The sequence below is a fragment of the Roseofilum sp. SBFL genome (assembly GCF_017746885.1).
Lineage (GTDB): Bacteria > Cyanobacteriota > Cyanobacteriia > Cyanobacteriales > Desertifilaceae > Roseofilum.
This window is the reverse complement of record NZ_JAGHZH010000186.1, coordinates 1-57,671: the sequence shown is the minus strand read 5'-3', so window position 1 is coordinate 57,671 and position 57,671 is coordinate 1. Positions and strand designations below refer to the sequence as shown.

The 57,671-nt window shown below is 44.9% G+C and carries 53 protein-coding genes and 1 tRNA gene (1 of these 54 running past the window's edge); 26 read left to right on the top strand and 28 right to left on the bottom strand.

What is annotated here, in order from left to right; translation table 11 throughout:
* On the top strand, window positions 1-744 hold the 3' portion of the coding sequence (locus J7545_RS20950; protein WP_318700640.1) for a PhoX family protein. 1,476 nt of this gene lie to the left of the window's left edge; only the last 744 of its 2,220 coding nucleotides appear in the window; the start codon falls outside the window, past its left edge; the stop codon is at window positions 742-744.
* A gap of 234 nt (window positions 745-978) precedes the next feature.
* A complete protein-coding gene (locus J7545_RS20945) occupies window positions 979-1,995 on the top strand; it encodes an NAD(P)-dependent oxidoreductase (protein ID WP_318720094.1) in 1,017 nt (338 codons plus the stop codon).
* 7 nt (window positions 1,996-2,002) lie between these two features.
* Here the strand turns inward: J7545_RS20945 and J7545_RS20940 are convergent, their stop codons facing one another.
* The gene (locus tag J7545_RS20940; RefSeq protein ID WP_318700638.1) at window positions 2,003-2,626 is read right to left on the bottom strand and encodes a hypothetical protein; all 624 of its coding nucleotides are present in this window, start codon (window positions 2,624-2,626) and stop codon (window positions 2,003-2,005) included.
* A gap of 300 nt (window positions 2,627-2,926) precedes the next feature.
* Between J7545_RS20940 and hrcA the strand changes: the two genes are divergently transcribed.
* Window positions 2,927-4,027, top strand: coding sequence for a heat-inducible transcriptional repressor HrcA (gene hrcA, locus J7545_RS20935; RefSeq protein ID WP_318700637.1), 1,101 nt, complete (start codon window positions 2,927-2,929; stop codon window positions 4,025-4,027).
* A 7-nt stretch (window positions 4,028-4,034) separates the two neighbouring features.
* On the opposite strand, the gene J7545_RS20930 is transcribed toward hrcA, so the two are convergent.
* On the bottom strand, window positions 4,035-4,472 hold the full coding sequence (locus tag J7545_RS20930) for a hypothetical protein (protein ID WP_318700636.1): 438 nt from the start codon (window positions 4,470-4,472) through the stop codon (window positions 4,035-4,037).
* 276 nt (window positions 4,473-4,748) lie between these two features.
* Between J7545_RS20930 and J7545_RS20925 the strand changes: the two genes are divergently transcribed.
* Window positions 4,749-5,618, top strand: a complete 870-nt coding sequence (locus tag J7545_RS20925) for a transporter substrate-binding domain-containing protein (protein WP_318700635.1) — start codon at window positions 4,749-4,751, stop codon at window positions 5,616-5,618.
* A gap of 9 nt (window positions 5,619-5,627) precedes the next feature.
* Window positions 5,628-6,350, top strand: coding sequence for a DNA/RNA nuclease SfsA (sfsA, locus tag J7545_RS20920; RefSeq protein WP_318700634.1), 723 nt, complete (start codon window positions 5,628-5,630; stop codon window positions 6,348-6,350).
* A 131-nt stretch (window positions 6,351-6,481) separates the two neighbouring features.
* Here the strand turns inward: sfsA and J7545_RS20915 are convergent, their stop codons facing one another.
* From J7545_RS20915 to J7545_RS20905, 3 genes are all read right to left on the bottom strand, one after another.
* Window positions 6,482-7,915 carry a hypothetical protein gene (locus J7545_RS20915; RefSeq protein ID WP_318700633.1) on the bottom strand — a complete coding sequence of 478 codons (1,434 nt, stop codon included), beginning with the start codon at window positions 7,913-7,915 and terminating at the stop codon, window positions 6,482-6,484.
* The gene (locus J7545_RS20910; RefSeq protein WP_318700632.1) at window positions 7,916-9,244 is read right to left on the bottom strand and encodes an SGNH/GDSL hydrolase family protein; all 1,329 of its coding nucleotides are present in this window, start codon (window positions 9,242-9,244) and stop codon (window positions 7,916-7,918) included.
* A gap of 103 nt (window positions 9,245-9,347) precedes the next feature.
* The gene (locus J7545_RS20905; protein WP_318700631.1) at window positions 9,348-9,647 is read right to left on the bottom strand and encodes a hypothetical protein; all 300 of its coding nucleotides are present in this window, start codon (window positions 9,645-9,647) and stop codon (window positions 9,348-9,350) included.
* Window positions 9,648-9,979: 332 nt separating this feature from the next.
* On the opposite strand from J7545_RS20905, the gene J7545_RS20900 reads away from it, so the two are divergent.
* On the top strand, window positions 9,980-11,698 hold the full coding sequence (locus J7545_RS20900; RefSeq protein ID WP_318700630.1) for an ABC-F family ATP-binding cassette domain-containing protein: 1,719 nt from the start codon (window positions 9,980-9,982) through the stop codon (window positions 11,696-11,698).
* A 116-nt stretch (window positions 11,699-11,814) separates the two neighbouring features.
* On the top strand, window positions 11,815-12,717 hold the full coding sequence (locus tag J7545_RS20895; RefSeq protein ID WP_318700629.1) for a M23 family metallopeptidase: 903 nt from the start codon (window positions 11,815-11,817) through the stop codon (window positions 12,715-12,717).
* Window positions 12,718-13,139: 422 nt separating this feature from the next.
* On the opposite strand, the gene J7545_RS20890 is transcribed toward J7545_RS20895, so the two are convergent.
* Together J7545_RS20890 and J7545_RS20885 are read right to left on the bottom strand one after the other, a co-directional pair.
* Window positions 13,140-14,525, bottom strand: coding sequence for a hemolysin family protein (locus tag J7545_RS20890; RefSeq protein ID WP_318720093.1), 1,386 nt, complete (start codon window positions 14,523-14,525; stop codon window positions 13,140-13,142).
* Window positions 14,526-14,555: 30 nt separating this feature from the next.
* A complete protein-coding gene (locus J7545_RS20885; protein WP_318700627.1) occupies window positions 14,556-15,242 on the bottom strand; it encodes a hypothetical protein in 687 nt (228 codons plus the stop codon).
* A gap of 216 nt (window positions 15,243-15,458) precedes the next feature.
* On the opposite strand from J7545_RS20885, the gene J7545_RS20880 reads away from it, so the two are divergent.
* A tRNA-Met gene (locus J7545_RS20880) sits at window positions 15,459-15,531 on the top strand.
* 93 nt (window positions 15,532-15,624) lie between these two features.
* Here the strand turns inward: J7545_RS20880 and J7545_RS20875 are convergent.
* Together J7545_RS20875 and J7545_RS20870 are read right to left on the bottom strand one after the other, a co-directional pair.
* Window positions 15,625-16,137 (bottom strand): hypothetical protein, encoded by a 513-nt coding sequence (locus J7545_RS20875; protein WP_318700626.1) that lies wholly within the window; start codon window positions 16,135-16,137, stop codon window positions 15,625-15,627.
* Window positions 16,138-16,186: 49 nt separating this feature from the next.
* Window positions 16,187-17,332 (bottom strand): AbrB family transcriptional regulator, encoded by a 1,146-nt coding sequence (locus J7545_RS20870; RefSeq protein WP_318700625.1) that lies wholly within the window; start codon window positions 17,330-17,332, stop codon window positions 16,187-16,189.
* Window positions 17,333-17,715: 383 nt separating this feature from the next.
* Here J7545_RS20870 and J7545_RS20865 point away from each other — a divergent pair, with 383 nt between their 5' ends.
* The 8 genes from J7545_RS20865 (at window position 17,716) to J7545_RS20830 (ending at window position 27,535) form a co-directional block, all read left to right on the top strand.
* On the top strand, window positions 17,716-18,588 hold the full coding sequence (locus J7545_RS20865; protein ID WP_318700624.1) for an esterase-like activity of phytase family protein: 873 nt from the start codon (window positions 17,716-17,718) through the stop codon (window positions 18,586-18,588).
* 467 nt (window positions 18,589-19,055) lie between these two features.
* Complete coding sequence (locus tag J7545_RS20860) at window positions 19,056-19,646, top strand: response regulator (protein ID WP_318700623.1); 591 nt, start codon at window positions 19,056-19,058, stop codon at window positions 19,644-19,646.
* 76 nt (window positions 19,647-19,722) lie between these two features.
* Entirely contained in the window at window positions 19,723-20,307 is a 585-nt protein-coding gene (locus tag J7545_RS20855) for a HAMP domain-containing sensor histidine kinase (RefSeq protein WP_318700622.1), read from the top strand.
* Between the two features lie 136 nt (window positions 20,308-20,443).
* The gene (locus J7545_RS20850) at window positions 20,444-21,898 is read left to right on the top strand and encodes an ABC transporter substrate-binding protein (protein WP_318700621.1); all 1,455 of its coding nucleotides are present in this window, start codon (window positions 20,444-20,446) and stop codon (window positions 21,896-21,898) included.
* Window positions 21,899-22,001: 103 nt separating this feature from the next.
* Complete coding sequence (locus tag J7545_RS20845) at window positions 22,002-24,698, top strand: ATP-binding protein (RefSeq protein WP_318720092.1); 2,697 nt, start codon at window positions 22,002-22,004, stop codon at window positions 24,696-24,698.
* 30 nt (window positions 24,699-24,728) lie between these two features.
* A complete protein-coding gene (locus J7545_RS20840) occupies window positions 24,729-27,062 on the top strand; it encodes an ATP-binding protein (protein ID WP_318700619.1) in 2,334 nt (777 codons plus the stop codon).
* 27 nt (window positions 27,063-27,089) lie between these two features.
* Window positions 27,090-27,239 (top strand): hypothetical protein, encoded by a 150-nt coding sequence (locus J7545_RS20835; protein WP_318700618.1) that lies wholly within the window; start codon window positions 27,090-27,092, stop codon window positions 27,237-27,239.
* Window positions 27,240-27,379: 140 nt separating this feature from the next.
* Entirely contained in the window at window positions 27,380-27,535 is a 156-nt protein-coding gene (locus tag J7545_RS20830) for a hypothetical protein (protein ID WP_318700617.1), read from the top strand.
* Window positions 27,536-27,548: 13 nt separating this feature from the next.
* Here J7545_RS20830 and J7545_RS20825 read toward each other — a convergent pair whose 3' ends face one another.
* From J7545_RS20825 to gvpA, 4 genes are all read right to left on the bottom strand, one after another.
* Complete coding sequence (locus J7545_RS20825; protein ID WP_318700616.1) at window positions 27,549-27,959, bottom strand: gas vesicle protein; 411 nt, start codon at window positions 27,957-27,959, stop codon at window positions 27,549-27,551.
* A gap of 3 nt (window positions 27,960-27,962) precedes the next feature.
* Window positions 27,963-29,060 (bottom strand): gas vesicle protein GvpN, encoded by a 1,098-nt coding sequence (gene gvpN, locus J7545_RS20820; RefSeq protein WP_318700615.1) that lies wholly within the window; start codon window positions 29,058-29,060, stop codon window positions 27,963-27,965.
* Between the two features lie 11 nt (window positions 29,061-29,071).
* Window positions 29,072-30,094, bottom strand: a complete 1,023-nt coding sequence (locus J7545_RS20815) for a hypothetical protein (RefSeq protein WP_318700614.1) — start codon at window positions 30,092-30,094, stop codon at window positions 29,072-29,074.
* A 131-nt stretch (window positions 30,095-30,225) separates the two neighbouring features.
* Entirely contained in the window at window positions 30,226-30,444 is a 219-nt protein-coding gene (gvpA, locus tag J7545_RS20810) for a gas vesicle structural protein GvpA (RefSeq protein ID WP_283753117.1), read from the bottom strand.
* A gap of 288 nt (window positions 30,445-30,732) precedes the next feature.
* Between gvpA and J7545_RS20805 the strand changes: the two genes are divergently transcribed.
* Entirely contained in the window at window positions 30,733-32,661 is a 1,929-nt protein-coding gene (locus tag J7545_RS20805) for a serine/threonine-protein kinase (RefSeq protein WP_318720091.1), read from the top strand.
* Here the strand turns inward: J7545_RS20805 and J7545_RS20800 are convergent.
* The 3 genes from J7545_RS20800 to J7545_RS20790 form a co-directional block, all read right to left on the bottom strand.
* Complete coding sequence (locus tag J7545_RS20800) at window positions 32,651-32,851, bottom strand: hypothetical protein (protein ID WP_318700612.1); 201 nt, start codon at window positions 32,849-32,851, stop codon at window positions 32,651-32,653. The genes J7545_RS20805 and J7545_RS20800 overlap by 11 nt on opposite strands.
* Before the next feature lie 160 nt (window positions 32,852-33,011).
* The gene (gene surE / locus J7545_RS20795; RefSeq protein WP_318700611.1) at window positions 33,012-33,698 is read right to left on the bottom strand and encodes a 5'/3'-nucleotidase SurE; all 687 of its coding nucleotides are present in this window, start codon (window positions 33,696-33,698) and stop codon (window positions 33,012-33,014) included.
* 15 nt (window positions 33,699-33,713) lie between these two features.
* The gene (locus J7545_RS20790; protein WP_318720090.1) at window positions 33,714-34,262 is read right to left on the bottom strand and encodes a DUF3011 domain-containing protein; all 549 of its coding nucleotides are present in this window, start codon (window positions 34,260-34,262) and stop codon (window positions 33,714-33,716) included.
* 282 nt (window positions 34,263-34,544) lie between these two features.
* Here J7545_RS20790 and J7545_RS20785 point away from each other — a divergent pair, with 282 nt between their 5' ends.
* Complete coding sequence (locus J7545_RS20785; RefSeq protein WP_318700609.1) at window positions 34,545-35,213, top strand: HEAT repeat domain-containing protein; 669 nt, start codon at window positions 34,545-34,547, stop codon at window positions 35,211-35,213.
* 1 nt (window position 35,214) lies between these two features.
* Here the strand turns inward: J7545_RS20785 and J7545_RS20780 are convergent, their stop codons facing one another.
* Together J7545_RS20780 and J7545_RS20775 are read right to left on the bottom strand one after the other, a co-directional pair.
* Entirely contained in the window at window positions 35,215-35,565 is a 351-nt protein-coding gene (locus tag J7545_RS20780; RefSeq protein WP_318700608.1) for a translation initiation factor, read from the bottom strand.
* Window position 35,566: 1 nt separating this feature from the next.
* Window positions 35,567-37,144 (bottom strand): pentapeptide repeat-containing protein, encoded by a 1,578-nt coding sequence (locus J7545_RS20775; protein WP_318700607.1) that lies wholly within the window; start codon window positions 37,142-37,144, stop codon window positions 35,567-35,569.
* 79 nt (window positions 37,145-37,223) lie between these two features.
* On the opposite strand from J7545_RS20775, the gene J7545_RS20770 reads away from it, so the two are divergent.
* The gene (locus tag J7545_RS20770; RefSeq protein ID WP_413038625.1) at window positions 37,224-38,060 is read left to right on the top strand and encodes a prephenate/arogenate dehydrogenase; all 837 of its coding nucleotides are present in this window, start codon (window positions 37,224-37,226) and stop codon (window positions 38,058-38,060) included.
* Window positions 38,061-38,112: 52 nt separating this feature from the next.
* On the opposite strand, the gene J7545_RS20765 is transcribed toward J7545_RS20770, so the two are convergent.
* Window positions 38,113-39,237: a peptidylprolyl isomerase gene (locus J7545_RS20765; RefSeq protein ID WP_318700605.1), complete on the bottom strand. Its 1,125-nt coding sequence runs from the start codon at window positions 39,235-39,237 to the stop codon at window positions 38,113-38,115.
* A gap of 261 nt (window positions 39,238-39,498) precedes the next feature.
* Between J7545_RS20765 and rfaE1 the strand changes: the two genes are divergently transcribed.
* The 3 genes from rfaE1 (at window position 39,499) to J7545_RS20750 (ending at window position 42,452) form a co-directional block, all read left to right on the top strand.
* Complete coding sequence (gene rfaE1 / locus J7545_RS20760) at window positions 39,499-40,563, top strand: D-glycero-beta-D-manno-heptose-7-phosphate kinase (protein WP_318700604.1); 1,065 nt, start codon at window positions 39,499-39,501, stop codon at window positions 40,561-40,563.
* Between the two features lie 232 nt (window positions 40,564-40,795).
* A complete protein-coding gene (rfbB, locus tag J7545_RS20755) occupies window positions 40,796-41,869 on the top strand; it encodes a dTDP-glucose 4,6-dehydratase (RefSeq protein ID WP_318700603.1) in 1,074 nt (357 codons plus the stop codon).
* 124 nt (window positions 41,870-41,993) lie between these two features.
* Window positions 41,994-42,452: a hypothetical protein gene (locus tag J7545_RS20750; RefSeq protein WP_318700602.1), complete on the top strand. Its 459-nt coding sequence runs from the start codon at window positions 41,994-41,996 to the stop codon at window positions 42,450-42,452.
* 60 nt (window positions 42,453-42,512) lie between these two features.
* On the opposite strand, the gene J7545_RS20745 is transcribed toward J7545_RS20750, so the two are convergent.
* From J7545_RS20745 to J7545_RS20720, 6 genes are all read right to left on the bottom strand, one after another.
* Complete coding sequence (locus tag J7545_RS20745; RefSeq protein WP_318700601.1) at window positions 42,513-44,303, bottom strand: DUF262 domain-containing HNH endonuclease family protein; 1,791 nt, start codon at window positions 44,301-44,303, stop codon at window positions 42,513-42,515.
* A gap of 486 nt (window positions 44,304-44,789) precedes the next feature.
* Window positions 44,790-46,598 (bottom strand): macro domain-containing protein, encoded by a 1,809-nt coding sequence (locus J7545_RS20740; protein ID WP_318700600.1) that lies wholly within the window; start codon window positions 46,596-46,598, stop codon window positions 44,790-44,792.
* 20 nt (window positions 46,599-46,618) lie between these two features.
* Complete coding sequence (locus J7545_RS20735) at window positions 46,619-47,254, bottom strand: MerR family transcriptional regulator (protein ID WP_318700599.1); 636 nt, start codon at window positions 47,252-47,254, stop codon at window positions 46,619-46,621.
* A gap of 315 nt (window positions 47,255-47,569) precedes the next feature.
* Entirely contained in the window at window positions 47,570-47,824 is a 255-nt protein-coding gene (locus J7545_RS20730) for a NifU family protein (protein WP_318700598.1), read from the bottom strand.
* 74 nt (window positions 47,825-47,898) lie between these two features.
* Complete coding sequence (locus tag J7545_RS20725; protein ID WP_318720089.1) at window positions 47,899-48,549, bottom strand: DUF3386 domain-containing protein; 651 nt, start codon at window positions 48,547-48,549, stop codon at window positions 47,899-47,901.
* 62 nt (window positions 48,550-48,611) lie between these two features.
* A complete protein-coding gene (locus tag J7545_RS20720) occupies window positions 48,612-50,642 on the bottom strand; it encodes an adenylate/guanylate cyclase domain-containing protein (RefSeq protein ID WP_318700596.1) in 2,031 nt (676 codons plus the stop codon).
* A 219-nt stretch (window positions 50,643-50,861) separates the two neighbouring features.
* On the opposite strand from J7545_RS20720, the gene J7545_RS20715 reads away from it, so the two are divergent.
* Window positions 50,862-51,419, top strand: a complete 558-nt coding sequence (locus J7545_RS20715; RefSeq protein ID WP_318720088.1) for a HAMP domain-containing sensor histidine kinase — start codon at window positions 50,862-50,864, stop codon at window positions 51,417-51,419.
* Here the strand turns inward: J7545_RS20715 and J7545_RS20710 are convergent.
* Together J7545_RS20710 and queA are read right to left on the bottom strand one after the other, a co-directional pair.
* Window positions 51,347-52,009, bottom strand: a complete 663-nt coding sequence (locus J7545_RS20710; RefSeq protein WP_318700595.1) for a tetratricopeptide repeat protein — start codon at window positions 52,007-52,009, stop codon at window positions 51,347-51,349. The genes J7545_RS20715 and J7545_RS20710 overlap by 73 nt on opposite strands.
* A gap of 48 nt (window positions 52,010-52,057) precedes the next feature.
* On the bottom strand, window positions 52,058-53,236 hold the full coding sequence (queA, locus tag J7545_RS20705) for a tRNA preQ1(34) S-adenosylmethionine ribosyltransferase-isomerase QueA (protein ID WP_318700594.1): 1,179 nt from the start codon (window positions 53,234-53,236) through the stop codon (window positions 52,058-52,060).
* A 397-nt stretch (window positions 53,237-53,633) separates the two neighbouring features.
* Here queA and J7545_RS20700 point away from each other — a divergent pair, with 397 nt between their 5' ends.
* Window positions 53,634-54,023, top strand: coding sequence for a hypothetical protein (locus J7545_RS20700; protein WP_318700658.1), 390 nt, complete (start codon window positions 53,634-53,636; stop codon window positions 54,021-54,023).
* Window positions 54,024-54,235: 212 nt separating this feature from the next.
* On the top strand, window positions 54,236-55,078 hold the full coding sequence (locus J7545_RS20695) for a hypothetical protein (protein WP_318700593.1): 843 nt from the start codon (window positions 54,236-54,238) through the stop codon (window positions 55,076-55,078).
* Window positions 55,079-55,120: 42 nt separating this feature from the next.
* Here J7545_RS20695 and J7545_RS20690 read toward each other — a convergent pair whose 3' ends face one another.
* Window positions 55,121-56,515, bottom strand: a complete 1,395-nt coding sequence (locus J7545_RS20690) for an adenylate/guanylate cyclase domain-containing protein (protein ID WP_318700592.1) — start codon at window positions 56,513-56,515, stop codon at window positions 55,121-55,123.
* Window positions 56,516-56,573: 58 nt separating this feature from the next.
* Between J7545_RS20690 and J7545_RS20685 the strand changes: the two genes are divergently transcribed.
* On the top strand, window positions 56,574-57,503 hold the full coding sequence (locus J7545_RS20685) for an HpsJ family protein (RefSeq protein WP_318700591.1): 930 nt from the start codon (window positions 56,574-56,576) through the stop codon (window positions 57,501-57,503).
* The last annotated feature ends 168 nt before the right edge of the window (window positions 57,504-57,671 follow it).

Here is a 57,671-nt window from a genome sequence, read left to right as displayed (position 1 = left end):
ACCTGTACCGCTCGCCCCGAAGATACCATGATCCGTCCCGGAGATGGGGCACTCTTCATCGCCTTCACCTCCGGCAGTCCCGGTGGAGATGGTGGGGCCCATAAAGCCGTTTTCTCCAACAGTAAAGGGGAAAGCCACGAACACGGCTGGATCGTGCGTCTCGAAGAAACCAGCAACGATCCCGCTGCCATGACCTTCCGGTGGGACAATCTCGCCATGGGTGGAGAAGCAACCGAAGGCGGAATGGGCTTTTCTAACCCCGATAACCTGGACTTTGATTCCATGGGCAATCTCTGGATGGTTACCGATATGTCTACCTCCAGACACAATAAAGCTGTACCTCGTGGACGGGTCGATGAACAACGCAACTTCATCAGTCAATCCAATTTACGGGGGATTTTCGGCAATAACTCCATGTGGTATATGCCCCTCTCTGGCGAACATGCAGGAGAAGCCTATCCCTTTGCCCTGTCTCCCATGGAAACCGAATCCTGTGGCCCCTTCTTCACGGAGGATCGCAGAACCCTATTTCTGGCGATTCAACACCCTGGAGAACGCTATGGAATGCGGAAAAACATGGCATCCGAAACCCGTGAATTTTCTATGATGACGACTGACGGCCAAGAGTTCATGCAAAAGCGCGTAGTGCCTCTGGGGTCTAACTGGCCGGGTAAAGGGCCGAACGATCCTCCCAAACCTTCTGTAATCGTAATACGCCGGATCGATAATCAACCCCTTGTCTAAATCCAGTTAGCTCTTATCCTTGATTGTCTTGTTCATCTCCCTCTGGTTCAGTGCTGGGGGGAGATTTTTGGCGATCGTATAGCGCTGCGCGCTAGGGAATGGGGAATGGGGTCGGAGAATGGGATTACCTCTGGCTATAACTTTGACATCGAACAAGCTATCCATGCCATTTTCCAATATTTGTCAATACTATAGCCCAGCGCTATAAAATCATCAGATTAAAATGGAGTATTGATGATGCCAAACGACTCTCTCAATCAGCAAAGTCCCTGCGAAACTATCTTGCTAACCGGCTCGTCGGGCTGGCTGGGGCGTTTTTTAGCTCCACGCTTAGGCGAAGCAGGCTACCAAGTCGTTGGACTCGATATTGCTCAGGGCGACTACACGACGATCATCGGTAGTGTTGTCGATCGCTCATTAATTGACCAGGTTTTCTCTAATTATGACATCGGAGCAGTGATTCACAGTGCCGCGCTTCACAAGCCTGACATTGCTCGCTACTCTAAACAAGCCTTTGTTGATGTCAACATATCGGGTACGCTAAATCTCCTTGAAGCAGCGGTAAGGGCTGGACATGACCGCTTTGTGTTTACCTCAACTACGTCATTAATGATTTCATCTGAGGTGCGAGCCGGTATAAAAGGTGGAGCAAAACAAGCATTTTGGCTCGATGAAGAATTTGGGCCGATCCGACCCCGCAACATCTACGGTGTCACTAAGTTTTCTGCCGAACAGATCTGCCAACTGTTTGCCGTCAATCATGGACTTGATATTGCTATCCTGCGTACTGGGCGCTTCTTCCCGGAAGAAGACGACACGCTGAGGTTCCCAAGTGGCCTAAATTTAAAGGCTAACGAGTTTCTGAATCGGAGGTTGACCGTCGAGGATGCGGCGGCGGCTCATGTTGTGGCACTCGAACGGATAAAAGGAAAGGGATGTGAAACATTTATACTGTCTGCACCGACTCCATTTAGTCGAGAGGATACCCCATTACTGATCTCAGATGCACTCAGTGCGATCGCACACTATTTTCCAAATGCGAAAAAATTATATGACGAAAGGGGTTGGACTCTTCCAGCACATATCGATCGCGTTTATGACGCTTCCAAATTAGAAAAACAACTGGGGTTTCGTCCGAGGGTCGATTTCTCGGTCATTCTTGATGCTTTAGCCTCGGGCGCTCCTTTGCCCTATCACCACGATCCTCTTTATGCTTCACCAAAGGAAATGAATACGACTAACAGGACATAAATCGCAGTCAATTTGTACTGGGTGTTTGGAGCGTAATACCAAACAGGATGGCGAGAACTTTAGCCAAGTCATTGGGGACACCGTAGGTATTGATGTCTTTTTGAATCAACTTTTGCTGGCGATGAAACAGACCAAATTTCCAGGTATCTCCTGTTGTAACTGCTCCGTAGAGATAGTCTACAGGGGCATCAATCCACTGGTCTAGGGCAATGAGTTCTACTGCAAGTTGGGTAAATCCTTTTCCAAGATCGGCATTTTTCGCTTCAATAATCACGAGATTTTGAGGGGTGGGAATGAAGTAATCCACATTTCCCTTGAGTTGGTCGCTGACTCGGATCGAATACTCAATCTTGAGGGGTGACTGGATAAACTTGCAGACGGTTTTCAGCACTGGGAAAATGAGTGATTCTCGACGAGCAATTTCTGAGGTAGGATCGACTAACGCCAAATTTTCTGCCAATTCATCAGTCAGTGGGGTGGGGTCTAGGGGTTGCTGCTCTGGGAGTTGGAGAGAAGTAGACTCAACAGCAACCCCGAATTCAGCTAGAATATCGGCGGTATCAAAGGGTAGGGTACTATACTGGCTAAAGCTGTAACTAGCGGCAGGGTCAAGAATTGAGGGTTTCACCATTGCTTTACTCTGGCAGCTTGTCTCATGGACTGTCCTGGATGGAAGTATAGCAAGCGATCGCAAAACTCCATATCATCCATTATACCTTGGCTCCAGAAATTTCTAATGCTAGGAGAAACTGGAGAGTGACAGAAGAGGGTTATGCTATCCCCCTATTCTCCTAATTCCTATCCTAGAAGATGGATGGACAAATTCTTGCTATCTTATGACTTATAGATCAAAATTCCCACCGATGAGCGTCCTGGTTATTTTCAGCACACATCGGTTATCGATTCCATAATATTTCTGATATACACTCAAATGCACTTAGAATTTAAACTGAGCGATCGCCATAAACGCGTCTTACAAGCAACAGTCAATCATTATGTTGCCACAGCCGAACCCGTAGGTTCAAAAGTTTTGGTTGAAGAATATAATTTTTCTGTAAGCACGGCTACCATTCGCTCTTGTTTAAGTTATTTAGATAAATCGGGACTACTCTATCAACCCCATACTTCAGCCGGGCGAGTGCCTTCTGATTCGGGCTATCGCTGGTATGTAGACCATTTGATGACCCCGAATATGAAGACGGGGAAACAGGTGGAAAGCTTGCTACAAGAAAAGCTCAATTGGCAATGGAGTTTAGAAGCCCTCTTTAAATCAGCCGCCCAAATTTTATCGAGTTTAAGCGGTTATATTACTCTGATTACTATGCCCCAAGCGCAGAATGCTCGGTTGCATCATTTGCAATTAGTGGCGGTGGATAGCGATCGCGCCAGTGATGGGTCGCATTATCGCGCTATGCTAATTTTGGTTACCGATACGTACCAAACCCATTCTACTTTTATTGACTTACCCAAGACAGAAGAAGAAGGAAGCCAAACCCTAGAACAAGTAGCCAGGGAATTGCAAGTTCTCTCCAATTTTCTTAACCATAATTTGAAAGGATGGTTACTGACGGAGTTGGAGCATCTAGATTGGACGGAATTAGATAGTGAATTTGAACGCTATGGAGAACAGCTTACCCAGGTTTTGAACCAGTTTCAACAGCACCATGCGACCTCTGTTTATACGGATATTTGGATGAGTGGGGTTGCAGAATTATTGCGACAACCGGAGTTTTCCCAACTGCATCAGGTACAAGCTTTAATTCATTTGCTCGAAGAAGAACCCACTCAATTATTGCCACTCATTGTTCAAGTTCCCGATCAGGAAAAAAAAGGTAGTCGGGTGCAGGTTTGGATCGGCTCAGAAAATCCTTTGGAACCGATGCAAAGTTGCGCTCTAGTGACTTCTTCCTATTTTCGTGGTTCCCTTCCTGTCGGGAGTGTGGGGGTTTTGGGACCAACGCGGATGATGTATGAAAATGCGATCGCCGTGGTGGAAGCCACGGCAGGTTATCTCTCAGATGCTCTGAGCTAGGAGTATGTTATTTAGGATCTTTGGATTCAGCGTCGCTTTGACTGCGGGGAGCCGTTAAAATTTCCCAAGCTGCCTTAGCGGCTTCGGAGAGGCGATCGCCAAATTCTTGGGCTTGTTGGACAATATTTTCCCAATTTTTCTCTGCATCTTTTTGTAGGAGTTTGAGGGAATTTTCAATCCGATCGGGGTCAAATAGGTGTTCTTCTTCTAGGCTAGTTTTGGCTTTCTTGACTGAACTGAGATAGGTTTCCAAGGTATAATTTCCAGCTTTATGAAGTTCTGACTGGGCCCTGGTTTTAATAGCTTCAATCAGCGCCATGGTCTCATTTTTAACGGTTTCTGTAGCATTTTTGAGACCCTCATCTTCTTCCACCATGGCTTTGGTTTCGGGGCTAACTTCCACTTCTACTACGGTAGATTCTTTCGGTGTATCAGTTTCGTTCATGATTAGATAACCTCATATAGACGATCGCTACGTACTAGGGAATAGGGAATAGGCAACCAGATTCACCCCGATTGTAATGGAGTTGTGAGTCTTTTGCCCGATGATGATAATTACGAGTTCATTCTAGCGAGCGATTGGCGATCGGCTAAGGCGGTAAACTCTCCATCATGGGTACGGTTGACTCTCCTCTCTACTCAAGTATTGTCGCGCAATTGACAAAAAGAGGATTTGGGGATATTCTTACTCGTCAGCTTATTGCGAAAATATATAACGGTAATGTTCAAAAAAATAACCGCGATCGCCGCCAGCTTGGGTATCCTGTTAACAACTGCTGGAGCCAGTCCAGCGCAAGAAATTCTGCAAGAAATTCAAAACACCGGAACCTTAAAAGTCGGCATTCGCAAAGATGCAGTTCCTTTCGGCTATGTAGAATCGGGAGAATGGGAAGGACTTTGCATCGAGATGATGGAGTCTTTTACTGAGGAATTAGAACAGCAATTCAACCGATCTATTGAATTACAAACCCTTGAATCAACCCTCAATGAAGCTTCCCCCAATGGTCGATATCGCAGTGTCAGAGATGGACGAGTTCATCTAGAATGTGGCCCGAATACTATCAGCACCACTCCACCCCAAGGAACCGAATTTTCAACCAAATTCTTCGTTACGGGAACCTATTTTTTAATGCGTCCTCAAACTCGGATTTTATTCAAACCTTCCGGATTTTTGGAAGGATTAGACATTGGAGTTTTAGATAATACTCTGACACGCAAATTTATTGAAAGCCGCTATCAACTAGCCGATCCAATATCTTATACAGGAAATCAAGGCAGACAACAAGCGATTCGAGATGCTATGAGAGGAACCATTGATGCCTTTGCCAGTGATGGTATTCTCTTAGTTGGAGAAGCTGAAAGACAAGGATTAACTTCTTCTCAATACAGTCTTTTACCCAATGAACCGCTAACTTGTATTTCCTATGGTATGATTTTGCCCTCCCACGATCGGCAATGGATAGAAACAGTTAATCTCTTTATTGCTAAAGGAGAAGCGATTAATATTGTTACCCGTATCTTGACAGATTTAGTCGGGGTAGAATCTCCTTATATCGATGTAACGATCGCCGCAATGGATAAGTGTAGTTAATTCCAGGCAATGTCATCTTTTTTATATCACTATCCTCTCCTATTTCCAGGTATCCTCAAACGTCGCTATAAACGGTTTTTAGCTGATATTGAGTTGGAATCTGGGGAGTTAATTACGGCCCATTGTCCCAATACAGGGCCTATGACTGATGTTTGTGAAATTGGCGCTCCGGTACAAGTTTCCTATCATGACAATCCCAAGCGTAAGTTGGCTTACACTTGGGAAATGATTCAACTGCAAACTCCTGAACCGATTTGGGTAGGGGTGAATACCAGTTTACCCAATCGAGTCATTAAATTAGCTCTAGAGCAGCGCATTTTTCCCCAATTAAAAGACTATGAAACCCTGAAACCTGAGGTCGTTTATGGGAAAGATCGGCGCAGTCGCGTGGATTTTCTATTGACTGGAGATCCGCCGATTTATGTAGAAGTGAAAAATACCACTTGGGCTAAAAATGAGGTAGCCTTGTTTCCTGATACGGTAACCGATCGCGGTCAAAAACATTTACGGGAGTTAATGGAACTTCCTCCAAAAGCAAGAGCGGTGATGCTCTATTTCATTAATCGCGCGGACTGCGAGCAGTTTTCCCCTGGAGAGTGTGCCGATCGCGTCTATGGGGAACTGTTACGTCAGGCGATCGCCAAAGGAGTCGAAATTCTTCCCTGTCGCTTTTCTGTCACTCCAGAGGGGATAGAGTATCTAGGTTTAGCCGAACTCTGTATTCATCAATGATGTCAATCGTCAATCTAGGTAATGGGTAGAAGGAAAAACCAATTTTTACACTAAATTCTCATTAGGGATTCTGATGCTAAATTTATATTCTGCATATCTGGCGCTTGAAGTCGATCTGGAATAGTCACGATCTATGGATATCGATATTTCTTGTTTTGAACGAGGGGGAGCATTGAAACAGCGCGTTGTAAATGTTCTTGGGTGATGGAAGTTTCTGGGGATTCAAGAGTAGCGAAAATCCTGGCTTTATGGGCGATCGCCAGAATTTGTCCCCCTGTGAGTTTCCAACGCTGCGCTACGTCTTCCCAGTCTAAGGATGGACTGACGCGAATAGGGGCAGGAAAGGCTTGTTTCCAGAGCTTGAGGCGATCGCCTACTTCAGGAAGAGGAAACACTAAAATCTGCTCCACAATCCCTTCTCTGAGCCATTTTTGCAGCACCACAGACCCTTGATAGGCAGGATCGAGGGTTAAAATGGTGAGGCTTTGGTGTTGCTGGCGATCGCGCAAAAATCGATAGACTGGTGTTTGATTACATCTTTTTAACCACAAATGAGCCGATTTAATCAGCAAAATGGGAGCCTTGAGTACCTTAAGATCGGATAATCCAGTTATTGGATCGGGCAAAAGCTGAAGATCGACTTCAGTAATATTCTGGTTAACCTCAGTAGCGATCGCTTCTGTTGCTGTCGTTTTACCGGTTCCAGAAATTCCAGAGAAAACCATAATTTGCCCTGGATGAATTCCCTCGATCTCTGTCCCCTGACGATCTCGATATCGGTAAGCCATATACTTAAGAGTCTCCTGCAAATCCAAAGCCACAATCAACTCTGACCAAGATTTTTTCGGAGTATAGGATTTAATCTTCAGTGCTTCTCTTGTGGAGTGTAATAAATCCTCTAAACTCGACTCATCTGGGCGATCGGCTAACAGATAGTTAATTAACTTTGGAGTAAGCTTCACCCTATGATTGAGAAAAATTTCTGAGTCAAGAGGCAAAAATTGTACTAAACCCAATTGAGTTAAAATTGAGGTAGAAGTCAGCAAACTTCTTGCCTCTCTCCATTGATTATCCCCTCGACAAAATAAGCGTAAAATCAGATCGACTGTGGGTAAACCACTGTGCTGATCCTCTTGCAAATACTGATAGAGACGGGAATAGCGATGATTAACCTCTGGTGCTAAACTGGCTAACACCAGGTGTTTTTCAAATAGGCTTAAAGCAGCGCGATCGCAGAGCATCGGCAACCCTAATAAAATTCCTTGCTCTTGACTAGCCTGAATTTTTTCTTCTAATTGTTGCTGATAGTTTAAACTCTCCGATTTCTGGGCAAAAACCTCTAGTTTCTCAATCTCATCTCGTCCCACTGTTCCGTCTAGAATAACGAGTCCTTTCCACCAATCACTACTGGCGCGATCGCCTGGAGTTTTGGACACCCGATCGATGGCTTTTCTTTCCCGTTGTCGTTTAGCAACTGCCAAACGGAGAACGCGATCGAGCCAGTTAAACTCGGTTTTTAAATAGCCCCAGTTATCATTAAAAGCAGTGGTGCGATCGCCGAGCATTCAGTTTTCCTGTTTTCCGAGGGTTGCACTGAGGTATTGACACACTTGGGGAGTTAACACTTGAGCGGCGATCGCATGACCGCGATCGTTCCAATGTCCCCCACATTCTACCGCATTGGCAAATCCATGTAAGCACACCTGATTCTCTTCGGCGTAGGTTTGTAGCGTTGGCGCTAAAGTCACCACTGGAAAATTCAGGCGATCGCCTAATGTCTTAATCCGATTATCTGGATAAAATAAATCCGTAATCCCATTACTGGCTACAAACCCATCGCGAAAGGCTGGATCGGGGTTAACTTGCGCCTCATTACTTAACGTCACCACCATAAATTCTGCACTCTTCTCTTTCACCTCCTGATACATTAACGCCATCACATCCTCTGTCACTCGCCAAGCATTTTCCCAGGTTTCATCTTCTGGTTCCCGATACAAATAATTATAAGTATACTGGCGCAGCGCTTCCAATTCTCGGTTTTTCATATCCTTTTCTACCTTACGCACCAACTGCAAAATCCGAGAACGATCCACCAACCAATCTGGTAATCTATCTACCCTAGATAAATTATAGGGAGGCAGAGTTTTATCCGGATTACGGAACGACATATCTGGCTCTAACTCTCCCTGATTATTATAGACAAAATAGGGACGATTGCGAGCATCTAAGGGTTTGTAATTATCTGGGACATCATTGCCTGTAAACACAGCTAAAAGGATCATATCTGGGTTGTACTGCCACACATCCCGACGCAAACGCAATAACTGTTGTCCCGTTCCATAGTTGGTTACGCCAAAATTCATCACATCTACCGTTTTTCCCTGGAAAGCTGGGCAATTTTCCAGGGCGTGTTGCATGAACCACCAATAGGTTTGTTCTAATGGGACTTGTAGCGCTTCGGAAAAGGAATCACCCAAGAGGGCAATGCGGAAGGTATTCGGGGGTTTTTCGATCGGATGTTCGCGATCGCGCAATCCAGCAGAGCTAATCTCAATATAAGCTTCTCCTTCCGCTGTCCACCATCCTGATACCCCAGGTTGATGTGTCCATCCCAAATCTTGATCCGTTTGGAAAAAGTTCGGTTGCGGGCTTCCCGGTGCAGGTTTAGGGGGCGCATTTCTCTGGGAAGGCAAAACATTCTCCTGTGCTGGAGCAGGTGAAGGCGCTGGAGTGGGAGAGGGTTCGACAGGAGAGGGAGTTGGTTCTGGAGAGCTTGATGCTTGGGGTTGGGGTTCCGGTTTTGCTTGAGGGGGAATATTGGCAATGCGTAGTCCCACTTCAGCCATTAATAGGGCAAAGAGTAAGCTTCCGGCTGCTAACCCTAGATTACTCATCCATGTTTTTAACCCGTTTGTCTTCATTGAGAGTTTGAGCGTTGAGAGTTCTAGAAGCTCTGATTGTAGCAGTTTACGGATTACCCATTACCAGCATCAGGCACTATATATTTTGGGTTTCAATTAAACTTTGGCAACCTTCCCAAGGGGTTTTGACTGCTCCTACGGATGCAGTAACCTCTTGGGAGTCAGGTTGATGGCAAACGAGAAAGACGCGATAGAGCCTGCCTCCAATTTCAATAAATTCGCCCATCATGGGAATGCGACTGACTTCAACGAATGTAGATAACGCCTGACTTTGGGGAGAGTCCTTAAGATATAGAGCAATTTGAGTGGTAGTGCATAAGGGGTTGCTCGATTCGCTTGACACGGTGGAGGAAGTTGAGTTAGAGGATGTCGCCATAGCTAGAGTTGAAGATAATAGTCAGAACGGATGATGATAGAACGGCCTAAAAGCTTGAGACCCTTAATTCCCGTTTCAGTTAGATCAGTTTACACGGGTTGGGTGTTCAACCACACACTTATCTTGGAAATCAAGGGACAACTGGGTTTTTCCCTAAATAAACTGGATTTAAGAGATGGCCTTCAGCAGGGGACTGAAGCGGATATAATGGTTAAGAATTATAAACCCCTAGTGATGGATCTTGGTTATTTCCTGCAATTTTGAGGTCAAACCAGAAGTCCATTAACTCATTCCCCTGAATCCTGACTATTACCCTGCCCTTGGAGGTTTCGATGCTGCGATTAGAGCATATCAGCAAAATCTATTCGACTGGCCAAGTGCTCAATGATATCAATTGGGAAGTGAAACCTGGCGATCGCGTGGGTTTGGTGGGGGTCAATGGTGCCGGAAAATCGACGCAGCTCAAGATTATTGCCGGGGAAATTGAGCCGACTTCTGGGGAGGTGATCCGGCCCGCCAATTTGCAGATTGCCTATTTAACCCAGGAATTTGATGTTAATCCTGGGGATACGGTACGAGAAGAGTTTTGGACGGTATTTCATGAGGCTAATGCAGTCCATCATGCGATCGCCGAGATTCAGCATCAGATGCAAACGGCGACTCCAGAGGAGCTAGAGATTCTTATCCATAAACTCGATAAGCAACAACGGCACTTTGAAGCGCTGGATGGATATGGGTTAGACTCACAAATTGAGAAGATGTTACCAGAGATGGGATTTGAGGCTGATGATGGCGATCGCCTCGTCAGCGCCTTTTCTGGAGGCTGGCAAATGCGGATTCAATTGGGTAAAATTTTGCTGCAATCTCCCGATATGCTGTTGCTCGATGAACCAACAAACCATTTAGATTTAGAAACCATTGAATGGTTAGAAACCTATCTCAAAAGCTCAACAATTCCCATGGTGATTGTCTCCCATGACCGGGAATTTCTAGACCGCCTCTGTACGCAAATTATCGAAACCGAGCGCGGAGTGTCTACGACCTATTTAGGCAATTATTCCGCCTATATAGAACAAAAAGCCGAGCAAAAAGCCGCCCAACAGAGTGCTTACGAAAATCAGCAAAAGGAATTAGATAAACAACAAGCCTATATTGAACGATTTCGTGCCAGTGCCACCCGCAGTACCCAAGCCAAAAGTCGCGAGAAACAGCTCAACAAAATAGAACGCATCGAAGCCCCCATCAGCGACCTAAAAACGCTCCATTTCCGCTTCCCTCCCTCTCCCCGCAGTGGCCGCGACGTGGTCAATATCAAGGATTTAACCTACTTGTATGATGATAAAATCCTCTTCCTGGGGGCATCTCTGGGGATTGAACGGGGCGATCGCATCGCCATTCTCGGACCCAATGGTTGCGGAAAATCCACCCTCCTGAGATTAATGATGGGCTGGGAACAACCCATAGAAGGCAGCGTCAGCCTAGGGAAACATAACGTGATTCCAGGTTATTTTGAACAAAATCAAGCGGAAGCCTTAGATTTAGATAAAACGGTCATGGATACCATTCATGATGAAGTCCCCGATTGGAAAAATGAGGAAGTACGTACCCTTTTAGGGGGATTCTTATTTAGTGGGGATACCGTCTATAAACAGGTGGAAGCCCTGAGTGGGGGAGAAAAAGCCCGGTTAGCCCTAGCCAAAATGTTATTACAGCCGGCGAATTTATTGATTTTAGATGAACCGACTAACCATTTAGATATTCCGGCTAAGGAAATGTTAGAGGAAGCACTCCAACATTATGACGGCACCGCTATTATTGTATCCCACGACCGTTATTTTATCTCCAAAGTGGCCAATAAAATTGTGGAAATTCGCGACGGTGAATTTCACGTCTATCTGGGGAACTACCATTATTATCTAGATAAAATCGTAGAAGAAAAAGAAAAGGTGAAGTTAGCAGAAATTGCTAAAGCGAAAGCAGAAAAAGCAGCCGAAAAACGGGAAAAACAAAAAGCGAAACAAAAGGCTAAAAAGAAAGCGAAAGCGAATTAATTCTCTTCTTAATTATGTGGTACTTGATCCAGAAGTTTTCACTGCAAAAAGATCCCCCCCAGCCCCCCTTAGAAAGGGGGGGGAGTAAAAAAAGTCTCCCTTCTCAAGGGGGATTTATGGGGATCTGCATTTATGGTCTGTCTTTAATATTACCCTTTCTATGGATTCCCACCAGTCTTGCCCAAACCCTTACAGATGAGCCATCTTTTATTCCCTTACGACCGAATCCAGAACAATTTTGTCCCCAAGAACCTGCCATAGATCGCTTTATTTATCACACGATTGCTCCGGGAGAAAGCTTAAGCCAAATTGCCGCAAATCATCAATTAATGCCCTCAACTTTAATGGGTCTCAATCGTTCCTTACGCAACGGACAAGCCCCCGTTGGCACTCAAATTGTGATTCCTCCTTATGATGGGGTCTTAGTGCGGATTCCAGTCGGTAAAACTTGGCGCGATGTAGCCGAAGCATACCGAGTTCCTGCTGATGCCCTATTTGAGGTAAATGGATGTCAACAGAACCCAGAAATGGTGTTTGTCCCAGGAGTCAATTGGTCTCCCGGTCGTCCTTCTAGGGAAATGCGCACTCAGCTCTCGGCCTATCCCCTTCCGGCTGTTGCGCCCTTGCTCAAAGGATATGGTTGGTATTTAAATTCACAAACCTCAAGACGAGAATTTAGTAGTGGTGTAGATATCCGCGCCCCCATTGGTACTCCCGTTTCGGCAGTCGGAGATGGTATCGTTGCTTATGCAGGCGATCGCGCTTCCTATGGTCAACTCGTCGTCATTAACCATCCTGGAGGACGACAAACCCGTTACGCTCATCTACAAACGATTCAAGTTTCCCCCGGTCAAAACATTCGCCAAGGAGACGTACTGGGAACTGTGGGAACGACTGGAAATCCCCAGTTTTCCATTCCCCATCTCCATTTTGAAATGCGCTATAAATCGGCTGTAGGTTGGGTGGCTGAAGATCCAGGGTTATATATCCAGGAATTGGGAAGAAATTTGCGTTATTGATAAATTTTGAACGTCATGGAAAACAGATAGGGCAAGCTTGATCGGCAGCAACTCGCGATACAATAAACCAGTTTATTCAAGAAGCAACAAAATCTCTCACTGATGATTATGATAAATTAGTTGTCATTGCTGATAATCTCGATCGCATTGTTCCCATTTCCTGGAAGTTCTGAGTGCAAAGAAATTGTGGTTTCCCCTGATCAAAGAATTATTAAGAGAAGAAAAAGAAAAAAATCAGAACCGTCAGAGGAAGAAAGGATTATTGCACAAAGGGTATCTCCTCTTAGTAATAGATAGAATCCAATGGAAAGAAAGAAATGTGATCATGTTAAGCCTAGTGTGGGGTAGTCATGCCCTGCCGGTATATTGTGGTAAAACTCATAAGCTCGGGGGATTTGTTCAGCAGGCACGAAATTCCTCTATTATTCTTCTAAGGGGGAAGGAGGGTTAAGCAACTGCTCATCACGACGGATGCGAATTTGGTCTAAGCGCGGCCCTTCTGCTTTAATGACGGTAAACTCTAGATTCTCATAATTGAGGACTTCCCCCACATTCGGGATTTTTTGTAGTTGGGCAATCACAAATCCCCCTAAGGTTTGATAATCATCATCAAGGGGTAAATCCAAATTCAGCATATCGTTGGCTTCTTCAATATCTAATTGGGCTTGCACCAGATAGGTTTGTTCATCGAGCTGTTGGATGGGAGGTTCTTGACCGTTATCTGGTTCTTCCGTATCGCCGATAATTTCGGCTACGATATCCTGAATGGTAATTAATCCCGCTGTTCCGCCAAACTCATCAACAACAATGACCATCGCTTGGTGCGATCGCTGCATCAATCGCAACAATTCTAACACTGGGGTATTTTCTTGCACAAATCGTGCCGGACGTACCCAGACTTGAATCGCCGTTTCTGGGGATAAATCTCCCTTTGCTAAAGGGCCAGCTAATTGTTTAAAGTTAACAATTCCCCGAATATCATCTAGGGAATCTGCCATTACGGGATAGCGAGAATGCCCTGTTTTTGCCACTTCATCAAGTAAATCTTGAAACGTGGCATCATAAGAAATACTCTCAATACTGGTGCGGGGAATCATGACATTTTCAGCCACCACTTCCCCAAATTCAAAGACATTATTGAGCAGTTCCCGCTCAGAAGCGTGTAAACCTATGGACTCAGTAGACGTACTAATAATGAGTTGTAGCTCTTCTGGGGTGACGCGGGTGTGCCAGGTTTGGGCAGAGTAGCGAACCCCCACCAAACCCAAGAGAAACCGGGTAGAGCGGTTGAGTATGCAAACAAAGGGATTAAAAAAGCGGGCGATCGCCCAACTGGGCGGACCTAAAACCCTAGCCAATTGCTCTGAATACAATAGGGCAACCGATTTCGGGCATAATTCCCCTAACACGATCTGCAAGTAAGCAATGATAATAAACGCTAAGGGAATAGAGAGGGAATGGGTTAAGCTTTGTCGGAGAGACGGAGATAGGGGAGAATTCGAGAGCGCCTCTTGCAAAATTGTTGCCATCGTATTTTCCCCTATCCATCCTAGGGCTAAACTGGATAGGGTAATACCCAATTGGGTGGTTGAGAGGAGACGCTCTAGATTAGTGTGTAGCTTCTGTACCGTTTGGGCAGGGACATCACCAGTAGAAACCAATTGTTGAATTCGCGATCGCCTCACGGAGACAATGGAAAACTCAGCCGTTACAAAAAAGGCATTAATCGCAATTAATAAGAAAACGGATAAGAGTCGGATGGAACCATCGGCAAAGGTTAATGCAGCCAGATGAAAGGGTATTCCCATAAATGGAGTCAACGGAATCTCTGTGTCCATTTAGCGAACGACTGGAATACCAGAAACTTGAAGATGTAACTCTTCATCGGGATAATCGGTGAGCTTCATAGACAAGTGTTGAGCATCTGCCAACAGAGCCACCGGTACACTCACTTTACCGGAAAACTCTTCCTGATTGGGGGGAACTTGGGATGGTAAACCCGAGGTGGTTGCAGTTAAGGAGCGCCCCCGATTGTCTGTAATATTCAAGAGACTATAAAGGAAGCGCACCATCTGGGGACTATCATTACGAATTTTCACGTCCAGTTCTAAATTTTCCTGTTGTTGATAGGCAGCCGAGATTTCTAGGGTAACGCCTCGATCTTGAGCGGCGATCGGAAAACCGGGTAAGCTGAGGGTAGGCTCCTTCGGTTCGGAGATCGCCTGCTGAGAAGAGTCTGGAGTCGGTTGGAAACTCTGTTCTTGTGACTCATTTGCCTCTTCACCTTCAATATAAGTATCCACCCGTTTTAAGATCTCCTCTTCCTTCAAAATCGGGACTGAAGTTTTACCCGTCGTTCCCGGTTGACGATTCACCATAGTGCTGGTGGGGCTAGAGTCCGGTTGAGTAATTCCCTTGAGCGCTTCGCGACCAATATTAAAACCTAGTGCCGCACTAATAATCCCCGCACCAAACATCATTGACAATAAAATTAACGTTAGCGCAACTGTGGAATTTAATCTCATCTTTGTCTACCTAGGTTGTTCTTTGTATTTAGTCTATTCAGTCAGGATACTAATCATCCGATTAGTGTAAGCTAACTTGGGTCAAGTAACACAGACTTCTGCCCATTCCCTCATTTCCTCGTTCCTCCAACCTTGTGCTAAGATAATGCATAAGATTGAGGTTGACACGAGAGATACGTTCACTCCCTAAGTTTACTCTGAGTCTATCAATCTCTAGCGCCCTTGGCCGATTGGGGAGGCAGCGAACTCATAATTCGCCTTCAGACTGGTTCGATTCCAGTAGGGCGCAGCGAAACCCGACCTTAACTCACGAAGAGTTTAGAGTCGGGTTTCTTTGTTGATTGATCCTAGATCCCCTAGAGAATGACTGCACCTTGTAAAGTTAGAAAAGCTGAGGTTCGGGAGCAGGAGGCGGTGGAGCAGGAGGTAAGGGAGCTACGGGAGGAGCAGAAAAAGGGACAAAGGGAGTGGGAGCAGGAGGAATCGGATTGGATTCTATGGACACACTGGGAGAAACCACTAAGTTTTGATCGAAGGGGTTATATAAATCTTGAGTGCGAACAATGGGCGTGCTGGTATTTTGCACTTGGGAAATATTTTTGTAGAGGATATGAACCAATTGGGCGCTCCGGCGAGTATTATGCTCGGAGAATCGCGGTAGGCCTAAAAAGTTTTGGACTTGACCAACAAACGATCGCTGATAAAAGTAATCTCCGCCATTGCTATAGTAAGCCGCATCAAAGAGTTCGGGAATCGATTGGTAGACTACGGCTTGATTGGGTAGTACCGGATTCGGATCGGCATTAAACTGGGCATTAGCTTTAGACGCTAGGGTAAATACCCCAAGGGAAGCCAGGAGACCAAGGCAACTGAGAGTTTTGAGTCGAGTTAGCATGTTTACTCCTCCTCACGATTTTTAGACAATCATAGCCGATCGTCAGCAGTTAAATCCCTGGTTTAGCAGATAATAAGGAGGCCGCTAACCAAGGACTCAATAATAAAATCAGGAACATGCGGGTCATTTGCATCGCCACCACTAAGCCCACATTGCCGCCAATTTCGATTACCGTGGCGGTTATTGCACTAATACCTCCTGGGGTTGTGCCTAAAATAGCGGTTAAGGTGTCGATATGGGTCAATTGATGAAATTCATAGCCAATGCCTAAACAAACGGCAATTAAGATCGTCACTAAACCCAATTGAATTACAACTGATTTCACCAGAGTTTGGGCAACTTGGCGATCGAATTTGAGACCGATGGATAATCCGAAGAGCAACAAACTGGCGGCAAAAATGGGATCGGGAACATGCAGGGGATAGGGAAGTATCCAGAAGGTGATTAAGCCCAGGAAAAAGGGGCCAAGAAAGACGGCGGCTGGCAATTTTATCCCTCTTCCTATGAGAAGACCGAGAATGCCACAGAGGGCTAAAATACCAAGGTTGAGGATCGGGGGAAGGGTTGCTGATGGGGTAGACATCTCTGGTAGAATCGCCAATTGACCGATCGTTTCGCTAGACGAGAAGGTGACAAGAGACGGCACAATCACAGATACCATGAGAATGCGCAAATATTGCAGAAAGGCAACGGCGATCGCATCTCCTCCTAAATCTTCACTGAGGGCAACTAAAGTCGGTCCTGCTCCCGGAATGCATCCTAACAAACTCGTTGCTTTGTCTATTCCAGCCCAACGACTGAGAAGATAACCATTCAATATACTCAATATCCCTGTAATGGTTATACAGCCGAGCAGAGGCAGGGCATATTCTTTCGCTAAAATCAGAGTATCAAAGGAGAAACGGGTAGCTGTTGTCAGGGCAATAATGGCTTGACCGAGAATGGAAAAAATCGGGGGGAGCGGTTGTGCTTCTCCTTTGAAAAGGGAATATACGAGACCAAAAATCATGGGGCCAACGAGCCAGGATACGGGAATATGAAGTTGGGTCAACAGGACAGCGGTAAGAGAGGCGATCGCCACTAAACCGATATAAGATAAGCTATTTTTGAGCTTATCCTGAAGTACTTCCCCTGAGGAGAGCTGTTCTGGCTGATTGGGTTCGGGAACATCGACCATATCATTGAGGTTAATCACAATTACTCTAGTCTCTTTCCTTGTACCAAATTTCGTAAGATATTGATAACTACTGGAGCAAAGGGTTCTAGTTTGTCCTGTTGGGGTTGGGCGAATTCGTTAATCACCCGTTCTAATCTTTCTTCACTCTCTATTTGTAACGTCTTTGGATTGCCATATTGGTTCGAGATCAAGATACAGTAATTTCTGCTATTTTTTTAGTCTTGATACTCAATTTATCAATGATATAGCGCTTTGCACTAGGGAATAGGCTTTTTGTACATAGCTGTGAGGATTCAACACTGTTCCTCATAACAGCGTTTTGCGCTGTATCTTAACACTTCCTTAAACTCGATCAGGAATAATAATGCTGTTTTTTCGTTAGACGATCACAGATAAAGGTTATGAAGAGAGTTCACCGATTAGTCTTGAGTGGTTTGATGGGTAGCGTCCTCGTTACTGGGATTGCAGTTCTGAAGCATCAACCGAGTATGGGAAATTGGATTGCACAGCGGACAGTGGTACTTGGGGAGATATTCCGCTTACCTCCTATCAGCTTAAAAACGGTACAAAATAACGCCATTGCCAATCAAGTACAGGACGATCGCGGTATTCGCATCGGTGGACTCTTTTCAGGATTAGATCATTCACCGAATGATCCAGATAATATATTTTATGCGATCGCTGATCGCGGCCCCAATGATCGCATCACTGTTGGCAACGAAAAGCGCCGCACGTTTCCCGTTCCTGATTATACCCCAGTAATCTACAAACTTTCCAGCAATAATGGACGGCTGGAATTCCTGGATGCAATTCCCATCCGCAACCAAGATGGAGAGCCAATTACCGGATTGCCAAATAACAGTAATGATGAAGTGCCTTATGATTTTAGCGCCCAAGTCCGGTTAAATTTAAATCCCAATGGATTGGATACGGAAGGGATTACGCGGTCTCCAGATGGTACATTTTGGCTCTGCGACGAATACAGCCCCAGTGTAGCCCATATCGCCGCCAATGGAACGATGGTGAGACGCTTAGTTCCTGAAGGGGTATCCCTAAATGCCGCTACTGATGTGCGGCAAGTATTACCAGCAATTTACACCCATCGCAGACTAAATCGAGGGTTTGAGGGTCTCGATCTGAATTTAAACGGCGATCGCCTATTTGTCGCTCTCCAAAGTCCTTTAGATTTTCCCACCAAAGAGATTGGACGAGCCTCTCAAATGATGCGCTTGTTGGTGATTAATACCCAAACCCTACAACCAATGGCAGAATAGGTCTACGTTGCCGAAACAGCCAATTCTTTTGGCACAGACAAACAAGGCGATATGAAATTAGGCGGAGTTGCTTATGTCAACCCAACTACCTTACTCCTAAGTCCTGTTAATTCCCTAAGTAATGAATTAGTATATTTAAAGTCATTGCTTCTTCACCAAACCTGTCAATGCTAAGTATCTCTTTTTGGAAAGTTGGATAACGGCTATCGCCAAGGAAGAGATGTTTAGCATTCCTATGAAGTAGATCAATAGAATGCGCTTGATCGGGGCGGCGATCACTTCTTAGGCAAACCCGTTAATGCAAACATTCTCTTTGCCATAGTCTCGGAGTGTCTGGATTTACAATGGCTTGATGAAGAAAGAGAAGAAACTCATCCTCGCACTTGCCGAAGAGTTTAAAATAGAAGCAATTGAGGAGTTTTTGCAACAGTATTTAGACTGAGAGAACGTTAACCAAGAGAATAGTTATGTCAAATAAAGGACAAATTTTAGCGGTTGATGATACCCCCGCCAATCTAAAAGTCATTAGTGAAACCTTACACAATGCAGGATATACTGTTGCCACAGCCATTGATGGCGATCGCGCTCTTAAACGCTTGCAACACTATCAGCCCGATTTAATTCTTCTTGATATCCAAATGCCTGGTATCGATGGTTTTGAAACCTGTCGCCGTCTCAAAGCAGATCCCCAAACCCAACATATTCCTGTTATTTTTATTACTGCACTTTCCGATACTATCAATAAGGTTAAAGGATTGGAAATTGGGGGCGTTGACTATATCACAAAACCTTTCGATCATACCGAACTTTTGGCTCTCATTAAAGTTCATATCAATCTCAAAAAAACACAACTGCAATTAATTCAAGAATCCAAACTCTCGACCTTAGGAGAATTAGTGGCAGGGATTGCTCATGAAGTCAACAATCCCATCACCTTTATCCATAGCAATCTTCAACATGCTGCTCAATATCATCGAGATATATTGCATCTTCTGGAATTAGACAAAACTGAATATCAAAATCCCTCTTCATTGATTAAAATTGGCAAAAAATATTGATTCACCCTTCCTAAAACAAGATTATTTCAATTTATTGGAATCGATGCAAGTTGGAACAGAATGAATTAAAGGAATTGTGCTTTCTTTACGTTCATTTGCTAAACTCGACGAATCCGAATGGAAACAAGCCGATCTTCATGAGGGTTTGAACAATACGTTAATATTATTGTCTTATCGCTTGCAGGCTAACTCGCATCGTAAAGCAATCACAATCAGCAAAGACTATGGAGAATTCCCGTTGATTTATTGCAATCTAGCTCAATTGAATCAGGTTTTCATGAATGTATTGGTCCATGCTATCGAAGCGATTGATGCCAAATATAGGAATGAAACAGAGCATCCGAAAGAACATCTGGAAGCCCCTAAAATCAGTCTTCATCCCGAAATAAATACAAGCAATAAAGAGTCGTTAATTTGCGTTAAAATCAAAGATAATGGAGTCGGGATATCCCCTCAAATTAAATCTCGAATATTTGAGCGATTTTTCACAACTAAATCCACAGGAAAGGAGACGGGCTTGGGGTTGGCAATCGCCCGTCAAATTGTCACAGAACAACAGGGTGGAACCATAACTTGTTCTTCAGAACTGGGACAAGGCACAGAATTGAGGATTTCTCTTCCTTTGCATAATATTAAGTCCGATTCAAGAGAGATATCCTAAAATCTTTAAAGCCAGGTTAGTGCCATATTTTGGCGCGATCGTCAGTTTGGGGAATTAAGGGTTAATTCTCTGTAAACTCGAAAGCCCCCCATACTCCTCTTCCTAGAACATAAAAAATGATACAAGAGATTAAACTATGAAAAGACGCGATATCTTGCGCTGGGGAACATCAGCCGCGTTGGGATGGAGTGCTGCTTCTGCATTGAAAGCCTGCCGTCGTTTGTCCCCATCTTCTCTCCTTCAACTATCCCTCGAAGAGACGCGTGGTTTGGAATCGGCGGGTGTCATCGGAACCGATGCTTATTACTTTCTCAAAGATGTCGGAAAAACCTTTTCCGGCACAACTCTGCGATTAATTATAGAAGATGTCCCTGCTACAAAAGCAGCTTGGGAATTGATGCAAGATGAATTTACTCCCCTAACGGGAATCGAAGTGCAATGGGATATATTACCCCTTGATCGCGTTCTGGGACGAATCGAGCAAGACATAGCTAGAGAAGCGGGAACCTACGACATCATGTATTGGGATCAGGCTTGGATCGGTCGTTTTGTCAATATTGGGATCAATCCCAAAGAATTGCTGGAAAATAGTGACCTGCGATATCCCAACTATGATTTTGAGGATTTTTTCCGGTCTTTGGTGGCTAATGTTGCGTCCTATCAAGGACAGTTGGCCGCAATTCCCTACGACATCCCCATATTTATCATGTTCTACCGCCCGGATGTTTTTGAGGAATTGGGGTTATCTGTGTCGACGACAATGATAGACTACTTGGCGACGATCAAAGTGATTAGCGAAGCCAAAGCCCCTCATATCTATGGAACGCTAGGACAGTGGAAAGTCGGGCATTACAGCTTGCATTGTAGTATGACCGCTTGGTTGTGGGCCCATGGCGGGTCAATTTATTATGCAGATGGAACTCCAGCCATTAACGACGATCAAGCGATCGCCGGAATTGAATATATGCTCGCTCAACGACCCTATGCTCCTCCCGCAGCAACAACCTGGGATTGGTATGGGGAAGCAGAAGCCTTTCGTCAAGGTCGCGCTGCTATCATGATCTCTTGGGGAGAATGGTTTCCATGGTTTGAAAGCTCATCGGGCTCCCCAATATCGGGAAGAGTGGCAGTAGCTCCTTGTCCCCAAGAAATTGCCCTACGTGCTGCCAGTGCATGCGGCTTTGGCGAAGTTCCGGGTATTAGTCATCAAGGAGGGAGTAGCTTGGCACTCTCTCGTTATAGCAAAAACCAAGATGCAGCATGGGTGTTTCTGCAATGGCTCACCAGTCCTGATGTCATTACCCGCACGGCGATTCTGAGTCAAACCAACAGCGTTCGCCGCAGCACCTACAGCGATCCTCGATTGCAACTTGGGTTTGGAGCTAACCCCCAGGTGACTAATTATTTTGATGTTACCCTGGATGCCATTGAAAATCGAATGGGAACGGAACCCCACCTCCCCAATTGGATTGATCTCGGTTTTGATTGTTTTCCGGTAGAACTCGGAAAACTAATGACCGACCAACAGAACATTAAAACGACCCTGCACAATATGGCAGAAGCTGCCGCTCGAGCCACAGAAGCCCTTTAAAATAGCGCTTCACGCTGGGAATTGATGAGTGGGTAATGGGGAAAACTCAATTTCTGACTTCCGATTCCCGACTCTCTAAGGCGTAGCACCGTAATTGAAAACCATGAAAGCTATCTCTCTCGAACGTTTCTTTAATCACTACAGCTTGCGCCATCAATTGTTAGGCGTGTTTTGCTTCATTGCTCTAACTCCCCTTGCAGGCTTTGCTTGGTGGAATTACCACACCATGCGGACAGACTTGATTGAATCGGCCAATCGATCCCTGGATACAGCCGCGTCCCAAACCGTAGTAACTCTTGATGTGTTGATACGCACTAATTTAACGGCTATTGCCATAGAGGCGCAACAAGAAACTTTTGCTACTTATTTGAGTACACCAAATTCTATCCTGAAAGAGCAAGCTCTTAACAGCCTAAATATCTTGATGGCGAAAGATAAAGTCTTTTTAGTTTCCTATGCTCTGCTCGATATTAATGGACAGAACCTCCTCGATACTTACTCCCTTCAGATCGGACAAAATGAGTCCGATCGCGATTATTTCCAAATTGCCCTCGAAACGGGAGAACCTATTGTTTCCAACATTGAATTTTCTGAGGTTGATGGCCAACCTTACCTCTATTTCAGCCAGTCTATCCGCGATCGCCAAACGGGAGAAGTAATGGGTGTCCTACGCAGTCAGTACAGCGCAGCTAAACTCCAACATCTCATACTTGAACATGAGAATTTAGCTGGTTCTCTTTCCTTTGCTCTCTTACTTGATGACCACAATTTGCGCTTGGCCCAAGGCTATCGTGATGATGGTGGCTTGCCTCAAGAACTGCGCTTTCAATTTCTCGCCCCTCCTGAATCGGAAACCCTTCAGGAGCTACAGGTAATGTATCGCTTGCCCCCATCCCTACCTACCGATCTCGCAACTCAACTGACACAATTTGACGAATTTGCTACCAATTTTAACCCCGATCGCCCCTACTTCACGACCATTCTTTCCCAAGAGAAGAACATAGAATATGCCGGAGCGATCGCACTGAGCCAAATCCTACCTTGGAAAGTTGCTTATTTGCGCCCAAAATCCGTTTTCCTCCAACCCATAAACACTCAAACCCGCAATAACCTCATTCTCGCTTTGGGAACGACCCTTGCCGCTATTGGGATAGGATTTGGTATGGCCAATGTGATTTCGTCTCCCATTCGACGATTGACGGCAATCGCTCGGCAAATCACCGATGGAAATTTAAACGCTCATGCCGATATTGTATCGGACAATGAAATTGGCGAATTAGCTCGCACGTTCAATACTATGACTGGACAACTGCGTTCTTCCATTGATAACCTTGAACAACGGGTGCGAGAGCGAACCTTGGAATTGCAAGTGGCCAAAGAAGAAGCCGATTCAGCCAATCACGCTAAGAGCGAATTCCTCGCCAACATGAGCCACGAACTTCGCACTCCTCTAAATGGTATTCTTGGCTACACTCAAATTTTGTCCTACACCGAACTCCCGACGCAAGAACAACGGGATGGCGTGAATATCATTCATCAGTGTGGTACTCATTTGCTCAGTCTGATTAATGATGTTTTAGACCTCTCTAAAATTGAAGCTCGCAAACTGGAGTTAGTCCCCAAACCTCTTCATCTGCCCTCCTTTTTACAAAACCTGGCACAGATGTGCCAGATTCGCGCTGAACTGAAAGGACTTGAATTTATCTATCAAACCAGTTCCCGTCTCCCAGAGAGCGTATCCATCGACGACAAGCGACTGCGACAAGTCTTGCTTAATCTGCTTGGGAATGCCATCAAATTTACTGAGCGCGGTTCAGTGAGGCTATTGGTGGATGTGGTGGAGTTGTCCGAAACCAAGGCCAATCTACTGGTTCAAGTAAGGGATACAGGGGTAGGGATCGCCCTAGAAGATAGGACGAAACTGTTTGAAGCTTTCGAGCAGATCGGCAATGTCCAGAAACAAGCGGAAGGAACTGGACTGGGACTAGCCATTTCTCAACGCATTGTCCATCTCATGGGAGGACAAATCAAAGTCAAAAGTGAACTCGGTCAAGGCAGTGAATTTTCCTTCACCCTCGATCTTCCCTTAGTTGATGATTGGGTACAACCACACCGAAGGATTAAAAGCAACTCTCGCATTATTGGCTATCAAGGAGAACACCGTACCATCCTGATTATCGATGACCATTGGGAGAATCGAGCTGTTCTTTCCAACCTCCTCAACCCCCTCGGATTCACAACCCTTGAGGCAGAAAATGGAGAAGAAGGGTTGAAAATGCTGCGGGAGCAACAACCAGATTTATTAATTACTGACCTTGCCATGTCTGTGATGGATGGTTTTAAGTTGCTCAAACACATTCGCACTACGGAGGACTTGCAGCACTACAAGATTGTTGTTTCTTCGGCATCTGTTACCCAAGCTGACGAACAAAAGGCCCTGGATGGGGGTGGCGATCGCTTCTTAGGCAAACCCATCAATGTGAAGGATCTCTTTGCTGCACTCTCGGAATGTTTGCATTTAGAATGGCTATACGAAGAGCAAGAAGAATCAAAGTTTTCACCAAAAAGCAGCAGACGAGGGGCAGAAAGAGGAGATATATCTATTCCTCCTCCTGAAGACCTCAATGTATTAATCGATCTCGCTCTCAACGCAGATCTATTCAGCATCTGCGATCGACTGGAAAGGTTGGATAGCTGCTATAAAGAGTTTGCTGCCCCTCTTCTTGAACTTACCAAAGAGTTTAAAATAGAAGAAGTTGAGACTTTATTAAAAGAATACCTAGATCAACAAAAAGAATGAAAATAGACACCAGAATTTTTATCTAAATTTATGTCAAAATTCATACAAGCACAAAGCCATATTGGCACTCTCATGTTTTCTCGAATTCGCATTCTTTTAATCATAGTCTTTGGTTTATCTGGTATTTTTTTTATGGGGCTTGCCAAAGCAAGACAAACCATAAAGGTCGGGTTCACAGATAACCCTCCTGGTGTGTTTTTGGATGAGAGTGGAGTACCTAAAGGATTATTTGTCGATTTACTAGAAGAAATTGCCAGACGAGAGAAATGGGACATTGAATATATACATGAAGACTGGAAAATCTTACTCAAAAAGCTAGAGAATGATGAGATTAACTTACTGGTCTCTATTTCTTATTCAGAAAAACGAGACCAGATTTTTGATTTTGTTAATGAACCTGTAGCCGTTAAGTGGGGGACGGTTTATGTCGCACCGAATAGCGATATAAAAATTTTACCCGATTTAGACCGAAAGCGAGTTGCCGCAGTTTCAGGAAGTATCCACAATCGTAATTTCAAGGCAATGACTCGTGATTTTGGGATTCAACCTGAAGTAATTGATGTAGCAGAAGCACCAACAGTTTTAGAATTAGTAGAAAGTGGAGAAGTAGATGCTGGAGTTATTAATAGCACGTTCGGATATCTTGAAGAAGAAAAGTATCGCATTGAAAGAACTGCTATCGTTTTTCATCCAACTCGCTCGACGTTTGCTACTCCAGAAAATAAATATGCCGATCTTCGTGAAACGATTGATGGTTATCTCAAGCAATGGAAAGAAGATCGACAATCTATTTATTATGAGTCTTATAATAATTGGTATGGAGGCAAAGAATTAGTCAAGGAAACTATTCCTAAATGGTTGATTTTTGTAGCCCTGGGAGGAACGACAGGTGTTATCGTTATTTTCTGTTGGAATCAAACTCTCACACGGGAGATCGAACAGCGCAAAGTCTTAGAATTTGAATTGCAAGCGGCAAAAGAAAAAGCAGAAGTTGCCAATCAAGCCAAAAGTGCTTTTATTGCTAACATGAGCCACGAATTGCGAACTCCCCTCAACGGTATTCTTGGCTATGCCCAAATCTTAGAGCGATCTCGTGTTTTACCCCCGAGAGAAAAAAAGCAGGTGGATGTTATTTATCAATCTGGTTATCATTTGCTAACTTTAATTAATGATATTCTCGATCTGGCCAAAATCGAAGCTCGAAAACTGGAAATATTGCCGGTTCCCGTCCATTTTCCTGCTTTACTCCAAAACGTTGTGGAAATGTGCAAAATTAAGGCTGAACAAAAAGGTCTTGATTTTATCTATCAATCCAGCAGCCGCTTACCAGATGGCGTTGCTATTGATCAAAAGCGTCTGCGTCAAGTCTTAATTAATTTGCTCGGTAATGCCATTAAGTTTACCGATTCGGGTACTGTCACCCTGCGAATTGATGTATTACAACAATCCGAGACAGATACCAAGCTTTTCTTTCAGGTCATGGATACTGGAGTCGGTATCACCGAAGGGGATCTGGCTAAATTGTTTGAAGAATTTGAACAAGTCGGCGATCGCCAAAAACAATCAGAAGGCACTGGACTCGGACTCGCCATCTCTCAGCGTATTGTCAATCTGATGGGGGGAAGCATTGAAGTGAAAAGCCAACTGGGCCAAGGGAGTGAATTCTCTTTTGTTATTGATGTTCCCAGAGTAGAGGATTGGGCACAAAAACAGAGGGAAATTCACAAGAGCAATAATGCTGGACATCACTGGTGTGATAATGCTGAACATCGCTGGCGCGATCGCATTATCGGCTATGCAGGAGAACGTCGGACTATCCTGATTGTCGATGACCGTTGGGAAAATCGAGCTGTGGTCTCCAACCTCCTCGAACCTCTAGGATTTGAAACCCTTGAGGCAGAAAATGGAGAAGAAGGGTTAAAACTCCTGCGGGAAGAGCAACCCGATTTATTAATTACTGACCTTGTCATGCCTGTAATGGATGGCTTTGAATTGCTCAAACGCATTCGGGCTGCCGAGGACTTATGGCATTATAAGATCGTTGTCTCCTCTGCATCTGTCACCCCAGCCGACCAACAAAAAGCTCTTGATGAAGGTGGCGATCGCTTCTTAGCCAAACCTGTCGATGCTCAGGATCTCTTGGCAGTACTCTCGGAATGTTTAAATTTAGAATGGCTTTACAAAGAGCAAGAAAAATCAGAATTATTGTCAAGAAACCAACCAGGATCACAAACGGGAGATATACTTATTCCTTCCCCCGAAGACCTCAAGATATTAATCGATCTTGCTCTCAAAGCCGATCTATTCAGTATCTGCGATCGACTGGAAAAGTTGGATAGCTCCTATCATACCAAATCCGGGTAGTACAGGTAGAGATGGATAGCAAGAAAATTGGGATTAGAACAGCATCTGTTTATTTTCTATACTATTCGGATTTGGTATCAAGAGTTTGCTGCCCCTCTTCTTGAGCTTGCTGAAGAGTTTAAAATAGAAGAAATTGAGATTTTATTGCAACAATATTTATCACAAGATGCAATTTAGGGGTATTGTAGCTTTACCCCAGTTTTTGAGATAGCTGCTATAGCATAGAAATGGAGAGTTAGGACAGTTTCTATTGCCTATTTCCTATTCCTTATTTTGTTAGAATTTAATTATGATGAAAACAAAGAACACGAGTATTTATGCTTAAAAGCTATCCTGATAAAGCGATCGCGAAACCCGGTTTTTTATTTTTGCAAGGAATATTATTCTTCTTCATCTTCACTTTTGGTCTACCCGGTTGTCAATCCCAACCCGAAGAACCTATTGCCCAAGAATTGGCGACAACCAATATTTAGAACGACTGTGATATCATTCTTGAATCTCAGGTTCAACTTCAGGCGTTCCCTTCAAGGCTTTGAGTTGGGTTTCAAGTTGTTCAATGCGCTCTAGTAACCGTTGATTGGTTTCTTGCAGTTGTTTGTGCTGACTGCTTAAATAAGGGTCGCTCTCCCACCAGTTAATACCAATTTCTTTGGCTTTATCGACAGAAGAAATTAAGAGGCGAATGCGAACATTGAGCAATTCCGTTGAACCGACAGAAACAGAAATATCACCAGCAATGACAACCCCTTTATCTAGTACTCTTTCGAGGACATCAGCGAGGGTTGAACTTTGGCTTGAGGTTAGGGGACGGGAGTTGGCAGGCACGGGGATAGAGAATGGGGAATGGGGAATAGGGAATGGGGAATGGGGAAAAACCAGTTTTCCCTTTCCTTCCATGAATTACTGGGTTATATATTTGCGCTCTTCATTGAGCCGGATTTTGCCTTGTTCCATTAAATGGCGCAAAATGTTGACGGTTTCGACTCGGTTTAATCCAACTGCACTTTCGATATCTGATAATTTGGCTCCTTGGCTTTGGTGTAAGAAGGTGTAAACTTTGTGTGCAGGTTGAGGCGCTTCGGGAGCAGCAGACGCAGGAGTAGGAGAAGGGGGCAGAGCGTTTTGAGGCTCAAAAAGGTTTTTCAACACCAAGTAAGCGGCTGAAAGGTCTAAGTCGGTGCGGGAGAGGAGGATATCTTCACAGATTTCCTGAAAGGGTTCTTGGTTAATAGCGATCGCAATTTGATGTTCGTGGCAAATCTTAGCAATCATTAATCCCGATCGCAAACCCATTGTTTTCTGAGTTCCCGTTTTCTGCTGAAATTCCATCACAATATTGACGATGGTTTGGGCTTCTTCCTGGATAATGCCAATTTTTTCCACTAAAATAGCCGTCTGGGTTTCGGCTTCGGGATCGGGCATATTCAAGGTTACCAGACGGTCTAAAAGCGCATCTTGGGTGGCATGAACCCCACAGTATTCTTCCGGGTTACTGGTAAAAATGGCGCGAAATTGGGGATGAACCCGAATATATTCGGAGCGACTGTTATTCGGAGGCAGAACCAGCAATTTTTCTTCTAAGGTCGATAACAGTACATTATTGACCTCTGGACGGGAGCGATTAAACTCATCGTAAACTAGGGTAAATCCTTCTTTAGCAGCTAGCGTCAACCGAGAATCTACCCAATTTTTTCGCAGCTCATCTTCGAGTTTTATGACACTGTGGATATAGTTATCAACCACTTTTTTACGGGTATACCCGGATTGGTTGCCAATCAGATCGGAGGTTTTGAGTTCATCATCCCCAAAAATAAGCATAATAGGGCGACTCAATAAATCTGCTAAGTGCAAGGCGAGAGTCGTTTTTCCTGTTCCTGCGGGGCCGCGCAAATGCACAGAAAACCCAGACTGGAGATAGCGCAGAGCGCGGTTTGTCAGTCGCTCAATAGTGGGCGTATTGACAAAGCCCTTAGAACGGGCATTGAGTAAAGTAGGCATAGGGAGTTACGTTAGAGTACGGAGTACAGGCGATCGCGCTGAGTCACCATGCCTTTTTTGATCAGCGATCTCAAAGTATCGACTGCTTGTACACGGTTAATCCCTAGGGCTTCTTCGATCGCTGTTAATCGCGATGCGGGAGTCTTGCGTAAGAAATTATAAACTTGTTCTTCTTCCGTAGAAAGATAGTTTACATTTTTTTTATCCGCTTTTTGCAGTACCTGTTCTGGGGTTGGGGGAGGAGTGAGCGAAGGAGTGATCGGAATCGGTTGGGGAAGAGAGACGGCTGGCTTAGGCACTGCTCCTTTGGCGATCGAAATCGATCGCTTGGATCTAAAAATGGGTTTAGGTTTAACGGCTTGTGCTGGCACTGCCACCGGTGTATCACCCCAAACCGCTTGGTAGAGATTTTGGCGATACGCTTGTAAGCTCTGGATAAACCGATCGAGTTCCCCTTGCAGGACTTGGTAGCTCTCCTGCTGTTGTTGACGATTCTCCTGTAGAGTTTTTTTCACCTCTGTTTTGCGGGTCTGAATCTCAGCTATCCGCTCCTGACGCTTTTGCTCGAGGTGTTGGCGATAGCTGTCCATTTGCAGATGAAGATCTTCGATAAACTCAGCGAGATCTTCCTGAAGGTCTCCGTAGCGCTGTTGACGACTCTGACGAGCTGTCTGCAACAAGTTTCGGGTTTCAGTTTGCAAACGCTCCAGGGTCTCTTGGAGGGTGGTGGCGATCCGATCGCTCATCAGGGACCGTTCTGTGGTGCAAGTTTCCAAAAAGTCTTCGATCCAGTCCTGCAAATTCTGGGTGTAGGTTTGCAAGGCAATCTGTTGCTGTTGCCCTTGGAAACGTCGATCAGCTTCAGCCTGGGCCAATGTTGTCCGAAATTGCCGCAGTTGGTTTTGGAGTTGTGCCGTTGCTGCTTGACGCTGGTCATTTAGGGTCTTAATCTGAGTTTGCACTGCCTCCTTTCGCCAGCGTGCTTCAGTTTGGCGTTGTTCTCTTTGCGATCGCCACTCATCTTTAAGCGCCATAGTCTTTTGATCCCCTCCCCTAGAGAGCTTCGTTATCAGACCGCCATTCTAAAACTCAGAGGAAATAGAAACCCGTTTCTATTTCCTCTAAGGGTAGACATACCTCTTGAAAGCCAGTTTAATCCCGAACTTTAAACGGCTGGGACAGCAGCTTGAGCCGTTAGACCCACTGCTTCAGCATATTTGAGGTAAGTTTCAACCGAAGCAATAACCACCCGAGCTTCAATGGCCAGCAGTTCAATTCCCACTAAGGAGACCCGAACCCAAGCATCGATCACAATCCCTTTATCAAGGATGCGATCGACCACTTCTCCGAGACTCGATGAAGAGTTTACTTTTTCAACAGCCATAATTAATCTTCCCCTATTTGAATTGGGCGATGGTTCCGAGAGCCAAGCTTATACCGCTTAGGTAAAAGTGTTCTTGATGGATCACCAATGACCTGAATTAGGCTCAATAGTTATTTATTTTATCCGACAATGGAGGAATATCTGTGAAAATTCTCCTACACTTTACTTAAATTCATTATTTGTATTGCTAGAGTGCCTTTTCCCTCCTACAAATTGCTATAGTGCGAAGCGCTATATGTCAGAATGAACTCACATCCTCCGACCCCAGCAAACCAAGAAACAAGCTCCATGGAACGGCTGCTTAACCAACGATATCAATTTATTAAAACCCTTGGCTCCAACCAGCTTGGTCAAACTCACCTGGTTGGCGATACCCATCTTCCAGGACATCCTCGATGTGTCGTCAAGCAATTAAAGCTTCCTGGTAATAATCCCAAAACCTTAGAATTCAGTTTAATTTTACTTAATAAGAAGGCAGAAGCCCTCAAAAGTCTTGGTACTCATCCCCAAATCCCTAAACTGCTCGATTATTTTGAAGAGAGCCAAAGTTTTTATCTAGTGGAAGAGTTTATTGTTGGTACTTCTTTGCGCGATCAATTGGAATCTCAGCCCCAATGGACAGAAGCCCAAGCGATCGCCTTGCTCGAAGAAGTGTTACAAATCTTATCTTTTGTCCATAGTCGTGGATTGATTCATCGCTCCATTAAACCATCCAAATTAATTCGCCGTAAATCAGACGATCGCATGGTGCTAACGGGATTTGGTATTTTTAAGGAGATTGGTACTCAAGTGATGCGCTCTCAACAACAACTGTTGAAAGCTCAAAGAAATGGTTCAGTGGTTTATGTGTCCCCAGAACAAGACCAAGGACAAGCCCATTTTAATAGCGATCTCTATTCGTTAGGCATAATTGGGATTCAATTACTCAGCGGTCAAAGTATTTTAGAATTGTCGACATTGAGGAGTAAAGCGACCCAGGATTGGCAAGATGGGGTTAAAGCGAATCCAGATTTGATCTCTATTCTGAATAAAATGGTAGCTCCGGACACAAAAGAACGCTATCAATTAGCCACCAGGATCTTAGAGGATTTAGCTACTTTACAACCGGGTAAGGTGAGTGCGCCTTTAGTGCGCTCTGAAACCCCTCCATTGGTTCCCCAAGGACAACCCCAGGAACCCAAAATTGATTATGAGGAGGTAACCTCCGTGACTCCCCTGAATCCGTTCCAAGCAAAGCGTTATTTATTACCCTTAAGTGTGGTCTTAGGCAGTTTGATTTTGCTGGGGATCGCCTTGGGATCGAGTCGTTTTTCTTTATCAGGGTTGAGTCGCAATAGTCTGAAGGAGGCTCAAAAGTATGCTCAAGAGGGGAATCTAGATGAGGCACTAAAGTCCTATAGTCAGGTGATCGCCAAACAGCCAAAAAAGGGAGAGGCTTATTACCAACGTGCTTTGATTTATCAGGATCGAGATAATCTTGAGGCAGCTTTGGAGGACTTTACCCAGGCAATTTTGCTATCGAGTAACCTCACTGAGTCCTATTATCAGCGGGGCAATATCCGATTTGAATTGGGCGATCGCCAAGGAGCTAAGGCTGATTATACTGAAGTCCTTGCCCTCGATCCGAGTTTTGTCCCGGCTTATGTGAATCGGGGTAGCGTATTATCGGATTTAGGGGATGATAAAGGGGCTATTCTGGACTACACTCAAGCCCTGGAACTGGAGCCAACTTTGAGCGCAGCCTATTTGAATCGCTGTTTATCTTGGTCAAATGTGGGAGATCAGGAGCGGGCTATCTCCGATTGTACCCAGGCTATCAATCTAGAGCCGACAGATGGTTTAGCCTATCAAAATCGAGGGTTAGCCCGGCGGAAAAAACAAGATTTTCAGGGGGCGATCGAGGATTACAATATTGCGATTCGCCTCGATCCGGACGATCCAGTTCCCTATCATAATCGGGGATTAACGCGGTTAGATTTAGGGGATACTCAAGGGGCAATTTCTGATTTTACTAGAGCGATCGAACGCAAGTCCGATTTTGCCCTCGCCTATTATGACCGAGGATTAGCTTACATGAAGCGAACGCAAACGGATAAGGCGATTTCAGATCTACAAAAAACTGCCCAACTCTGTTCGAGTATGGGCAGAGTCGGGTGCTATGAAGATGCGACATATCAATTGGATCAATTACCTTCTTCTGGAGAGGTTACGCCATAATCCGCCGTCTTCCTGTACCCCCTCTCGGAGTTTCACCTCCTCGACGGTTGTATCTATATCCATAGAGGATTTCTGTAGACTCGGAGGTATCAACCGATAGAGTGGATACTTCCGAGGAAGAGAGTGGAGTCATGGCGATCGTATTCACCAAGAACAGGGGGGAAACCAGTAAAGAGAGCAGAGTTTGCATTAGATGCCATCAGAAAGCTTCTATACTCTCTTTACGGGCACAATTACCCCGATCCGGAAGATGCGTTTTTTTCCTTAGATATTCTCTTCAGAATTCAGAAATATTGTTCAATTCAAGCGATCGCCCTCTCCAAAAGTAATCTTGAAGAGAGAGTGGGATCTCAGATTCGCACTTGAGTCACAGAAATTTTACCGGAAAAACAGATATCTACATCTGTGCCTGGAGTGCGATCGCGTCGATCGTAATTTCCACAGTACAGATACTCATCCCCGTTGATTCGATACTGGAGCGGTAACGGTTTCTTACTCAAGGGACAAAATACCATTTCTGGTTCTGGAGAACCAGCTTCAAGATGGGGAATATTCACATTCCAGAAACATCCTGGCTCCAGAGGATGGGAAAACAGCTTAGATAAAATATGGGCTGTCCATTGCGTCGTTCGTTCCCAGTCAATTTCTAAAGGGCGCTTGATCCAGTGGGAAATGGCAATACCAGGAATTCCATGAAAAGCGGCTTCCCGCACCGCAGCAACGGTTCCAGACATATACACATCCACCCCCATATTTCCCCCAGCGTTCACCCCAGAGAGAACCCAATCAATCTCCTGATTCAATTGGGGTTGCAATTGGGCGATCGCCAAGCGGGTACAATCAGCAGGAGCGCCCTGGACAGCATATTCAGTTGGCGATCTCTCTTCCATCTTCAGGGGTTTGTAGGTTGTCGTTTGATGGCTACACCCAGAATATTGTACTGTGGGAGCAACGATAATCCCCTCACCCTCAACAGCATCATGGAGGGCACGAATACCAGGAGCATCAATCCCATCATCATTGGTTAAAATTATCATTAGTCAAATTATCAGTTATTGTCTATAATTGCCACCGACAGTCATCCAGCCCACCAAGTCGTCTTGAGTGCGAACTCGGACATATTCTTGGCGACCGTAGTAAAAAGTATTTCTCCAGTTAACGATGATCGGTTCGCCCCGATAAACGGTGCGGATGCGATCGCCCTGATTATTGTAAATGCCCGAAGTAACTGTCACTCGTTCGCGGGAACCTCGACGCACCGGATCGTTATAATCCACCCCTGGAGGACCAAAAAAACCGCCACCCCCCGGATTTTGAGCATAATTGGTTTCAAACCGCGCTCGACACCCATTTCTTACCCAAACAAATCCATTCCCAAACCCCCAATTTCCGATGCAAGAGGCTGTGGAATATTGCTCCACTAACGTTATACCATTACGAGTATCGACGGGGCAGTTAGCCGGTTGAGCATCGTGACTTTCACAGCGTACAGATTGAGAGGGTCTTTGGGCAGTGGCGGGTTGCACGTTGATGGCGCTTATGCCTACCATCACACTAGAGGATAAAGCCGCTGTAAGACAAGATTGGAGAACTCGACGCATAGTTGGGTTAGTCAGCATGATAGAGAATCCGAGTTGATTTTACCATTCTCTACTATTGACGGGTTTCTGAGCCGTGAGTGCCAGATGGGAGAATACAGCACTTTGGGCTGTGATTGAGGAATTTGGGAAGGAGTAGACGGCTATTCTAGCGATTGTCAAAAACAATTATTAATGTCCTTCATCGTAGAGAAAAGTGTTGTGTATAGCGTAAAGCTCTATAGCAGTTGCTATAATCCGTTAAGATAGCTTAATCTTTAAAGTGAATTTATCATTATGAAGATTATGACTGCTTCCAGCTTAAAAGAACTGAAGATCCAACTCGATAGTGATAATCTTCGCGATCGCAAGCTGGCTCTGTTGGCACTACGCAATTTCTCCCCAAAGAAAGCGATGCCTTTGCTTAAAAAAGCACTTCAGGATCGCAATCAGCAAGTGCGCTCTATGGCTATTTTTGCCCTAGGGGTTAAGCCCACAGAAGAGTCTTTTTCGCTGCTCGTCAATCTGTTAGAAACCGATCCTGATTATGGGATTCGAGCTGATTCTGCTGGTGCTTTAGGCTATTTGCGCGATTTGAGAGCTTTTGAACCCCTAGTGCGAGCTTTTTATGAAGACCCCGATTGGTTGGTGCGTTTTAGTGCGGCGGTTTCCCTGGGGAATCTACGAGATCAACGGGCCCATGATGTCTTATTACAAGCTTTAGACAGTGCAGAAGTTCTAATTCAACAGGCTGCGATCGCCGCTTTAGGGGAAATTAAAGATCTCAGTGCCGTTACCGATATTTTGAGATTTGCCGGCTCAGAAGATTGGCTCGTCCGTCAGCGTTTAGCCGAAGCCTTGGGCCATTTACCCTGTAGTAAAAGTCAATCTGCCCTTAGATACCTTGCCAAAGACCCCCATCCCCATGTAGCCCAGGCGGCAGCCTTAGCCCTAGAAAATCTTTCCTTTTCCTAAATTAACCCCCAGAACGCTTGACTTTATACCCTTTTTGTGATAAAAAAGTCATCACTTTCTGCCCATGATCCCCTTGAATTTCTACAGTTTCTTCCTTTAGGGTTCCTCCAGCGCCACAGTGAGTTTTCAATTGCTTCAACAGAGCAGACAACGTTTCCTGGGAATGTTGAAACCCTTGCACCACAGTAACAGTTTTCCCTTTGCGTCCTTTGCGAGATACTTCTACCTTAAGATTTTGTTGGTTGGGCACTACATCAAGCTCTACCGAGTTTCGATCCTCAGTATCCCCATCATAGCCAAACTCTTGATAAACAAAGCGATCGCCCGATTTTGACTTACTCTTAGAGGCCATATTAACTATTCCCTAGCTTCTCCAAAACATAAAACCCGCGAATAAAATCCGCGACTACTTCCGCCGTAGGTACAGACAACTGTTGCATTTTCATCGTAGTGGTTTCACTCGTCTGAAAATAAGCAGCCGAATCAACCAAACGCTTACCAAAAGACGGATGATAATAAATATTCAGGGATTGATCGCTCGAATTCGTCAAACTCACCTGAGTCGGCATGGCAAAGAACTCTTGCGCACCTGGGGGTTTCGGCAGATCTCCTCCCACTTTCACCCGTACCACTCGACTCATGACTTGACTGAGAGACTTACTGATTTGCTTAATTCGTTTTCGGTCTCGAATCGTCAAATAATCCTCCATATCTGGAGAACGGATAATCTCCATCACTTCCGTAATATTGCGTTGAGTGACTGTACTGTCCTTAAACGGTAAAATGGCCAAATAGGCGATCGGCAACAGTTCTTCATCCCGGTCTAAACGGAAAATCAACGTAGTGCGGCGATAGCCCACCTTAATGCTCGGAGGATGATTCATCCCCGGATATTGCCCAGCTATCTGATAATAGAATCCTGCCAAAACAAAACTCGCCGCATGGTCGAGTTGAGCATCTACCGTAATACTGACCGTGGGCGGAGTCGGGTTGAAAAACTGCTTAAATTCTTCAGACGTAAAATGATAAACCTGGGTATGATCTCCATCCGGACTCAAATCCACCCATTCGCAGGACATACCATCGGTTTTTAAACCAAATCGGGACACTCCATGAAGCTTGGCCCCGGTTAAAGTCGCGCCGCTCAAATCTGCGCCGCTCCATTCCACTTGGATCAAATTCGATTGGGTCAAATCCGCATGAACCAAACTACAATTGACCAAATTCGCATTACTTAAATCCGCGCCAATTAAATTCGTTCCACTCAACTTTGCTTCACTCAAATCAGCCCAACTGAGATTGGTTCCACTCAGATCTACCCAACGCAGATTCGCCCCACTTAAATTTGCACCACTTAAATTCGCCCGGCTAAGGTTAGCATGGCGTAAATCCGCATCGCGCAAGTCTGAACCACTTAAATCAGCCCGTCCTAGGTCAGTTCCATGGAGATTTGCCCCTTCGAGATTCGCTGCAATCATGGATGTGCCACGCAAATCCACTTCACTCAGATTTGCGCCACTGAGATTCGCCTGACGTAGGGTGGCTTCTCGCAAATCCGCTCCAGTTAGGTTAGCTCTACTGAGGTTCGCGTTACTCAGTTGAGCGCGAATCAATTCGGCTCGAATCAGTCCTGCTTGAACTAAACTTGCCCCACTGAGATCGGCACGGACTAAATTCGCTACATTAAGGATAGCCCGGTTGAAATTAGCTTTGGTCAGATTACAACCACTGAGCCGAGCAACATTCAGTTTAGCTTTGCTCAGATCGGCACTTTGCAGGTTAGCGCCACTGAGGTTAGCAACACAGAGGTTAGCACCACTAAAGTTGGCATCGCTCAAATTAACCCCACTCAGGTTAGCTTCCGTGAGCAAGATGCCCATGAAATCTCTTTCTCCGGTTTCGTACCGATTAAGCACTTCCTCTTCATCCATGGCTTTTTCCTAGAGATTGGTTGAGTTAGACTGGCGTTGGTATACGTTTCCCATTCGTTATGATAGCTGCATTAGGGTGATGAAAATAGGCATTATTGGTTTAGGGTTAATCGGTGGGTCGTTAGGGTTAGCTTTGCGATCGCTCGGTTGGGAAGTCTTGGGCGCTAGTCGTAATCCGCATACCTGTGAGGCAGCCGTGGCACAAGGGGTTGTGGATCGAGCTAGTGTTGAGTTAAGCCAAGTCAGCCCAGCGGAGATTATTTTTATTTGTACTCCTATCGGTCTGATTGTACCGATCGCCCAACAATTGCTTCCCTTGCTCTCTCCGGCCACAATTCTAACGGATGTCGGGTCGGTTAAAACGCCAATTGTTGAGTCCCTTACCCCAATTTGGCCCAATTTTGTTGGCGGTCATCCCATGGCAGGAACCGCAGAACAAGGGTTAGGAGCAGCCGAGTTCGGGTTATTTGAAGATCGTCCCTATGTTCTCACTCCGACTCCAACCACCTCACCAGAGTCTTTGGAGCAGGTGACGGAAATTGTGCGATCGCTGCGATCAAGAGTCTATCATTGTTCTCCCCAAGAACACGATCGCGCAGTGGCTTTGATTTCCCATTTACCCGTTTTCGTCAGTGCTGGATTAATTACGACTTGTAGCGATTCACCTTTGGACACCGTGCGAGATTTAGCCCAAAAACTGGCAAGTTCCGGCTTTGCTGATACCAGTCGGGTAGGAGGAGGCAATCCAGAGTTAGGTCGGATGATGGCAGAATATAACCGAGAGGCTCTCAGAGAATCCCTCTTAAGTTATCGCCAAAATTTAGATCGAATTCTCACTTGGATTGAAGACGAAAATTGGGGCACTATTGATGAGTATTTACAGAAAACTCAACAAGAGCGACCCAAATTTTTGTAGGAATGGGGAATAGGCAATAGGGAACAGGTAATCTCTCTATCTCCCTATCTCCCTATCCCCCTATCCCCCTATCCCCCCATCCAGGTAGGAAATTCTCCATGCCTTCAATCACTTTCATTGAAGTAATGCGATCGCCTTTTTTCAGTTCAGGCAATACGTCCTCACCGTCAACAACATACCCAAATACTGCATACTCACCATCCAAGAGATTTAAGCCCGCAGGGGTTAATTCCGGTTCAAAGAGGAAGAAGAAAAACTGAGACGAACCCCCATTCGGATCGTTATCTGGGCGAGCCATGCCTAGGGTTCCATAGGCAGAGAAAGGTAAAACTGGCTGCTCACGGTAGAGTCCAATTTCTTCTAATGTAAATTCATAAATTGGTTCTACTTCACTTTGAACTCTAATTTCTAAAGGAATTGTGCGTTCTTCTCCAGTTGCGGGGTCTACAAACCCATTTTCTGGGCCAGGAGGATCGCCAAGTTGCAACACATAGAATTCGTCTGCACGGGTAATGGGTAAACCATCATAAAATCCCCTAGACACCAGATCCACAAAGTTTCCCGCCGTTACTGGCGCATTATAACCATCAACGACAACCGTTAAGCTTCCTTTTTCAGTTTCAATTTCTACCGCCGCTCGTCCTTTCAACTGAGGTAGGGCACTATATTCGGAGGGCACTTCATAGGGAAACCCTTGCACCATCAGATTTTCTAGAGTTTCCACTTCAAAGAGGCAACTTTTTTGTGTCTCAAAGGCAGCGGTTTTGTCTTGTTCCGCTACTTGCTCCCGAAGGATATTGAGATCGGTGCTCAATTGTTCTAGAACTTCTTGAGCTTCAGAGCGGCGATCTTCGGCAATGCTAGCTAAAATCTTTTCACTGCGAGTTGATAACAAAAAGCTGGCTTCACTGAGGCTAGAAGTAGCTGCACCCCAGCGTCTTCCTCGAATCGGAGCAATAATCGATTCAATATCCCCTTGGATCTTGAAAATGGTGTCATTATCAATGGGCAGAGCATAGCGCAGAATGGCATCACCCTCGGTAATGGCATTCCCTCCAGGGAGGCGACTTTCTCGGTCAGGAGCCGCTTGGGTGGGGGTACTCAGTCCCACCCAACAGGTTAGGACGAGGAGACACACCAAGGTGGTCTTGAATAAGGACTTTAGGATATGGATCATGGAAATTTTATCTATCTTATGGCGATCGCTTCACAATTATCAGCTCTTATCAGCTCTGGGTTGACCCTCAAGCTTTTGATCGAGAACTTGGGCTGTGTACGATCAGAGTCTACAACAAAGCCCCAGATCAATATAAAAATTAAAAATTAAAATTAAAAATACTTCAAAATATGTCTCCAGTTACCTCGATCTCCGGGTTACGGGAGTTTGCCAAGGCGATCGTAGAGTAATGTAAGGTTTAACGTTCAACCCCCCATTGATATGACCTTACCCGCAGACCTAATTCGGCAATTCAAACAGAGCCAAACCCGTTTAACCGATCTTATCGATCGCTTCAGTCAAGCAAAAGTTTTAGTCGTTGGCGATTTGACCCTAGATGAATTCCTCACGGGTCAAGTAGAACGGCTCTCGAGAGAAGCCCCCGTTGTGATTTTGCGCCATGAGGAAACTAGCCAAATTCCTGGAGGAGGAGCCAACGCCGTTTATAATTTGGCGAAATTGGGGGGTCAGGTTAAGGCAGTCGGTATCGTGGGGAAAGATGACCAAGGCCAGGCCCTACGTCAGATTTTTGAGGAAGCGGGCATTAATACCCAAGGAATTTTAGTCGATGAAACCCGGCCAACGGTGACCAAAACTCGCATTTCTGGCCATGCTCGTCAGTCTGTAACTCAGCAAATTGTGCGCATCGATCGCAAATCGGATCGGTTGCTAGACTTGCCTTTACAACAGGCATTAGCTCAGTATATCCAATCTCAGTTAGACCAAGTCGATGGGGTGATTTGTTCGGACTATGGCGATGGAGTCTTTCGGACTCAACCTGATGGGACGCTCTCTCCTGTAATTCCAGCCGTGTTAGGACACCAGCGGGTAATGGTGGATGCACAGAAGGAGTTGCCGCGCTATCAAGGGGTGACCTTGTTTACTCCCAATTTACCGGAGGCAGAACAAGCGGTGGGTTATGCCATTAATTCTCATGAGCAGTTAATCCAAGCAGGGGAAGATTTGTTAAAAATGACTCAGGCTAGTCATATCTTGATTACTCGCGGAGATGAGGGGATGAGCTTGTTTACTGCCCAAGAACCGATGGTTCATATTCCCGCGTTTAATCGTCGCCAGGTGTTTGATGTAACTGGAGCTGGGGATACGGTAATTGCCGCCGTCTCTTTGGCGTTGTGTGTGGGCGCTTCGTTCTGGGAGGCAACGGTTTTGGGTAATTTAGCAGCTTCTCTGGTCGTGCGCCAGTTTGGAACGGCAACTACTCAGGGTGAAGAGATGAAACAGGCTTTAGCGGATATGCTGGACAATGAAGCGGCTGATAGGGAATAGGGAATAGGGAATAGGGAATAGGGAATAGGGAATAGGGAATAGGGAATAGGGAATAGATCCCTGTGGTTGCTATAGTGATCGGGGGTGTAGGGGCGGGTTGTCCCAGATCTAGGTAACCGGCAACGGGGCAAGGGGCTTAGGGCCAATTGTTAAAAGCGTTATCCTGGAAAATAGAGATAAACCCGCCCCAATGTGCCCAATATAAGCGGTAAATTTAAGGATATTCAATCGTATGGAAAATCGTAATCCTCGTCGTCTTTTGGTCACTGGTGGTGCGGGGTTTATTGGCTCGAATTTTGTTCAATATTGGTGCGATCGCTACCCGGAAGACCGCATAGTTGTCTTAGATGCGCTCACCTATGCAGGGAATTTGGCGAATTTAGAGCAAGTTAAGGATCATCCTCAGTTTCGATTTGTACAAGGGGATATTGGCGATCGCTCCCTTATTGACCAACTCTTAGCCGAAGAGAGCATTGATACCGTTGCCCATTTTGCCGCCGAATCCCATGTAGACCGCTCCATCCTTGGCCCAGGGGCGTTTGTGCAAACCAATGTCGTCGGCACATTTACCCTCTTAGAAGCCTTCCGCCAGCATTATCCCACCCTACCTAACCAAAAAGGGCTATTTTTGCACGTCTCTACCGATGAAGTCTACGGCTCTTTAGGACCCAACGATCCAGCGTTTCAAGAAACCACCCCCTATGCTCCCAATAGTCCCTATTCTGCCTCGAAAGCAGGGAGCGATCACTTAGTTCGTGCCTATTATCATACCTATAATTTACCGACTATTATTACCAATTGCTCCAATAATTATGGGCCCTATCAGTTCCCAGAAAAACTGATTCCCTTAATGGCGATCAATACTTTAATCGGGAAAAATCTACCCGTTTATGGCGATGGACAAAATATCCGAGATTGGCTCTATGTGATTGACCATTGCAGCGCATTAGATGTAGTTATTCATCAAGGGAAACCGGGGGAAACGTACAATGTGGGGGGCAATAATGAAGTCAAAAATATTGACTTAGTAACCATTTTATGCGATGTCATGGATGAACTCGCGCCCCAGCTTCCGGTTCGTCCCTGTCGCAACCTGATTACATTTGTTAAAGATAGACTCGGCCACGATCGCCGCTACGCGATCGATGCCACTAAAATTAAAACAGAATTAGGGTGGCAACCTTCTGTTACCGTGGAGGAAGGATTACGTCAAACCCTAAAATGGTACTTAGAACATCAAGATTGGTGGCAGCCTCTCTTGTCCCAAGAATATCAGGACTATTACCGCCAAGTTTACGAAGGGTAAGCTCCCCTCATCCCCTAACCCTTTCTCCCGCAGGAGATGGGGAAAAGTCCCTCTCGGAGTGGCAGAGGGATTTAGGGAGAGTGCATAACATAACGATCCACAACAGTATCTCTAGGTAACTCCAATGACTCCCTACGAAAGAATCGCCTTATGGAATCAAAAAGCGGGGAAATCTCCAGTTTCTCCTGATGATGAAGCCTATTGGGTTTTATTAGAAAATCAGACCCAAAGAATTGAAGAAGAATTGCGCGAACTCAGGACAGCTTTGAAGAAAAGAAACTTAGCCAAACTCCTTGATGCTGGATGTGATTTAGAGGTGGTGGTTTCGGGACTCAATTATATGTGTTGTCTAGAATACAAAAGTGCCATTCAACGGGTTTTAGACAATAATGAATTGAAAGTGGTCAAAGACCGTCAACTGGTAGAAGATTCGATTGAACCCTATCGTCAGAAAGGCATCGAAACGAAAATCGTAGAAGTTACGTTAGATGGTGAGTCTTACTATTCCCTCCATCGCGTAGAAGACGATAAAATTTTGAAACTTAACAACCATACTAAGGTCGATTTATCGGATATCATCTAGTATAATACTATTGATCCATTAACCATAGAATCTATGGCGATGAAATCATAGCCAACAAAATTAAAGATTATCTAATCCCCAGACTTTCATCGCAATGTCAGCCAATATTTTCTGACGCTTTTCAATAGATTCATGATCCCACGATCTAAACTCCTTTAAGCCTAAATCTCCTAATGCACGATTTATTTGAGTATTATGACCTACATGAAGTTGTTCTGCTAAGGAACGAGTTATTACTATTCTAGATTTTTTATACCCTTGTAGCTTTTCTTCATACGAGTTGTCAGAAACTGAACTATTAATTGTTTTTTCTAGTAACGTTAGATTACCTAGCTTGTCAACATAGGGTAGTTTTGTAGACTGAGGTAATATATGTTCTATTGTAATTTGTTTATCTAAGTAGAAATCAAGAGATTCAGAATGCCCATAAGTTTTTTTTTCAACATATTGAGCTATTTTAGCTAATAGATAACGCAGTCGATATATTGCCAAGCTCTTTTGAGACATTTGTATTATACAGCGATAAAAATCTTCCTTGAGTTCCTTTAAGTTAGGAAAAATGTTTTGCTCTATAAAAGTATCTAGATCTTGATTAGTCTTAACGATTCTAAGTTTCTTTGACCAATAAGCAAATTGTCTAGTTACATTAACTTCTTTTTGTCTCGTTTTCTTAGTAATAGCAATTATAAAAGAGAGATTTTCAATATAGTATGAAAGCCTTTCAAAAATAGATTTCTCTAAAAAGCGACCTGCTAAGGATAAAACCAAGTGAGATTTAAATTTACTTTGTATTTTACACATTGCTTTAAGATGTATGTTATCTGAGCCATCAGGATTTTTCCCTTGAGTTAATTTACCATAGTGATCGGCTCCTAGGATTAAATCATCAAGGAACTTTATCGGATCTCGATCAATACCTTCAGTTCTGCCATGGTTTAAAAACCATTCATAAATTTCTTCTTCTGGAAAGCTATTTGATAATTCTACGTCATAACTAGCCATTAAGTAATAGCGCAAAAAAGTCAATGGTTTTTGCTTGCTTTGATAAATATTTTTAAGGAAATCTTCCCATTTATTCGTCAAGATTTGCCAATGACGATTTCTATCTATCTCGCGAGATGTATGAATGAAGAGATAATTTTTCAGTAAGTCAACAGGTGTTAAGCCAATTCCCCTGTCATTAATAGTTTCAAAAACTTTCAATGCATTCTGTAAATCAGGAGTTTCTATTCTGATTAATTTTGTTCTATTGGCAATAGCTGTAGATGCTTTTTTGTAAATTTTAACTTCTTTCTCTAAATGTTCAGAGAAGAAAATTTTAATTAGTTTCCAGGCTTTGAATATGTTATTTGCAGATCCTGAAGAGTTTAATAGTTCTTTCTCCGGTACTTGACTATGTAGCAGATATTCATCTAAAACCTTCTTACCATGTGTATCATATTGAAGGCATAATCGAGGTCTATCAACATCCTCACCGGTGTCGGTATTCTGAGTTGTTCCTTGCAAATAGTTTTCTATGGATTTTGAACTACTACCAAATTCTTGAATACAATCCCTAAGAACACAAAATATAAGATAGATAGTTGTTAACCTTTGTTGACCATCAATCAGTTGAAATGTGGGGATATCATCTGTAGAATCTGGATAGACAACAATCGAGCCTAAGAAATACTCAAACTCATTAGTTTCTCCTTCTTCTAAACCTAATCCTTCAAACAAATCTTTAAGTAGTTTTTCGATTTGACTTGCCTGCCAAACATATTCCCGTTGAAAATCTGGGACACTGTAGAAATCTTGAAATAATTGTGAGATACTTAAGTTGCTTGATTCAATGGTCGGAGTTGATGACATATGCATTAAGAGTTGATACGTTTGGTTCTCTTACTATAGTAACTTAATTTACAAAGCAATGGTTCTACACCGATCATACACTATTTGTGGACTTTAAAATACACACTGGTTGGCAGCAACTTCTCAGGTTACTGGTTAACTAGGGCACTTTCATAACCACAGATCGTAATCCATGCAGTGACTATAGGCGGTGCGAATTGTCCGGTTGTGTCCCATATCCCTAAGCATGGCTTGATAGGTTGACCAACTAATAGGGGACAAAACTATAGTCTGGGTTAGCTTTCCCTCAAAATCATTAAGGTAGAGTTCATTTAGCTCATTAGACCGTTTGAAAATCATGTCTGCGATCGGCACCCGTTGCTTGTGGCTCTATTTTATAGCGCTTTCTGCTTCGCGGACATAAACAAGCAAGAGGCAATAGGGAATGGGAACAACCGCGTGTTCGCTATTCCCCATCCCCTATGCCCTAGCGCCCAGTACTATAGATTACAGAATGGCTTGATAACACTGGTAATTGCGATCGTCCCAACAGACAATAATCACTTGCTCGATCGCGGGCTGTTGTTGTAAGACTTGGCTAATGGTGCGTAGGGCGATAGAGGCGGCCCAGTCTGGAGGACATCCTAACGCACCAGTGGCAATGGAAGGGAAAGAGACAGTTTTTAATCCCTTTTGTACGACTAAATTGAGAGAATTGCGGTAACAGTTAGTCAGCCGTTCTTCTTCCTGAGCGCGCCCGTTTTGCCAACCGGGGCCGACTGTGTGAATGATAACTTGGGCAGGAAGGTTAAAAGCGGGAGTAATTTTGGCTTCTCCCACATCACAGGTCACGAGGGCGTTACAGGCTTGGCGTAATTCTGCCCCGGCGGCTCGGTGAATGGCGGCATCTACCCCAAATGTGCCGGTCATCAGAGGATTGGTAGCATTGACTATGGCATCGACTGCAATTTGGGTAATGTCTCCTTTAACGACTTTAATTCGTCCTTGGATCTGTTGCCAGGGTTTTGCTGCTTGTCCGGAAGTCCCTACTCTCTTTTGGCGCTCTTGTTGATATTCTTCATAGCGGGACTGTCCCCACGCCCGAGAGCGACTATGGGATTCAAAATGACTGCGCTTTTGAAATTGCTCGTATTCCCGCCGTTTCAAGTTGGTACTCAAGGATTGTAAGGACTCTGATTCTTGATTCATCGCGGCGGATGCGGGAGCTGCCTGAATGAGTTCCATTCCTTTGGCGATGGTTTGTTCGGCGAGGTCATATTGCCCCAGTCTGGCTTGCTCGGCGGCTTCGTTTTTGGCACGAGCGGCGAGGAGAGCTGCAACTTCTTGTTGTACTTCTGGGTTAAAGGGAAATTCGTCTAAGCTTTGACGGTTAACCCAGGGTAGGCTGAGGGATTGATCGATTTGTTGGCGTGTACTGGTTTCGATATCATCCCAGGAAAGGTGCAGGGTGAGGATTGAGGGGAGGGTTTGGGCGGGAACTTTGAGCCGCAGGGCAAGAGTGAAGGGATTGCCGGCAATGAGGTTAGGCAGTTGATATTGGCCGTTGGGAAGGGTTGCAAAGTCGTTGAAGATATCGAGCAGTTGTACTTGGGAGGGGAGGGTGAAGCTTAAAGTGACGTTTTTGCCCAAGGTTGCCATCAGACCTTGCAATTCCATGGCGAAAATGTCGGGCAGTTGGTCGGGACTTTCGATGTAGTAATAGTTGCCATCTCCACTGGCAGCGATCGCCTCTAATAGACTTTCATTATAGTCATCGCCCACGCCCATTGTCGTTGTACTGACTCCTCTCTGGGCGAGTCCACGGACATCGGTGGCAATGACATCGGGATTGGTTTCGCCTACGTTAGCAATGCCGTCCGAGAGCAAAATCACCCGATTGAGGGAATTGGGTTTGAGATGTTGACTAACCTGTACGCCTCCTTCAATCCAACCCGCATGAAGGGCTGTTCCTCCCCCGACCTTAATTTGTTCGATTTGTTGCAGGATATAGCGTTTGTTTTGTACGAGTTGACTGCGAACGGGGGTGTTAATGTGGCTCTGAAAGGTAACAACACTAACCCGATCGCTCGATTGCAATTGATTGATGGCATAGGCAGCCGCTTGTTTGGTGAAGGTAATTTTGTTCCGATCTGCCATAGAACCGGAGCGATCCAGCACTAAGCTGAGATTGATGGGTGGCCGTTCGGAGGTCACTTGAGGGGCAGGAGGGGTAAGGCGGATTAAAACATCTAAGGTGGTGGGGATTTCTGTGCATAAAGCTGCACGTAGGGGGATAAATTCGATCGCCGGTTGCATAAAAACTCTCTCCAAAGCAATTAGGGGTAACGCAGAGCTAGGAGGGCCTGGGCGATCGCTTGCACCAGGTTTTCCTGCTCTTGGGGGCTGGTGGGTAAGGTCACATCTGAGCGCAGATGGATTTCTAAACCCGGTAAAATTTCTAGGTGTTTCCAGTCTTCTGGGGCTGATTGTGTTGCCTCGGAAACCCGCGTGATTTTTTGACTAGGGGGACTGAGGTTCTGTTGGTTAGGGGGGGAGGTTTCTGGCGATCGCTCTTTCACTTGTTGCAGAAAGGCTAAAGCCGGATTTGCTGGTTCTAAGGATAGTTGGATACCTCCCTGCAACAGGGACTCTAACTCAGTATTCGTTTTTGCTACTACAAACGATTGCATGGCACTAATGCCGAATCCCTCACTGAGTAATCGTCTGATTAACAACATCTGTAACAGATGGCGGTAAGTATAGCTGGCTCTCCTCCCCTGTTTTAATGGCTCATCCAGTAATCCTTGGCTGGCATAATGACGTACTAAACGAGGGTTGACCTCTTCACGCGATCGCCGAGACTGGGATTTTTGATTGGGTAAGAATTGAGGCAACAACTCATTTAACACCTGAGCAAATTCCTCTAGAGACCAGAGGGGCTGCTCTCGTGAAAGCTGTTGCAATGTTTTCATAGTTCAAGTCTAACAATTACAATCAAAAATGTCAATATCAAAATAAAATGTAAAAATAGAGAAGGGACTTAAGCCCTTTGCTCCTGACCTATTCCCTATTCCCTAGCGCGCAGCGCTATACTCCATAACAGCACAAAGTGCTCTCAGTTACTGGAGTGTGAAAAAATGGGTTAGCCCCTTGGCCAACCCATCTTCGGAATATAGAGCAAGCAGTAGCAGCTCAGGTATAAGTTAGGTTATCAATGGTCGGTAATGGCTGAAATTGACTTACACAGAGGTTGATAACCTCCAATGATCCATTACCAGCGCAGTGCGCTAGAGAACCTGTTCAACTTCAGCAATTTCTGGAATAAATTCGCGCAAACGACGCTCAATTCCCATTTTCAGGGTCATTGCCGAACTCGGACAAGATCCACAAGCACCTTGTAAACGGAGTTTAACAATGGGGCCATCAATTTGGTCGAGTTCCACATTCCCTCCATCAGCCATTAGGTAAGGACGGAGATCGTCTAAAACCGCTTCCACATTGTCTTCGGTTAGTTCCAGGGGAGGAGTTAAAGTGCTAGACATAGACTTGATTCACCACAATGGACGTAAAATTCCTTCAATTATCTTAACGCGATTCTTGCAATTCGGCGATCGCTCTAAACCACACTCGGCTCTAACAGTTTAATCTTAGAGTACGTAAACTGGGTGGTCACCTTTTCATCTGGGCGTTCCGTATGCAAGGTTTGATGGGTAAGCATAAAATAATCCCCAACCAGTTGATAGCGGTCTTCAAACTGCACCTGCTGCATCATCTCCCCTGTCTCCGTATTGCGGAACACAGCCTCATAGCGGGTGGGTAGATATCCCTCTCCCGTATCCAAGGTTTCATGGGTATCAATATAAAAAGTCATTTGACCGACCACCCGTTGCACATAGCAAATCACGCGATCGCGCACTTTATATTCTGAACCCATGGCTGCACCAGAAACCTGGATTCCTACTGCACCGCGATCATCGGTTTCACCCAGAGTAAAGCTATTTTTGCCATGGGTCTCCTCAAAAGTCCTACGCTTACGGTGAGTAACCACATCCTTAAGTTGGGTTCCCACCGATTTTTTCACCATCTCATTCTCAATACCAGAGATTTCAATAGTTAGATCTGAGTTAATCTGAATAGAACCACTATAGATTTCATTGCCTTGTTCAATATCAATCTCAGCACTCATTCCCGGAAACTGGTCATCCCAGGTATAACGATTTTCATAAGCGCTTTGGAAAAGGTCACGAGCATTGGTGGTTTGAGTCATTTTCGCTACAATTTGATTCGTATCATAATTTTGCACATATCCCGATCTTAATCCCTAATGGCTCAGATTCTCCCGACTCCTTCCAACCAATAGGTTTTCATCTTCCCCTTACCTTTGACCGAAATAATTCCCCGTTCTTCAAACTCAAACTGGTCTTTAAGACTCTGATAAAATTGCTCGCTGACTTGAATTTTTCCCGGCATCCCCGAAGACTCCATCCGTGAAGCCACATTCACCGTATCGCCCCATAAATCATAACTAAACTTGCGCACACCAATCACTCCCGCGACCACTGGACCGGTATGAAGGCCAATGCGAATTTGTAGACATTCTCCATTCTCTAAACAAAATTGTTGCATACTCTCCTGCATTTCTAAGGCCATCGCTGCCATCGCTGCTTGATGCTCACGTTGGGGAACAGGTAGACCTCCAACCACCATATACGCATCACCAATGGTTTTAATTTTTTCTAATCCATGTTTTTCGACTAAATAATCAAAGCTAGAGAACAGTTCATTCAGCCAAGTGACCAGGTTAATGGGAGCCATGCGCGAAGATAAAGAAGTAAAGCCGACAATATCAGAAAACAGGATCGTCACCGATTCAAAATGTTCAGCGATCGCCTCGGGCAGAATATTCAACAACAGCGTTTCCGATTTTTCCTGCTCTCGACGTAAATCAGCAGTTCTCTCTTCTACCCTTAACTCCAATTCCTCATTACTCTTTTCTAGAGCTGTAAACGACTCTTGGAGCTGATTAGCCATTTGATTAAACGATTCGGCTAGAATTTTCAACTCAGCTACACCTTTAACCGCTACATTTTGAGCTAAACTTTCATGAGTCCAGCGTGTCAGAGCAGCACTCGCTAATCGACGACTCCCATCACTTAACTGCATAATCGGATCGGTGATCCACTTCGCCGTTACCCATCCAAAGCAGGTCGCCACGAATAGAGCAACCAGACAGAGGGCGATCGTCCGTTGAGTATTCTTTTTGATTTGTCCCATAAAATCAGATTCTGGAGCTATGACCACAATTAACCAATCTAGATTCTGTCCTTGACTAAAGGGAACAACTTGTAAAAAATAACGATCTCTATCAAGATCCAACTCTAAATTAAACGCTTCTTTTATTTGCTTAAAATCTCCAAAATGATCGTACAAATATAGGGCTGTTTTTTGAATCACCCTATTCTCTATCTCAACGGCTGGCAATCGCTCTACCGTATCTGGTTTAATCATAAAAGGGAGATCTTCAGTAGAAGTTGCCACCAAAAGACCAGAGCGATCCATGATAAACGCTTGTCCCGATTCACCAATTCTAATCGCTTGCAAAAAATCACGAATATGTGATAACACAAAGTCTACCCCTAACACTCCCCACAATTCTCCCGACTCTTGAAATACCGGTTCAGCTAGGGTTATTTTCAACCTCGGTTCCTTAAAATCTGCATAAACGTCACTCCAAGTTCCTTCCTGAGCCTCTACTGCTTTTTTGTACCAAGGACGCACCCTCGGATCGTAAGCATTTCCCTTTTCTAGAAGTTCAGTTGGATTTCCTCGATCATCTGTCGCATAACTATAAAAATGAAAATCTGTCTCTTCACCGGATCTTCCCACTTGCCAAGTTCGATCGTTCTGGAATCCTAAACCCGTGAACTCTCCCTCTACTGTGCCAAAATAAATCGCTGAAACTTCAATCGGATCGAACAAATTTCTCTGTCGCCAAAAGGTGCGAGTTAAACGAGATGGATCTTGTGTATCTAATTGTCCTAATTCTAAGCTGTTTGTATTCACTTGGGCAACGATCCGAGGCGCTTCTAGATAATCATCCAAATGTTGCCTAATCCTAGCACTGGCTTCATCTCGAAGTTGTAATGTCACTGCCTGCACCGCTTGTTGACCATTGCGTAAAGATAACCATCCCGTTAATCCCACTGCTCCCACAATTTGTACAATAAAGGGAATGACTAAGAGTAATCTAAGGGGAATATCTTGAGAGCAATTCAGCGATTGAAGTCTGGAAATTTTGCTGTTTCTTGCAGGAGCTAACGACTTATTCTGTAAGGATTCATTCTCTTCAATCTCTGTCATACTTGTGTCCTTCGGCTTGAGATTGGTCTCCACCATAGATTATTGATAATGGTTAATAATTGTAAGCTTGATAAACCCTCAGTGTGACTCTCTACCCATGGTTTAGAGTAGTCTAACTCTTATTATAACGCTTTCCCTTATCTGACCTAATATTATCCTAGTGGCTAACTGTGCATCTTGAACCTATTGGATTTAGTGTAATAAAACTTTACAACTTTAATGAATCAAGTTAATCAAAACAATGATTTTGACGAACAATCAGTATCAATCGCAGAAGTGTTGAATGTTGACATAAAACTTTACATTAAACTCAAGACAAGTCCTATCTTGGAATTTGCACAAGTCTTAAAAAAAGAAGGTGTTACTTTTGAGGACTACAATCAATATTTAGATGTAATTATTCATAGTGGTAAACAGTTCCTACAATTGATCAATGATATTTTGGAGTTATCTAAAATTGAAGCGAGAAAATCAGAACTATATGAAGTCGATGTTGATTTATATCAATTCCTTAAAAGGATCGATCAAATGTTGTCTCTTAAGGCTGAATCGAAACACTTAACTTTGATATTTTATCCTCTGGATAATGTTGATCGATTTTTGAAGACTGATGAAGGAAAACTAAGACAGATTTTGATTAATTTAATTGATAATTCGATACGATTACTGAAATTACTGAGGAGATCGCCAACTCAGGCCATTAATCATTCATTATTGGGTAAATGCTGCAAATATCCCTCAATCCTCTCCGCTTGCCCTACATTCCCCTGTTTTTGAAACAAAGTATAGGCCCTTTCCAAACTTGCCAGAGCTTGGGGAATCTGCTCTTGCTGATGCAAGACTACTCCCAAATTGGCATACGCTTGGGCAAACTCGGGATTGATCCGAATTGCCTGATTCCACGCAGCGATCGCCCCCTCAAACTCCTCAACCAATGCCAAGGCATTGGCCAGATTGTAATACGCTTTATCATAATTGGGCTGCACCTGAACCGCTTGTTTATACTTCTCAATGGCTCGATCGATCTGATTTTGACCAATTAAAACATTACCCCAATTAAAATAAGCCTCTCCCAACCCCGGATCGACCTGTAACGCCTGCTGATAGGCAGCGATCGCCTCCTCTCGATCCCCTCGATCTGTCAAGGCAACACCCAAATTCACATACACCTGAGCCAACTGAGGATTTAACCGCAAAGCCTCCCGATATTGGGCGATCGCCTCCTCCAATAACCCCTCTTGCTGCAAGACCACCCCAAAGCGATAAAACTCATCCGCACTCGGTTCCTCGGCAGATGAGAGCGCTGGAAAACCCATACCCAGGGCGATCGCCAGCACCGTTCCCAAAACCACACCATTACCATTCATTGTTATATTGCTCTCCAATTTGAACTGAACTGGTGTTCTTGTTCAGGCTCACAACCGAGCGTCCGGTAAGATCAGCATCGCATCGCCAAACGAATAAAAGCGATAGTCCTCGGCGATCGCCTCCTGATACAACTGTAGTAGTCGCGATCGACCCACCAAAGAACTCACCAGCATCAACAAACTCGAACGAGGCAAATGGAAATTTGTAATTAATCCCTCAACCACCTGCCACTCATACCCTGGATAAATAAATAAATCCGTCTTGCCATAAAATCCCGCTCCAGGCCCAGATGTAAGGGCGGGTTCACCAAGATCTCGCTTGGAAGACCCAAAATTAAATGAACCCGCCCCTACAGAACCCCGATCCTTCCACCAATGAGCCGCTCCTTCCAACGCTCTCACTGATGTTGTGCCCACCGAAATTACTCGTCCGCCCCGCTTTTGAGTCTCCCGTACCTTCTGCCAAGTCTCCCCAGAGACCTCCAACCACTCCTGATGCATTTGATGCGTGCGAATATCCTTCACCTCCACCGGGCGAAACGTCCCTACCCCCACATGCAACGTCACCATTGCCCGCTCAATTCCCAAATCCTCCAACTCCTCCAGCAGCCGAGGCGTAAAATGCAACCCCGCAGTCGGCGCAGCCACCGAACCTGCTGCCTGTGCATACACCGTCTGATACTGATCCGCCTCTGCCTGTGTATCCGTCACATAAGGGGGAAACGGCACATGACCATAATCATCCAACAGATCCTGTAACTCTCGATCTCCAGATAACTCAAACTCCAAAAACCGCCCCCCAGTCGCCTCATCCGTCCCTCGAATCTTTGCCTTTAATGGGGGCAAATCTTCACCGCCATGGGCAGAAAACTCAACCACAGCTCCCGGTTTCAACCGTCGTCCCGGCTTCACCAGTGCCAACCACACATGACGCTCCACTCTCTCCAGTAGCAGCGCCTCCATCTCCATCCCCGTAGACTTATACCCATACAACCGCGCCGGAATCACACGGGTATCATTCATCACCAATAAATCCCCGCGCCGTAACCATTGGGGCAACTCGCGAAACACTCCATGATGACATCCTGCGGATGACTCTACCACCAACAACCGCGAACTATCCCTAGGAGTTACTGGATTTTGGGCAATACACCCCTCTGGCAAAACGTAATCATACGCATCCAAATCATAATCGCGATCATCCCTTAATCCCCGCACTCGATCCATCACTCAATTCCAATCAACACTCTTCAAGATACCCCATCCTTTCAAAGAAGACATAGAGAGGGGGAGACACGGAGAATCACATAACCTTATAGGGTAATTAGAAGGGCGATCGATAAACATACCCATCTTCCCGATCTTCCCCATCTTACAAGTGAAGGATTTTCATGATCGTGCATCCACAGACCCTCAGATAGCCCTAAATTCCATATTTAGAGTCATCCTATTCTCCGTGTCTCCTATTCTCCGTGTCCCCCCATCTCCCCGTGTCCCCTCATCTCCCCCACCAAAATTGGGGGAATCTACCCAGATCATATCGGGGAATCTTCCCCTACTCATGATCTCCGCTATCCAGAGACAATGGAACTGTAGCATTTGCCAGGTGACTGAAGGAAAATTTATGGACTATCTTTACTACCTCGCGAATGCCAGCTTAACCCTCCGGATTATTGAATCTCTAAACCTTTTACCTCAATTTCAGGTCGATTTTGTTACCGTTATTCATCAAATTGATGGTTGGGTCGTCCGGATCAAGCTGGCCCGAGAACTCAATTCACAAGAAGCGGGTAACCTCCGTGCCGTCCTGAACGAATTAGGATTTGCATATCAACCAGAGATTCGTGTGCAAATGGCCCTATGGAGTCTAGAAACCGGTCAATCCCCCACCCATGTCATGCGTCGCTACCAAGTAGCAGTCGTATCCCATGGAAGCCCCAATCGCATTGAAATAGAAACTTTCCGCAAACAATTTGTGATGGGACTAGGATACTGTCCAGAAACTTTAGCCTAATTCCTAACCAATCAATAACCTCGTCAAGCTATAATGCAGCCAGCGATGAAGAAGACCTGATTAATTATTTTGAGTCTGTCCTCGGAATCATTTGTCTAGAAGCAATGTTAAGAGATTCGTGAGAGGGATTGACACACTTCAGGGAGACTACTGCTATAATCTTCTAGGCGTACGCCATAACCATAGCTATTTAATGTGAGGAGTGATTGATTATGGGAATCATACCTACTGTATTAACCAACGACCCTTCTGGGATTAATGGTTTATCTCGGACTGTTGCCACCCCAACACCTGTTGGTTTAGTTTTTCCTCAGATTACAGCACCCACCAATGATTTTGTGAGTCTGGGGGCTAATTTTACCACCGGTCCTGGCGGACTCTGGATGCTTGATGGAAATGACACTGTAATTGGTTCTGTCGGTAACCAACGAATTCTAGGGAATGCAGGCGATGATTGGCTTTATGGCGGCAACAATCAAGATAAACTTGCTGGTGGCCAAGGAAATGACCGTCTAATTGGTTTTTCTGGTAGAGACTTGCTTCTAGGTAATCTCGGTAACGATAACCTGTCGGGGAATCAAGATGAGGATACCCTACGAGGTGGTCGAGGAAATGACGAGCTTAATGGTGGTGCTGGTGACGACTGGCTTTTCGGTGATTTTGGCAAAGATGAATTAACCGGAGGAGCAGGATTTGATACCTTCGTTATTCGCAGTAATGGATTTGATACAGTGATCGGAGGAGTGCCCAACAGCACGGTCGATCCAGCTAACCCCCTGAATGCTGATGTGATTACTGATTTCAATCCTCAACAAGATAAGATAGGTCTAGACAGTGGTCTGGTCTATGCTAACTTGAGATTCGATACCGGCCAGAACATTGTTGGAGGAACCGCTAACGATACAATTATTTTCAACAACTTGAACAACCAGGTTCTGGCAGTTCTTCAAGACTATAATTTGGGTATCAATAGGTTTGATGTCCAGACACTCACTCCGTTCCAGCAAAATCTAGGATCTGATTTCTTTGGCCCCTTTATTGATGGCATAGCCTAGTTATACCATAAATTAATTTCCGTCAGTGGCTATCCTATTGATTTAGGGTAGCCCTTTTGATTGCAGTTTACCGATTAAAAAATAGGTTTTCAGTGGACTTTTTCCTTTGATGGGAATTTTGCCTCGTTCTTGAAATTCATACTTTCCCTGGAGTTTTTCATAAGTGGATTGACTCACCTGGATTTTGCCAGGGAGACCATGGGATTCCATGCGGCTAGCAGTATTGACGGCATCTCCCCACAAGTCATAACTAAATTTTTTTGTGCCGATTACTCCAGCAACGACTGGCCCAGTATTAATCCCAATGCGGATCTTAAATTGTTCTTGAGATTGGTGATTAAATTGCTCGATCGATTCTTGCATCTCTAAGGCCATATTAGCAATGGCTTCTGCATGATCGCTGCGCTCCATGGGAATCCCTCCAGCGACCATGTATGCATCGCCAATGGTCTTGATTTTCTCTAGATGATACTTTTCAGTCAGAGCATCGAAGCGAGAAAAAATTTGATTGAGAAACCCAACTAATTCAGAGGGTGAAAACCGCTCGGCTAGTTGGGTAAACCCCACTAAGTCAGCAAACAGGATGGTAACTTCAGCAAAACCATTGGCAATAGTCGAGTGGCCATTTCTCAGTTGGGAGGCGATCGCCTGGGGCAAAATATTAAGCAATAAGCGCTCTGATTTTTCTTGCTCCTGATACACTCGACAAAACATTTGATAAAACGCTTGCATGACTGCCCCTAATTCATCAGAGCGTTGGCTAGAAGAAAAAGAATAAAATTGGGGATTAACGGGGTGACGATCCGGATTAGATAAGGCTTCTCCTGCGGCAATCAAATCATCTCGCAGGCGTAGAATAGGAATAATTACAGTTATCCCTAAAACCAATAAGGTTGAGGAGGTGACTACGATCGCGATAATGATGATTAATCCCAGAATTCGCAATTTATAGGCATTGAGCAAGGGTTGAATTCGTTCAGCATTGTGGCGAGCAACTACAGTATATTCAATGCCTAAAGAGTCTCCAGACCAAGACACATCATAGTACAATCCATTCCAAGTGCGATCGCGGACAATGTCCGCCTGTTGGGTTTGCTCAAAGGAAATTTCGGGTAACTCGCCAAACTCATAAATGGCTTTTCCAGTGCGATCGTAAATAGTAACTCCCACAATAATCGAATCTTCTGTTATCGTTTTTAGCTTTTGATAAAACTCTGGATCGTTATCCATTCCCAGTGAGCTTAAACGGACAATAGAATCAATAACCGCTGAAGAGACTTCTTCAAGTTGCATTAACTCCTGTTGTTCTTGCCGAGAATAGGACGGAATTAAAATAAGCCCTTCGATCGCCATTAAACTCAAAAACACCCAACCCGCAATCTTACGGGATAACTGGGCGCTCAACAGGTTGACTAAGGTGGAAAACTGAATAGACATCCATCAGATCCTAAGAGTACAAGCTCAGAGATCTCTACATCCAAGATCCCTATTTATCATGATGTCACCCAAAGTTAAACGACTGCTGAATCGATGCAGATGTGGAGGGAGATTAGAATCAGCTACCATAAGTCTAGACCAACCTCAGTGTATCTTATCGGGTCTAGAAGCCTTTCACCCTCAGTCATCCATTGCTATTCCTATGCTAGAGCAACAACCCAAGCCGGATACCTCAACTCAGAAATTATCTCCTCCCTGGTTCCACGATCCTCTCCATCCCAAGGATTCAGGACTGTTTCTTTCTGAAGCTGTTTTTAACCGCACGCTTGTGTTACTTCCCCTGGTAGGGTACACGCTCTTGGGTTTAACAGTGATTAATACGGTTATTCTGTTTATTCCTTTCCAACCCTTAAATCCGGTTTGGGTATTGGAGACGATGGGATCTTTGGTTGAGGGATGCTGGTTTCCTTTACTGGGATTGGTGTGTATTCTTTATGGTCGGTGGGGTTATGTGGATCGTTGGGAGTTGAGGTTATGGCGTTTTTTGTCTCGGATGATGTTGTTGGTGGGTTTGGGTTATTTATTGATGGTTCCTGTGGGAGTTCGGCAAACTTGGAAAATCGATGGCATGAACCAGGCTCAGTTACAGTCCCAAATGGTTGAACACAATCAGGTTTTTGCTGATGCTCAGGAACGTCTTCAACAAAGCCAATCCATCGAAGATTTAAATGAATTAAGGGTTTGGATGTTTCCGAATCGGATCTTGCCTATCCGTGATAATCCACAAGAGTTGAAGAAACAATTACAGCAGGAATTGGTACAAACCCAACGGGCATGGGAAGGGCAATTGAGAAGTCAGAGGAGGGCACAACGGTTGACACTGATGAAAAAGTCGGTTAAGTGGAATTTGGGAGCAATTGTAGGAGGCGTGGCGTTTTTGTGGCTTTGGAATAAGACTCGTTGGAGCCGTCATGTGCGGTTACGTTGAAATGGGTAATGGGTGTAAAACTATTTCTCCTCAAGGGGTGACAAGGTAGTTCAAAGGTCGCTATAGCGACCTTTTTCGGTAGTATTTTGCTGAAAACCTCAACTCAATGGTCGCGATCGCATAACTATAGCATCAGGTTAGAGGGTTACTTGCCCAAAAAATCGCTAG

Coding starts and splice junctions, on each gene's coding strand:
- J7545_RS20770 (WP_413038625.1), top strand. CDS start 37,224: ATGAAAATAGGCATTATTGGTTTAGGGTTAATCGGTGGGTCGTTAGGG.
- J7545_RS20685 (WP_318700591.1), top strand. CDS start 56,574: ATGATGTCACCCAAAGTTAAACGACTGCTGAATCGATGCAGATGTGGA.
- J7545_RS20910 (WP_318700632.1), bottom strand. CDS start 9,244: ATGAGTAATCTAGGGTTAGCAGCCGGAAGCTTACTCTTTGCCCTATTA.
- J7545_RS20715 (WP_318720088.1), top strand. CDS start 50,862: ATGAATCAAGTTAATCAAAACAATGATTTTGACGAACAATCAGTATCA.
- J7545_RS20875 (WP_318700626.1), bottom strand. CDS start 16,137: ATGCTAACTCGACTCAAAACTCTCAGTTGCCTTGGTCTCCTGGCTTCC.
- J7545_RS20815 (WP_318700614.1), bottom strand. CDS start 30,094: ATGGCGCTTAAAGATGAGTGGCGATCGCAAAGAGAACAACGCCAAACT.
- J7545_RS20865 (WP_318700624.1), top strand. CDS start 17,716: ATGAAGAGAGTTCACCGATTAGTCTTGAGTGGTTTGATGGGTAGCGTC.
- J7545_RS20740 (WP_318700600.1), bottom strand. CDS start 46,598: ATGCAACCGGCGATCGAATTTATCCCCCTACGTGCAGCTTTATGCACA.
- sfsA (WP_318700634.1), top strand. CDS start 5,628: ATGTCATCTTTTTTATATCACTATCCTCTCCTATTTCCAGGTATCCTC.
- J7545_RS20785 (WP_318700609.1), top strand. CDS start 34,545: ATGACTGCTTCCAGCTTAAAAGAACTGAAGATCCAACTCGATAGTGAT.
- J7545_RS20900 (WP_318700630.1), top strand. CDS start 9,980: ATGCTGCGATTAGAGCATATCAGCAAAATCTATTCGACTGGCCAAGTG.
- J7545_RS20850 (WP_318700621.1), top strand. CDS start 20,444: ATGAAAAGACGCGATATCTTGCGCTGGGGAACATCAGCCGCGTTGGGA.
- J7545_RS20765 (WP_318700605.1), bottom strand. CDS start 39,237: ATGATCCATATCCTAAAGTCCTTATTCAAGACCACCTTGGTGTGTCTC.
- J7545_RS20915 (WP_318700633.1), bottom strand. CDS start 7,915: ATGCTCGGCGATCGCACCACTGCTTTTAATGATAACTGGGGCTATTTA.
- J7545_RS20700 (WP_318700658.1), top strand. CDS start 53,634: ATGGACTATCTTTACTACCTCGCGAATGCCAGCTTAACCCTCCGGATT.
- J7545_RS20895 (WP_318700629.1), top strand. CDS start 11,815: ATGGGGATCTGCATTTATGGTCTGTCTTTAATATTACCCTTTCTATGG.
- J7545_RS20845 (WP_318720092.1), top strand. CDS start 22,002: ATGAAAGCTATCTCTCTCGAACGTTTCTTTAATCACTACAGCTTGCGC.
- J7545_RS20695 (WP_318700593.1), top strand. CDS start 54,236: ATGGGAATCATACCTACTGTATTAACCAACGACCCTTCTGGGATTAAT.
- J7545_RS20860 (WP_318700623.1), top strand. CDS start 19,056: ATGTCAAATAAAGGACAAATTTTAGCGGTTGATGATACCCCCGCCAAT.
- J7545_RS20775 (WP_318700607.1), bottom strand. CDS start 37,144: ATGGATGAAGAGGAAGTGCTTAATCGGTACGAAACCGGAGAAAGAGAT.
- J7545_RS20780 (WP_318700608.1), bottom strand. CDS start 35,565: ATGGCCTCTAAGAGTAAGTCAAAATCGGGCGATCGCTTTGTTTATCAA.
- J7545_RS20890 (WP_318720093.1), bottom strand. CDS start 14,525: ATGGGAATACCCTTTCATCTGGCTGCATTAACCTTTGCCGATGGTTCC.
- rfbB (WP_318700603.1), top strand. CDS start 40,796: ATGGAAAATCGTAATCCTCGTCGTCTTTTGGTCACTGGTGGTGCGGGG.
- J7545_RS20745 (WP_318700601.1), bottom strand. CDS start 44,303: ATGTCATCAACTCCGACCATTGAATCAAGCAACTTAAGTATCTCACAA.
- J7545_RS20945 (WP_318720094.1), top strand. CDS start 979: ATGATGCCAAACGACTCTCTCAATCAGCAAAGTCCCTGCGAAACTATC.
- J7545_RS20840 (WP_318700619.1), top strand. CDS start 24,729: ATGTCAAAATTCATACAAGCACAAAGCCATATTGGCACTCTCATGTTT.
- J7545_RS20885 (WP_318700627.1), bottom strand. CDS start 15,242: ATGAGATTAAATTCCACAGTTGCGCTAACGTTAATTTTATTGTCAATG.
- J7545_RS20805 (WP_318720091.1), top strand. CDS start 30,733: ATGGAACGGCTGCTTAACCAACGATATCAATTTATTAAAACCCTTGGC.
- J7545_RS20930 (WP_318700636.1), bottom strand. CDS start 4,472: ATGAACGAAACTGATACACCGAAAGAATCTACCGTAGTAGAAGTGGAA.
- J7545_RS20800 (WP_318700612.1), bottom strand. CDS start 32,851: ATGCAAACTCTGCTCTCTTTACTGGTTTCCCCCCTGTTCTTGGTGAAT.
- J7545_RS20710 (WP_318700595.1), bottom strand. CDS start 52,009: ATGAATGGTAATGGTGTGGTTTTGGGAACGGTGCTGGCGATCGCCCTG.
- J7545_RS20730 (WP_318700598.1), bottom strand. CDS start 47,824: ATGTCTAGCACTTTAACTCCTCCCCTGGAACTAACCGAAGACAATGTG.
- gvpA (WP_283753117.1), bottom strand. CDS start 30,444: ATGGCTGTTGAAAAAGTAAACTCTTCATCGAGTCTCGGAGAAGTGGTC.
- J7545_RS20790 (WP_318720090.1), bottom strand. CDS start 34,262: ATGCGTCGAGTTCTCCAATCTTGTCTTACAGCGGCTTTATCCTCTAGT.
- J7545_RS20750 (WP_318700602.1), top strand. CDS start 41,994: ATGACTCCCTACGAAAGAATCGCCTTATGGAATCAAAAAGCGGGGAAA.
- queA (WP_318700594.1), bottom strand. CDS start 53,236: ATGGATCGAGTGCGGGGATTAAGGGATGATCGCGATTATGATTTGGAT.
- J7545_RS20825 (WP_318700616.1), bottom strand. CDS start 27,959: ATGGAAGGAAAGGGAAAACTGGTTTTTCCCCATTCCCCATTCCCTATT.
- surE (WP_318700611.1), bottom strand. CDS start 33,698: ATGATAATTTTAACCAATGATGATGGGATTGATGCTCCTGGTATTCGT.
- J7545_RS20720 (WP_318700596.1), bottom strand. CDS start 50,642: ATGACAGAGATTGAAGAGAATGAATCCTTACAGAATAAGTCGTTAGCT.
- J7545_RS20905 (WP_318700631.1), bottom strand. CDS start 9,647: ATGGCGACATCCTCTAACTCAACTTCCTCCACCGTGTCAAGCGAATCG.
- J7545_RS20830 (WP_318700617.1), top strand. CDS start 27,380: ATGCTTAAAAGCTATCCTGATAAAGCGATCGCGAAACCCGGTTTTTTA.
- gvpN (WP_318700615.1), bottom strand. CDS start 29,060: ATGCCTACTTTACTCAATGCCCGTTCTAAGGGCTTTGTCAATACGCCC.
- J7545_RS20725 (WP_318720089.1), bottom strand. CDS start 48,549: ATGACTCAAACCACCAATGCTCGTGACCTTTTCCAAAGCGCTTATGAA.
- J7545_RS20690 (WP_318700592.1), bottom strand. CDS start 56,515: ATGTCTATTCAGTTTTCCACCTTAGTCAACCTGTTGAGCGCCCAGTTA.
- rfaE1 (WP_318700604.1), top strand. CDS start 39,499: ATGACCTTACCCGCAGACCTAATTCGGCAATTCAAACAGAGCCAAACC.
- J7545_RS20735 (WP_318700599.1), bottom strand. CDS start 47,254: ATGAAAACATTGCAACAGCTTTCACGAGAGCAGCCCCTCTGGTCTCTA.
- hrcA (WP_318700637.1), top strand. CDS start 2,927: ATGCACTTAGAATTTAAACTGAGCGATCGCCATAAACGCGTCTTACAA.
- J7545_RS20940 (WP_318700638.1), bottom strand. CDS start 2,626: ATGGTGAAACCCTCAATTCTTGACCCTGCCGCTAGTTACAGCTTTAGC.
- J7545_RS20925 (WP_318700635.1), top strand. CDS start 4,749: ATGTTCAAAAAAATAACCGCGATCGCCGCCAGCTTGGGTATCCTGTTA.